At 75.0% G+C, this 57,671-nt stretch carries 44 protein-coding genes (2 of these 44 running past the window's edge); 28 read left to right on the forward strand and 16 right to left on the reverse strand.

From position 1 onward, the window contains the following. The 11 genes from sbnA to ACH4F6_RS13230 all read left to right on the forward strand — a co-directional run. Positions 1–493: the 3' portion of a 2,3-diaminopropionate biosynthesis protein SbnA gene (gene sbnA, locus ACH4F6_RS13180; protein WP_397960191.1), read on the forward strand. The gene continues 512 nt to the left of window position 1, outside the view; only the last 493 of its 1,005 coding nucleotides appear in the window; its start codon lies beyond the left edge, outside the window; its stop codon occupies positions 491–493. Then, positions 490–8,397, forward strand: coding sequence for an amino acid adenylation domain-containing protein (locus ACH4F6_RS13185; RefSeq protein ID WP_397960192.1), 7,908 nt, complete (start codon positions 490–492; stop codon positions 8,395–8,397). The genes sbnA and ACH4F6_RS13185 overlap by 4 nt, the downstream gene beginning before the upstream one ends. Beyond that, positions 8,394–15,398 (forward strand): amino acid adenylation domain-containing protein, encoded by a 7,005-nt coding sequence (locus tag ACH4F6_RS13190; protein WP_397960193.1) that lies wholly within the window; start codon positions 8,394–8,396, stop codon positions 15,396–15,398. Before ACH4F6_RS13185 ends, ACH4F6_RS13190 begins: the two co-directional genes overlap by 4 nt. A 124-nt stretch (positions 15,399–15,522) precedes the next feature. After that, on the forward strand, positions 15,523–15,726 hold the full coding sequence (locus ACH4F6_RS13195; protein WP_397960194.1) for an MbtH family protein: 204 nt from the start codon (positions 15,523–15,525) through the stop codon (positions 15,724–15,726). Between the two features lie 40 nt (positions 15,727–15,766). Beyond that, a complete protein-coding gene (locus ACH4F6_RS13200) occupies positions 15,767–16,021 on the forward strand; it encodes an acyl carrier protein (protein WP_189934720.1) in 255 nt (84 codons plus the stop codon). Continuing rightward, positions 16,018–17,238 carry a beta-ketoacyl-[acyl-carrier-protein] synthase family protein gene (locus tag ACH4F6_RS13205; RefSeq protein ID WP_397960195.1) on the forward strand — a complete coding sequence of 407 codons (1,221 nt, stop codon included), beginning with the start codon at positions 16,018–16,020 and terminating at the stop codon, positions 17,236–17,238. Before ACH4F6_RS13200 ends, ACH4F6_RS13205 begins: the two co-directional genes overlap by 4 nt. A 2-nt stretch (positions 17,239–17,240) precedes the next feature. Further along, positions 17,241–18,359, forward strand: a complete 1,119-nt coding sequence (locus ACH4F6_RS13210) for a beta-ketoacyl synthase N-terminal-like domain-containing protein (RefSeq protein ID WP_397960196.1) — start codon at positions 17,241–17,243, stop codon at positions 18,357–18,359. 137 nt (positions 18,360–18,496) lie between these two features. Continuing rightward, positions 18,497–19,213: a 3-oxoacyl-ACP reductase FabG gene (fabG, locus tag ACH4F6_RS13215; RefSeq protein WP_397960348.1), complete on the forward strand. Its 717-nt coding sequence runs from the start codon at positions 18,497–18,499 to the stop codon at positions 19,211–19,213. Between the two features lie 53 nt (positions 19,214–19,266). Further along, a complete protein-coding gene (locus tag ACH4F6_RS13220; protein ID WP_397960197.1) occupies positions 19,267–20,385 on the forward strand; it encodes a class I SAM-dependent methyltransferase in 1,119 nt (372 codons plus the stop codon). Positions 20,386–20,791: 406 nt separating this feature from the next. Further along, entirely contained in the window at positions 20,792–21,988 is a 1,197-nt protein-coding gene (gene metK, locus ACH4F6_RS13225; RefSeq protein ID WP_397960198.1) for a methionine adenosyltransferase, read from the forward strand. 16 nt (positions 21,989–22,004) lie between these two features. Then, positions 22,005–22,235: an acyl-CoA carboxylase subunit epsilon gene (locus tag ACH4F6_RS13230; protein WP_397960199.1), complete on the forward strand. Its 231-nt coding sequence runs from the start codon at positions 22,005–22,007 to the stop codon at positions 22,233–22,235. Between the two features lie 38 nt (positions 22,236–22,273). On the opposite strand, the gene ACH4F6_RS13235 is transcribed toward ACH4F6_RS13230, so the two are convergent. Next, on the reverse strand, positions 22,274–24,277 hold the full coding sequence (locus tag ACH4F6_RS13235; protein ID WP_397960200.1) for a serine hydrolase domain-containing protein: 2,004 nt from the start codon (positions 24,275–24,277) through the stop codon (positions 22,274–22,276). A 173-nt stretch (positions 24,278–24,450) separates the two neighbouring features. On the opposite strand from ACH4F6_RS13235, the gene ACH4F6_RS13240 reads away from it, so the two are divergent. Beyond that, on the forward strand, positions 24,451–25,692 hold the full coding sequence (locus tag ACH4F6_RS13240; RefSeq protein WP_397960201.1) for a sensor histidine kinase: 1,242 nt from the start codon (positions 24,451–24,453) through the stop codon (positions 25,690–25,692). Beyond that, positions 25,677–26,324, forward strand: coding sequence for a LuxR C-terminal-related transcriptional regulator (locus tag ACH4F6_RS13245; RefSeq protein ID WP_397960202.1), 648 nt, complete (start codon positions 25,677–25,679; stop codon positions 26,322–26,324). The genes ACH4F6_RS13240 and ACH4F6_RS13245 overlap by 16 nt, the downstream gene beginning before the upstream one ends. A 125-nt stretch (positions 26,325–26,449) precedes the next feature. Here the strand turns inward: ACH4F6_RS13245 and ACH4F6_RS13250 are convergent, their stop codons facing one another. Further along, positions 26,450–28,846: an FtsX-like permease family protein gene (locus ACH4F6_RS13250; protein WP_397960203.1), complete on the reverse strand. Its 2,397-nt coding sequence runs from the start codon at positions 28,844–28,846 to the stop codon at positions 26,450–26,452. Continuing rightward, complete coding sequence (locus tag ACH4F6_RS13255; protein WP_397960204.1) at positions 28,840–29,688, reverse strand: ABC transporter ATP-binding protein; 849 nt, start codon at positions 29,686–29,688, stop codon at positions 28,840–28,842. Before ACH4F6_RS13255 ends, ACH4F6_RS13250 begins: the two co-directional genes overlap by 7 nt. Before the next feature lie 167 nt (positions 29,689–29,855). Here ACH4F6_RS13255 and ACH4F6_RS13260 point away from each other — a divergent pair, with 167 nt between their 5' ends. Both ACH4F6_RS13260 and ACH4F6_RS13265 read left to right on the forward strand, forming a co-directional pair. Further along, complete coding sequence (locus ACH4F6_RS13260) at positions 29,856–31,166, forward strand: sensor domain-containing protein (protein WP_397960205.1); 1,311 nt, start codon at positions 29,856–29,858, stop codon at positions 31,164–31,166. Further along, on the forward strand, positions 31,121–31,798 hold the full coding sequence (locus ACH4F6_RS13265) for a response regulator (RefSeq protein WP_397960206.1): 678 nt from the start codon (positions 31,121–31,123) through the stop codon (positions 31,796–31,798). The genes ACH4F6_RS13260 and ACH4F6_RS13265 overlap by 46 nt, the downstream gene beginning before the upstream one ends. Here the strand turns inward: ACH4F6_RS13265 and ACH4F6_RS13270 are convergent. Beyond that, entirely contained in the window at positions 31,788–32,270 is a 483-nt protein-coding gene (locus ACH4F6_RS13270; RefSeq protein WP_397960207.1) for a GNAT family N-acetyltransferase, read from the reverse strand. The two genes, ACH4F6_RS13265 and ACH4F6_RS13270, sit on opposite strands and share 11 nt — an antisense overlap. 147 nt (positions 32,271–32,417) lie before the next feature. On the opposite strand from ACH4F6_RS13270, the gene ACH4F6_RS13275 reads away from it, so the two are divergent. Continuing rightward, positions 32,418–33,221: an exodeoxyribonuclease III gene (locus tag ACH4F6_RS13275; RefSeq protein ID WP_397960208.1), complete on the forward strand. Its 804-nt coding sequence runs from the start codon at positions 32,418–32,420 to the stop codon at positions 33,219–33,221. Here ACH4F6_RS13275 and ACH4F6_RS13280 read toward each other — a convergent pair. Beyond that, positions 33,209–33,874, reverse strand: coding sequence for a MerR family transcriptional regulator (locus ACH4F6_RS13280; RefSeq protein ID WP_397960209.1), 666 nt, complete (start codon positions 33,872–33,874; stop codon positions 33,209–33,211). The genes ACH4F6_RS13275 and ACH4F6_RS13280 overlap by 13 nt on opposite strands. A 134-nt stretch (positions 33,875–34,008) precedes the next feature. On the opposite strand from ACH4F6_RS13280, the gene ACH4F6_RS13285 reads away from it, so the two are divergent. The 4 genes from ACH4F6_RS13285 (at position 34,009) to ACH4F6_RS13300 (ending at position 37,577) form a co-directional block, all read left to right on the forward strand. Continuing rightward, positions 34,009–35,520: a flavin-containing monooxygenase gene (locus ACH4F6_RS13285; RefSeq protein ID WP_397960210.1), complete on the forward strand. Its 1,512-nt coding sequence runs from the start codon at positions 34,009–34,011 to the stop codon at positions 35,518–35,520. Then, positions 35,517–36,398 (forward strand): alpha/beta fold hydrolase, encoded by an 882-nt coding sequence (locus tag ACH4F6_RS13290; protein WP_397960211.1) that lies wholly within the window; start codon positions 35,517–35,519, stop codon positions 36,396–36,398. Before ACH4F6_RS13285 ends, ACH4F6_RS13290 begins: the two co-directional genes overlap by 4 nt. Next, entirely contained in the window at positions 36,395–37,279 is an 885-nt protein-coding gene (locus ACH4F6_RS13295; RefSeq protein WP_397960212.1) for an SDR family oxidoreductase, read from the forward strand. The genes ACH4F6_RS13290 and ACH4F6_RS13295 overlap by 4 nt, the downstream gene beginning before the upstream one ends. 88 nt (positions 37,280–37,367) lie before the next feature. Beyond that, positions 37,368–37,577, forward strand: a complete 210-nt coding sequence (locus ACH4F6_RS13300) for a hypothetical protein (protein ID WP_397960213.1) — start codon at positions 37,368–37,370, stop codon at positions 37,575–37,577. A 490-nt stretch (positions 37,578–38,067) separates the two neighbouring features. Here the strand turns inward: ACH4F6_RS13300 and ACH4F6_RS13305 are convergent, their stop codons facing one another. Then, positions 38,068–41,337: a S41 family peptidase gene (locus ACH4F6_RS13305; RefSeq protein ID WP_397960214.1), complete on the reverse strand. Its 3,270-nt coding sequence runs from the start codon at positions 41,335–41,337 to the stop codon at positions 38,068–38,070. 152 nt (positions 41,338–41,489) lie between these two features. Here ACH4F6_RS13305 and ACH4F6_RS13310 point away from each other — a divergent pair, with 152 nt between their 5' ends. Both ACH4F6_RS13310 and ACH4F6_RS13315 read left to right on the forward strand, forming a co-directional pair. Continuing rightward, positions 41,490–42,089, forward strand: coding sequence for a TetR/AcrR family transcriptional regulator (locus ACH4F6_RS13310; protein ID WP_397960215.1), 600 nt, complete (start codon positions 41,490–41,492; stop codon positions 42,087–42,089). Between the two features lie 138 nt (positions 42,090–42,227). Continuing rightward, positions 42,228–44,453 carry an MMPL family transporter gene (locus ACH4F6_RS13315; RefSeq protein WP_397960216.1) on the forward strand — a complete coding sequence of 742 codons (2,226 nt, stop codon included), beginning with the start codon at positions 42,228–42,230 and terminating at the stop codon, positions 44,451–44,453. Positions 44,454–44,531: 78 nt separating this feature from the next. On the opposite strand, the gene ACH4F6_RS13320 is transcribed toward ACH4F6_RS13315, so the two are convergent. Next, positions 44,532–44,783: a hypothetical protein gene (locus ACH4F6_RS13320; protein WP_397960217.1), complete on the reverse strand. Its 252-nt coding sequence runs from the start codon at positions 44,781–44,783 to the stop codon at positions 44,532–44,534. Between the two features lie 432 nt (positions 44,784–45,215). Between ACH4F6_RS13320 and ACH4F6_RS13325 the strand changes: the two genes are divergently transcribed. The 3 genes from ACH4F6_RS13325 to ACH4F6_RS13335 all read left to right on the forward strand — a co-directional run bounded on the left by ACH4F6_RS13325 (position 45,216) and on the right by ACH4F6_RS13335 (position 47,489). Beyond that, positions 45,216–45,800, forward strand: a complete 585-nt coding sequence (locus ACH4F6_RS13325) for a lamin tail domain-containing protein (RefSeq protein ID WP_397960218.1) — start codon at positions 45,216–45,218, stop codon at positions 45,798–45,800. A gap of 331 nt (positions 45,801–46,131) precedes the next feature. Next, positions 46,132–46,647 (forward strand): YbaK/EbsC family protein, encoded by a 516-nt coding sequence (locus ACH4F6_RS13330; RefSeq protein WP_397960219.1) that lies wholly within the window; start codon positions 46,132–46,134, stop codon positions 46,645–46,647. After that, a complete protein-coding gene (locus ACH4F6_RS13335) occupies positions 46,644–47,489 on the forward strand; it encodes an EamA family transporter (protein ID WP_397960220.1) in 846 nt (281 codons plus the stop codon). The genes ACH4F6_RS13330 and ACH4F6_RS13335 overlap by 4 nt, the downstream gene beginning before the upstream one ends. Positions 47,490–47,524: 35 nt before the next feature. Here ACH4F6_RS13335 and ACH4F6_RS13340 read toward each other — a convergent pair whose 3' ends face one another. Beyond that, complete coding sequence (locus ACH4F6_RS13340) at positions 47,525–47,929, reverse strand: VOC family protein (RefSeq protein WP_397960221.1); 405 nt, start codon at positions 47,927–47,929, stop codon at positions 47,525–47,527. A gap of 336 nt (positions 47,930–48,265) precedes the next feature. On the opposite strand from ACH4F6_RS13340, the gene ACH4F6_RS13345 reads away from it, so the two are divergent. Beyond that, complete coding sequence (locus ACH4F6_RS13345) at positions 48,266–49,135, forward strand: arylamine N-acetyltransferase (protein ID WP_397960222.1); 870 nt, start codon at positions 48,266–48,268, stop codon at positions 49,133–49,135. A 67-nt stretch (positions 49,136–49,202) separates the two neighbouring features. Continuing rightward, entirely contained in the window at positions 49,203–49,475 is a 273-nt protein-coding gene (locus tag ACH4F6_RS13350) for a DUF1876 domain-containing protein (protein WP_397960224.1), read from the forward strand. 119 nt (positions 49,476–49,594) lie between these two features. On the opposite strand, the gene ACH4F6_RS13355 is transcribed toward ACH4F6_RS13350, so the two are convergent. From ACH4F6_RS13355 to ACH4F6_RS13380, 6 genes are all read right to left on the reverse strand, one after another. Continuing rightward, positions 49,595–50,764, reverse strand: a complete 1,170-nt coding sequence (locus ACH4F6_RS13355; protein WP_397960225.1) for a serine hydrolase domain-containing protein — start codon at positions 50,762–50,764, stop codon at positions 49,595–49,597. 83 nt (positions 50,765–50,847) lie between these two features. Continuing rightward, positions 50,848–51,294 carry an organic hydroperoxide resistance protein gene (locus ACH4F6_RS13360; RefSeq protein ID WP_397960226.1) on the reverse strand — a complete coding sequence of 149 codons (447 nt, stop codon included), beginning with the start codon at positions 51,292–51,294 and terminating at the stop codon, positions 50,848–50,850. A gap of 274 nt (positions 51,295–51,568) precedes the next feature. Then, positions 51,569–52,030, reverse strand: a complete 462-nt coding sequence (locus ACH4F6_RS13365; RefSeq protein ID WP_397960227.1) for a MarR family winged helix-turn-helix transcriptional regulator — start codon at positions 52,028–52,030, stop codon at positions 51,569–51,571. Beyond that, positions 52,027–52,785, reverse strand: a complete 759-nt coding sequence (locus ACH4F6_RS13370; protein ID WP_397960228.1) for an energy-coupling factor ABC transporter ATP-binding protein — start codon at positions 52,783–52,785, stop codon at positions 52,027–52,029. Before ACH4F6_RS13370 ends, ACH4F6_RS13365 begins: the two co-directional genes overlap by 4 nt. Beyond that, entirely contained in the window at positions 52,773–53,534 is a 762-nt protein-coding gene (cbiQ, locus tag ACH4F6_RS13375) for a cobalt ECF transporter T component CbiQ (RefSeq protein ID WP_397960229.1), read from the reverse strand. Before cbiQ ends, ACH4F6_RS13370 begins: the two co-directional genes overlap by 13 nt. Before the next feature lies 1 nt (position 53,535). Next, entirely contained in the window at positions 53,536–54,591 is a 1,056-nt protein-coding gene (locus ACH4F6_RS13380; protein ID WP_397960230.1) for an energy-coupling factor ABC transporter permease, read from the reverse strand. Positions 54,592–54,787: 196 nt separating this feature from the next. On the opposite strand from ACH4F6_RS13380, the gene ACH4F6_RS13385 reads away from it, so the two are divergent. Next, entirely contained in the window at positions 54,788–55,144 is a 357-nt protein-coding gene (locus ACH4F6_RS13385; protein ID WP_397960231.1) for an SsgA family sporulation/cell division regulator, read from the forward strand. A 31-nt stretch (positions 55,145–55,175) separates the two neighbouring features. Here ACH4F6_RS13385 and ACH4F6_RS13390 read toward each other — a convergent pair whose 3' ends face one another. Both ACH4F6_RS13390 and ACH4F6_RS13395 read right to left on the reverse strand, forming a co-directional pair. After that, positions 55,176–56,846, reverse strand: a complete 1,671-nt coding sequence (locus ACH4F6_RS13390) for a penicillin-binding transpeptidase domain-containing protein (protein WP_397960232.1) — start codon at positions 56,844–56,846, stop codon at positions 55,176–55,178. Between the two features lie 179 nt (positions 56,847–57,025). Further along, positions 57,026–57,671, reverse strand: partial view of a penicillin-binding transpeptidase domain-containing protein gene (locus ACH4F6_RS13395; protein WP_397960233.1) — the final stretch only. 992 nt of this gene lie beyond the right edge of the window; only the last 646 of its 1,638 coding nucleotides appear in the window; its start codon lies off the right edge, out of view; the stop codon is at positions 57,026–57,028.

Here is a 57,671-nt window from a genome sequence, read left to right on the forward strand (position 1 = left end):
GCTGCTGTTCGTCGGCGCCGGGACCACCGGCACCCTGATGGGCTGCGCCCGCTACTTCAAGGACCGCCCCGGCTCCCGCGTGACCGTGGTGGGCGTCGACAGCGTCGGCTCGGTCACCTTCGGCGGGCCCGCGGGGCCCCGCATGATCCCCGGCCTCGGCGCCGGCGTACGGCCGGCCCTCTTCGACGAGTCGTACGTCGACGACATGGTGCACGTGCCGGAGATCGAGACCATCCGCACCTGTCACACGCTGGCGCGCAGCGGGTTCCTCTTCGGCGGCTCGACCGGGACGGTCGTCAACGGCGCGGTGCGCTGGCTGGCCGAGCACCGGCCCGGGGAGGACGTCACCGCCGTGGCCATCTCCCCCGACCTCGGTGATCGCTACCTGGACACGATCTACCAGAGCAACTGGGTCCAGGACATCTACGGCCTCGACGAGTTCGGCCTCGGAACCGGACCGACCCCCGCCACTTCTGGAGTGAATCAACGATGAGCGAGTCGTTCAGCCACGAACTGCCGCTCTCGCTCGCGCAGCGGGAGATGTGGTACGCCCAGCAGCTCGACCCCGGCAACCCGGTCTTCACCATGGCCGACCACCTGGACCTGCACGGCCCCCTGGACCCCGCCCGCTTCGAGGCGGCCTGGCGGCTCCTGCTCGCGGAGACCGACGCCATGCGCGCGGTGTTCACGGAGCGCGACGGCGAGGCCGTGCAGACGATCCGGGAGTTCACCGGCGCGACCGAGGTGGCCGGCGGTCTCCACCCCGCCGAACCGACCCACCCGACCGGGCCCCTCGCCACGCCCACCGTCCCCGTCCGCGACCTGCGCGGCGAGGCGGACCCCGAGGCCGTCTCCGCGCGGCTGATGGCGGACGACCTGGCGCGGCCCTCCTCGCTGGACGCGGGCGCCGTGCGCTGGGACCTGCACCGGCTCGCCGACGAGCACCACCGGTTCTACGTCTCGGCCAACCACATCCTGCTGGACGGCTTCAGCCGGACCCCGTTCTACCGGCGGTTCGCCGAGCTGTACGCCGGCGAGGGCACGGGCGGGGCCCTGCCCGCGCTGCGCGTCCTCGTCGACGACGAGCAGGCCTACCTCGGCTCCGCGAAGCACGAACGGGACGCCCGGTTCTGGGCCGGCCGGTTCCCGGAGACCCCCGAGCCGACCCGGCTCTCCCCGCGCCGCCCCACCCGGGCGCGGCACACGCTGCGGTGGAATTCCCCCGTTCCCGCGGCGACCGTGACCCGGCTGGAGCGGGTCGCCTGGGAGAGCCGGGTCACCCTGCCCGCCGCGCTGGTCGCGGCCACGGCCTCCTACCTGGCCCAGGTGACGGGCGGCAGCCGCGTCCTGCTGACCCTGCCCGTGCCGGCCCGCTCCACGTCGGCGGCCCGCACCGTCCCCGGCATGCGCGCCAACTTCCTGCCGCTGCCGCTGGACGTCACCCCCGCGCTGACCCGCGACGACCTCCTGGAGCACACCGCGGCCGAGCTGCGCACCACCCTGCGCCACCAGGGCTACCGCGGGGACCGGCTGCGCCGTGAGCTCGGTCTGTCCGCGGACGCCGAGCTGTCGTACGGGCCGACCGTCAACGTGCTGGAGTCCGGCGCCGACCTGGTCTTCGGCGAGTGCACGGCCCGGCTGCACAACCACTCCACCGGCCCGGTCCCCGGCATCCAGATGATCTACCTCGACGCGCCGGACGGGCGCTGGACGCTGCGGCTGGACGCCAACCCCGGGCTGTTCACGGACGAGGAGCTCGCCGCGCACGGCGAGCGGCTGCTCGGCTACCTGGAGAGCTTCGCGCTCGCCCCGGCCGGCCTGCCGCTGGGCCGCGTCGACGTCACCCTGCCCGCCGAGCGGCAGGTCGTGCTGGAGGACTGGAACGCCACCGTGCGCACCGGCGGCTTCACCGACGTGGTGGAGCGGGTGCGGGAACTGGCCGCCGCCGGCCCGGACGCGGTCGCCGTCGACGACGGGACCGTGCGGCTGACGTACGCGCAGCTGTGCGCGCGGGCCGACGAGGTGGCCGCACGGCTGTCCGGGGCGGGGGTGTCCACCGGCTCGCTGGTGGCGCTGGTCGCCGACCCGGGCGCGCGGTTCGTCGCCGCCGTGCTCGGGGTGCTCGCCACCGGGGCCGCCTGGATCCCGCTGGACGTGCACGCGCCGGTGGCCCGCGGGGCCGCCCTGCTCGCCGACAGCGGCGCCGACGCCCTGCTGTTCAGCTCCGCCCGCGAGGGGTACGCCCACCAGCTGCTGGCGGCCGGCGAGCACTGGCCGAAGATCGTCGAACTCCACGAGGGGGAGCCGTCCGACGGCCCGACGGACGCCCACGCGCCTGGTGCGGCGCCTGTTGTCGCGGCTGCGGGCACGGGCGACGACCTGGCTTATGTGATCTTCACGTCCGGTTCCACGGGCCGCCCCAAGGGGGCCATGGTGCACCGGGCCGGCATGGTCAACCACCTGCTCGCCAAGGTGGAGGACCTCGAGCTGACGGCCGCCGACACCGTCGTGCACAACGCGCCCGTCACCTTCGACATCTCCGTCTGGCAGATGCTCGCCGCGCTCGTCTCCGGCGGCCGTACCCGGGTCGTGCCGCGCTCGCTCGCCGCCGACCCGCAGGGCCTGTTCGCGCTGGTCGACGAGGAGGACATCACCGTCCTGGAGGTCGTGCCCTCGCTGCTGCGGGCCGCCGTCGACGACTGGGACAGCGGCGCCCGCCGGCCCCGCCTGACCTCCCTGCGCCACCTCGTCGTCACCGGCGAGGCCCTCCCCGCCGACCTGTGCCGCCGCTGGTTCGCGCACTTCCCCGACGTCCCGCTGGTCAACGCCTACGGCCCGACCGAGGCCTCCGACGACGTCACCCACGCCTTCATCCGTTCCGAGGCCGACCTCGGGGACGTCCACACCCCGATCGGCTCCGCGATCCGCAACACCCGCCTCTACGTCCTCGGCGACGGCCTGCGCCCCGTGCCCGTCGGCGCGCCCGGCGAGCTGTACGTCGGCGGCGTCGGCGTGGGCCGCGGCTACCTCGACGACCCGCGCCGCACCTCGGCCGTGTTCGTCGCGGACCCGTTCGCGACCACGCCCGGCGCCCGCATGTACCGCACCGGCGACCGCGTGCGCAACCGCGCCGACGGCCGGCTGGAGTTCCTGGAGCGGGTTGACCACCAGGTCAAGATCCGCGGCCATCGCATCGAACTCGGCGAGGTCGAGGCCGCGCTGCGCCAGGTCACCGGGGTGACCGACGCGGCCGTGGACGTCGCCGTGGACAGCGCCGGCACCACCCGGCTGGCCGCGTTCGTCACCGGCGACGTCGAGGTCGCCGAGGTGAAGGCGGAACTCGCCGGCACCCTGCCCGACTACATGGTCCCGGCCGCGTTCGTGGTCCTGGACCGGCTGCCGCTGACCCCCAACGGCAAGGTGGACCGCAAGGCGCTGCCCGCGCCCGACCTCGCCGCCGGACAGACCGGCCGCCGTCCCCGCACCCCGCAGGAGCAGGTGCTGTGCGCGGTTTTCGCGGAGGTCCTCGGCGTCGAACAGGTCGGCATCGACGACGACTTCTTCGCGTTCGGCGGCCACTCCCTGCTGGCCACCCGGGCGATCAGCCGCATCCGGACGCTGCTCGGCGCGGAACTGCCGGTGCGGGTCCTGTTCGAGGCGCCCACCGTCGCCGAACTCGCCGGGAAGCTCACCGAGGCCACCGCCGCGCGCCCCGCCGTCACCGCCCACGAGCGCCCCGACGAGCTGCCGCTCTCCTTCGCCCAGCAGCGGCTGTGGTTCCTGGACCGGCTGGACGCCGGCGCGGCCGTCGGCTACCACCTGCCGCGCGCGATCCGGCTGACCGGCCGGCTGGACCGGGACGCGCTCGCCGCGGCCCTCGGGGACGTCGTCGACCGGCACGAGTCGCTGCGCACGGTCTTCCCCGAGCAGGACGGCCGGGCCGTCCAGGTGATCCTGGACGCCGGCGCCCACCGCCCCCCGCTGCCGGTCACCGAGATCGCCCCCGACGACCTGGCCGAGACCCTCGCCGAGCGGGCCGTACGCCCCTTCGACCTCGCCGTGGACCTGCCGCTGCGGGCCGAGCTGTTCGCGCTGCCGGCCGCCGGCGACGAGGAGACGCAGGAGCACGTCCTGCTGGTCGTGCTGCACCACATCGCCGGCGACGGCTGGTCGGTGCTGCCGCTCGCCGAGGACCTGCGCACCGCGTACACGGCCCGGATGCGGGGCGACGCCCCCGCCTGGGCGCCGCTGGAGGTGCAGTACGCCGACTACACGCTGTGGCAGCGGGAGCTGCTCGGCGACAGCGCCGACCCCGGCTCGCTCGCCGCCCGCCAGCTCGCCTTCTGGCGCGCGGAACTCGCCGGGATCCCGGACGAGCTGGAGCTGCCCACGGACTTCCCGCGCCCCGCGCTGCCCGGGCACCGCGGCGGCCAGGTGCCGTTCCGTCTGGACCGCGACCTGCACGAGGCGGTCACCGCGCTCGCCCGCGCCACCGGCGCCAGCACCTTCATGGTGCTCCAGGCCGCGCTCGCCGCGCTGCTGCGCAAGCTGGGCGCCGGCACCGACATCCCGCTGGGCACGCCGGTCGCGGGCCGCACGGACGCGGCGCTGGAGCGGCAGGTCGGGTTCTTCGTGAACACGCTGGTGCTGCGCACCGACGTCTCCGGCGACCCCACCTTCCGCGACCTGATCGCCCGCGCCCGCACCACCGACCTGGCCGCCTACGCCCACCAGGACGTGCCCTTCGAATGGCTGGTGGACGCCCTCAACCCGGAGCGCTCGCTGGCCCGCCAGCCCCTGTTCCAGGTGCTGCTGGCGCTCCAGAACAACGCGCCGGCCGACCTCGCCCTGCCCGGCACCCGCGCCGAGACCGGTGCGGTCCCCACCGGCACCTCCCGCTTCGACCTCGCCTTCGAACTCACCGAGGAGCAGGACGACCGGGGCCGCCCGGCCGGCGTCGGCGGTCTGCTGGAGTACAGCGCCGACCTGTTCACCCACGCGACGGCCGAGTCGGTCGCCGCCCGCCTGGTGAGCTTCCTGCGCGCCCTGACCGAGCGGCCGGACACCGCCCTCAGCGGCTTCGACGCGCTGCTGCCCGAGGAGCGCCGGCGGCTGTTCTCCGAGTGGAACGGATCGGCCGTGCAGGCCCCCGAACCCACCACCGTCGCCCGGCTGTTCGCCGCCCGCGCCGCCACCGACCCGCACCGGCCCGCGCTGGCCCTGCCCGACGGCACGACGGTCTCCTACGGCGACCTGGCCGACCGGGCGCACCGGCTCGCGCACCTGCTCGCCGAGCGGGGCGTCGGACCCGGGAAGGTCGTGGCGCTCGTGGCGGACCGGTCCGCGCACACCGTCACGGCGGTGCTCGCGGTGCTGGCCGCCGGGGCCGCGTACCTCCCGGTCGACCCCGCCTACCCCGACGACCGCATCGCGTACGTCCTCGACGACGCCCGCCCGGCCGCGGTGCTCGCCACGGCGGCCGTGGCCGGCCGGGTCCCGGCGACGGCTCCCGAGCCGCTCGTGCTGGACGCGGACGCCACCCTCGCCGACCTCGCCGGACGGCCCACCCGCGCCCCCGAGCGCGGCCCGCGGCCCGGCGACCCGGCGTACGTCATCTACACCTCGGGCTCGACCGGCCGCCCCAAGGGCGTGGTCGTCGCCCACGCGTCCGCCGCCGCGCTGACCGCGCAGGCCGGGCGGTTCGGGGTGCGGGCCGGCACGCGCGTGCTGCAGTTCGCCTCGCTCAGCTTCGACGCGGCCGCCTGGGAGGTGCTGACCACCCTGGTGACCGGCGCGGTCCTGGTGCTGGCCACGGAGGAGCAGCGCGGCCCCGGCGACCCGCTGGCCGCCTACCTCGCCGACGCCGGGATCGACGTCGTGTGCCTGCCGCCGGCCGTGCTGGCCGCCTGGCCGGAGGACCGCCCGGTGCCGCCCGGGACCACCGTGATCACGGCGGGGGAGGCCTGCCCGCCCGCGCTGGTGGAGAAGTGGGCCGCGAACACCACGCTGCTCAACGCCTACGGCCCCACCGAGACCACCGTCTGCGCCACCGTCAGCGCCCCGCTGGTGCCCGGCGGCAGGCCGCCCATCGGCACCCCGCTGGCCGGCACGGTCGTGCACGTCCTCGACGACGACCTGCGGCCCGTCCCGGCCGGGGTGACCGGCGAGCTGTACGTCGGCGGCGCGAGCCTCGCCCTCGGCTACCTCGGCCGCCCCGACCTGACCGCCCAGCGGTTCGTCACCGACCCGCACGGCGCCCCCGGCGCCCGGATGTACCGCACCGGCGACCTGGTGCGCTGGCGGGCCGACGGCACCCTCGACTACGTCGGCCGCGCCGACGACCAGGTCAAACTGCGGGGCTTCCGCATCGAGCTGGCCGAGGTGGAGGCGGCGCTGCTCGCCCACCCCGGGGTGGACCGGGCCGCGGCCGTCGTCCGCGAGGACCGGCCCGGCGACAGACGGCTCGTCGGCTACGTCGTCCCGGCGGCCGGCGCGACCACGCCCCCGGCGACCCTGCGCGCCCACGTGGCCGGGCGGCTGCCCGACTACATGGTCCCCTCCGCCGTGGTGACCCTGGACGGCCTGCCGCTCACCACCAACGGCAAGCTCGACCGCCGCGCCCTGCCCGCGCCGGACTACACGGACGCGACGCGCGGCCGGGCCCCGGCGACCGAGCAGGAGCGGGTGCTGTGCGCGGTGTTCGGCGAGGTCCTGGGCCTCGCCGAGGTCGGCGCGGACAGCGGCTTCTTCGACCTGGGCGGCGACTCCATCAGCTCCATCCAGCTCGTCGGACGGGCCAGGGCGGCGGGTCTGCTGCTCACCGCGCAGGACGTGTTCGTGCACCGCACGCCCGCCGCGCTCGCCGTCGTCGCCCGGCCGGTCGAGGAGCAGGCCGTGCGCGGCACGGACGACGGCGTCGGCGCCTTCGCGCCCACTCCGATCATGCACTGGCTGCGCGGCCTCGACGGCCCGTACGACGCCTTCCACCAGGCGGTCGTCGTGCGCACCCCGGCCGGCACCACCCGCCCCGCCCTCGCCACCGCCCTCCAGACGGTCATCGACCACCACGACGCCCTGCGCATGCGGCTGTCCGTCGACGACACCGACGGCTCCTGGACGCCGAAGGTGCGCGAGCCGGGCTCGGTCAACGCGCCCTGGCTGCTGAGCCGGGAGAACGTGGCCCGCCTCGACGCGCCGGGCCTGGCGGACGCCGTACGGCGGGTCGCGCGGGCCAACGCCGAGCGCCTCGCCCCCCGCGACGGCACCGTGCTCCGCGCCACCTGGCTCGACGCGGGCGCCGACCGCCCCGGACGGCTCGTGCTGACCCTGCACCACCTGGTCTGCGACGGCGTCTCCTGGCGGATCCTCCTGGACGACCTGCGCCGCGCCCACGAGGCGGCGGCGGCCGGCGAACCGGCGCGGCTGGAGCCGGTCGGCACCTCCGTACGGCACTGGGCGGGCCTGCTCGCCGAGGAGGCCTCCTCCGGCCGGCGCGCGGACGAGGCGCAGGCGTGGCGGCGGACGCTGTCCGCCCCCGACCCGCTGCTCGCGGCACGCCCCCTCGACCCGGCCCGGGACACCCACGCCACCGCCCGCACCCTGCGCCTCACCCTCGACGCGGAGGTGACCCGGGCCGTCCTCACCGACCTGCCCGCCGCCTTCCACGCGGAGATCAACGACGTGCTCGTCACCGCCTACGCGCTGGCCGTCGCCGACTGGCGGCGCCGCGGCCGGGGCGAGGGGAGCGCGGTGCTGGTCGAGATGGAGGGCCACGGACGCGAGGAGATCGCCGACGGGATCGACCTGGGCCGCACGGTCGGCTGGTTCACCACCACCTACCCGCTGCGGATCGACCTGGGCACGCCCGACTGGGCCGACGTGTGGGCCGGCGGGCCGGCGGCGGGGCGGGTGCTCAAGCAGGTCAAGGAGCAGCTGCGGTCGGTGCCCGACCACGGCCTCGGCTACGGCGTCCTGCGCCACCTGGCCGCCCACCCCGGCCTGGAGCGCACCCCGCAGCTCGGCTTCAACTACCTGGGCCGGCTGCCCGCCCCCACGGACGCGGACTGGGCGACCACCGCGGAGTCCCCGCTGATCGCGGCGGGCGCCGACCCGGGGCTGCCGCTGCCGCACGTGCTCGGCCTGAACGCCCTCACCGAGGACGGGCCGGACGGGCCGCGCCTGACCGCCGCCTGGACCTGGCCGGGCGAGCTGCTCGACGAGGCCGACGCGGCCGACGTCGCCGAGGGCTGGTTCCGCGCGCTGCGGGCGCTCGTCGCCCACGCCCAGGGCCCCGACGCGGGCGGCCACACGCCCAGCGACGTGGACCTGATCGCGCTGAGCCAGGACGAACTGGACGCATTCGAGAACGAGATGGACGACTGGGGGGCCTCCCTGTGACACGAGGACGATCCAACCTGAGCGACGTCCTGCCGCTCACCCCGCTCCAGGAGGGCCTGCTCTTCCACGCGGTCTCCGGACGCAGGGAGCTGGACGTCTACACCGTGCAGCTGGTCCTGGACCTGTCCGGACCACTGGACGCGGCCCGGCTGAGGACCGCCGCCGAGCGGTTCCTCGACCGCCACCCCCACCTGCGGGCCGGCTTCCGCTACCGCGACAACGGCGAGCCCGTCCAGCTCGTGCCGCGCACGGCCGTCCTGCCCTGGCGGGAGGACGACGTGCGGGGCCGGACCCCGGCGGCCGTCGAGGAGCTGACCGAGGAGGACCGGCTGCGCCCGTTCGAGATGGCACGCCCGCCGCTGCTGCGGTTCCGGCTGCTGCGCACGGGCGAGCAGGCGCACCGCTTCGTCCTGACGGCCCACCAGATCCTGTTCGACGGCTGGTCGATGCCGCTCATCATCGGCGAACTGTTCACGCTGTACGGCGACCCGGCGGCGGCCCTGCCGCCGGTCACCCCCTACAAGGCGTACCTCGCCCACCTCGCCCGGCAGGACGACGCCGGGGCCGAGGCCGCGTGGCGCCGGGCGCTGGACGGGCTCACCGAGGCCACCCTCGTCGCCCCGGGCGGCACGGCCGGCTCCCGGCTGCCCGAGCACCACGTCCTGGACCTGCCCGCCGGCTTCACCGCCGAGCTCACCGCCTGGGCGAAGGAGCGCGGACTCACCCTGAACACCGTGGTGCAGGGCGCCTGGGCCGCCGTCCTGGGCACGCTCACCGGCCGCAGCGACGTCGTCTTCGGCGGCACCGTCTCCGGACGGCCCCCGGAGCTGCCCGGCGTCGAGTCGATGGTGGGCCTGTTCATCAACACCGTCCCGGTGCGGGTGCCGCTCGACCCCTCCCTGACCTTCCCCGAGATCCTCACGCGGCTCCAGGACCGGCAGGCCGCCCTCCTGCCCCACCAGCACCTGGGCGCCGCCCGCATCCAGCGGACGGTGGGCCTGGGCGAGCTGTACGACACCGTGCTCGTCTTCGAGAACTACCCGCTGGACGCGGACGCCCTGCGCGACCCCGTCCCCGGCCTCGCGGTGACCGGCCTGGCGGCGAAGGACGCCACGCACTACCCGCTGAGCCTGATGGCGATCCCCGGCGACCACCTGCGGCTGACCGTCTCCTACAACCCGGGCACGTACGCGCCCGAGGAGGCCGCGCGCGTCGCCGCCCGGCTGGAGCGGGTGCTGCGGACGGCGGTCGCCGAGCCGGAGACGCCGTTCGGCCGGATCGGGACGCTGCTGCCGGGGGAGGAGGTGCTGGACCTGCCGGCCGGCGCCCGCCCGGACGCGTTCACCGACGTCGTCGCCCGCGTCCGGGAGCTGGCCGCCGCCCGCCCCGGCGCCGAGGCCGTCGCCGACGAGGACGAGCGGCTCACCTACGGCGAGCTGGCCGAGCGCGCCGGCGGCATCGCCGCCCACCTCTCCGGCGCCGGACTCGGCCCCGGCTCGCTGGTCGGCGTCCTCGCCGCCCCCGGCTGCGACTTCGTCGCCGGTGTCCTCGGCACCCTCGCGGCGGGCGCCGCCTGGGTCCCCCTCGACGTCCACGCCCCGACGGCCCGCAGCGCCGCGCTCGTCCGCGACGCGGGCGTACGGCACCTGCTGGTGGACGAGGAGCACGAGGACGCGGCCCGCGAGGTGCTGGCGGCCGCCGCCACGCCCACCGCGCCGGACGCGCCGACGCCCGGCGTCCCCGTCACCCGGGTCTCCGCCCTGCCCCCCGCCGCCCTCCCGCCGGCCCCCGGCGGCCCCCTCGACCTCGCCTACGTCATCTTCACCTCGGGGTCCACCGGCCGCCCCAAGGGCGCCATGGTCCACCGGGACGGCATGGTCAACCACCTGCTGGCCAAGGTGGAGGACCTGGGGCTGGACGAGGACACGGTGCTGGTGCACAACGCGCCCGTCACCTTCGACATCTCCGTGTGGCAGATGCTGGCCGGGCTGGCCGGCGGAGGGCGGGTGCGGGTCGTGCCCCGCTCCACCGCCGCCGACCCGCAGGCGCTGTTCGCGCTGGCCGACGCCGAGGCCGTCACCGTGCTGGAGGTCGTCCCCTCGCTGCTGCGGGCCGCGCTGGACGCCTGGGACGCGGGCGCGCGCCCGCCCGCCCTGGCCCCGCTGCGGCACCTGGTCGTCACCGGCGAGGCGCTCCCCGCCGACCTGTGCCACCGCTGGCTCGCCCGCTTCCCCGGCATCCCGCTGGTCAACGCCTACGGCCCCACCGAGTGCTCCGACGACGTCACCCACGCCCTGATCGCCGACACGGCCGGCCTGGGCGACGTCCGGGCGCCGATCGGCCGGGCCGTGCGCGCGACCGGGCTGTACGTCCTCGACGACGCGCTGCGTCCGGTGCCCGCCGGGGTGCCGGGCGAGCTGTACGTCGGCGGGCGCGGGGTCGGGCGCGGGTACCTCGGCGACGCCCGGCGGACGGGCGCCGTGTTCGTCGCCGACCCGTTCGCGGGCGTGCCCGGGGCGCGGATGTACCGCACCGGCGACTGGGTGGTGCGGCACGCGGACGGGCGGCTGGAGTTCCTGGAGCGGCGCGACCACCAGGTCAAGGTGCGCGGCCACCGGATCGAGCTCGGCGAGGTCGAGGCCGTCCTGCGCACCCTGCCCGGCGTCACGGACGCCGTGGTCACCGTGTTCGGCGAGACCGGCACCGCCCGCCTCGCCGCGCACGTCGCCGGCGACACGGAGCCCGCGCGCGTGAAGCAGGAACTGGCCCGGCTGCTGCCGGAGTACATGGTGCCGTCCGCCGTCGTCGTCCTGGACGCGCTGCCGCTCACCCCGAACGGCAAGGTGGACCGCAAAGCCCTGCCCGCCCCGCACCTGGCCGGCGTCGCCGGCCGGGAGCCGCGCACCCCGCAGGAGGCCGCCCTGTGCCGGGCCTTCGCCGACGTCCTCGGCGTCGAACGGGTCGGCGCCGACGACGACTTCTTCGACCTGGGCGGGCACTCGCTGCTCGCGACCCGGCTGATCAGCCGGGTCCGGGCGCTCCTCGGCGCGGAGATCCCCATGGCGCTCCTCTTCGAGGAGCCCACCCCGGCCCGCCTCGCCGCCCGCCTGCGCACGGCCGAGGGACCGGCCCGGCCGGCGCTCGCGCCCGCCGTACGGCCCGAACGGCCGCCGCTGTCGTACGCCCAGCGGCGGATGTGGGTGCTGAACCGGATGGCGGGGACGGCCGGCGCCTACCACCTGCCCTGGACGCTGCGGCTGACCGGGACGCTGGACCGGGACGCGCTGCGCGCCGCCCTGAACGACGTCGTCGCGCGGCACGAGGCGCTGCGCACCGTGTTCCCGGAGGCGGACGGGGAGCCGTACCAGCGGGTGCTGGAGTCGGCCGACGTCGACCTGCCGCTGTTCGAGGACGGCATGGACGGCGCGGACGGCGCGGACGTCGCCGGCCTCGCCGCCCGCGGCTTCGACCTCACCGCCGAACTCCCGCTGCGGGCCGCGCTGTTCCGCCGGAGCGACGAGGAGCACCTGCTCGCCGTCGTGATCCACCACATCGCCGCCGACGGCTGGTCCAACGCCGTCCTCGCCCGCGACCTCGGCACCGCCTACCGCGCCCGGGCCGGAGGGACGGCCCCGCGCTTCGCCCCGCTGCCCGTGCAGTACGCCGACTACGCGCTGTGGCAGCGGGAGCTGCTCGGCGACGAGGACGACCCGGGCAGCGTGGCGAGCGAGCAACTCGCCTTCTGGCGCAAGGCCCTGGACGGACTGCCCGACGAACTCCAGCTGCCCGCCGACCGGCCCCGGCCCGCGGTCGCCTCCCACCGGGGCGCCGCCGTGGACTTCGCCGTCCCGGCCGGGACGCACCGCCGGGCCGCCGCCCTCGCCGCGCGCCGCGGCGCGAGCCTCTTCATGGTCCTGCAGGCCGCCCTGGCGGTCCTGTACGCCAAGCTGGGCGCCGGCCACGACGTGCCCCTGGGCACCCCGGTCGCCGGCCGCACCGACGAGTCCCTGGACGACCTGGTCGGCTTCTTCGTCAACACGCTCGTGCTGCGCACCGACGTCTCCGGCGACCCCACCTTCGCCGAGCTCGTCGACCGCGTCCGCACGGCCGACCTGGCCGCCTACGCCCACCAGGACGTGCCGTTCGAGAAGCTCGTCGAGGCCCTCGCCCCGGCCCGCTCCCTCGCCCGGCACCCCCTGTTCCAGACCCTGCTGGCCCTGCACAACAACACCCGCCCCGGCCTCGAACTGCCCGGTCTGGACGTCGAGTTCGGCTCCACGGCCACCGGGGGCGCCCGCTTCGACCTCGCCTTCGACCTGGCCGAGGACCACGACGGCGCGGGCGCGCCCGCCGGGCTGGCCGGCCGGCTGGAGTTCAGCGCCGACCTGTTCGCCGAGGACACCGCACGGCGCCTGGCCGACCGGTTCGCGCACCTCCTCGACGCCCTGACCGCCGCCCCCGACCAGCCGATCGGCGCGGTCTCCGCCCTGCTGCCCGGCGAGCGCGAGACCCTCCTCCAGGAGTGGAACCGGACCCCGGCGCACCCCTACGACGGGCCCCCGCACCACTGGTTCGAGCAGCGGGCCGCCGCCCACCCGGACCGCACCGCCCTCGTCTTCGAGGACCGGCGGCTCACCTACCGCGAGCTGGACGAGCGGGCCTCGCGCCTCGCGCGCGCCCTGCGCGCCCGGGGCGCCGGCCCGGGCAGTCTCGTCGCCGTCGCGCTGCGCCGGTCGGCGGAACTCGTCGAGGCCGTCCTCGCCGTGCACAAGGCGGGCGCCGCCTACCTGCCGATCGACCCGGCCTACCCGTCGGACCGCATCGGGTACGTGGTGGAGGACGCCGGGCCGGTGCTGGTCCTCACGACGGCGGACGTGGCCGGCGACCTGCCCGCCCTGGACACCGTACCGCGCCTGCTGCTCGACGAACCCGTCCCGGACGCACCCGGGTTCACCGGGAGCCCGGCGCCCGCCGAGGCCGCGTACACCATCTACACCTCCGGTTCCACCGGCCGCCCCAAGGGCGTGGTGATCTCGTTCGCGGCGTTCGCGAACTTCGTCGCCGACCTGCGCGGGCGCCTCGGCCTGGGGGAGGACGACCGGTTCGTCGCCGTCACCACCTTCGGCTTCGACATCGCCAACCTGGAGCTGTTCGGCCCGCTGGTGTCCGGCGCCCGCCTGGTCCTGGCCGGCCATGACACCGTCCGCGACCCGGACGCCCTGGCCGCGCTGCTGCGCACCTCGGGCGCCACCGTCATGCAGGCCACGCCCACCCTGTGGCACGCCCTGGTCACCGAACACCCGGACGCCCTCGCGGGGCTGCACGCGCTGACCGGCGGCGAGGCGATCAGCCCGGCGCTCGCCGCCCGGCTGGCCGCCGCCACCCGCGAGCTGACCAACCTGTACGGCCCGACGGAGACCACCATCTGGTCCACCGCCGCCGCGCTGGACGGCACCGGCACCCCGCCCATCGGCCGCCCCCTCGGCGGCAACCGCACCTACGTCCTCGGCCCCGACCTGCGGCCGGTCCCGGCCGGCGCCACCGGCGAGCTGTACATCGGCGGCGTCGGTCTGGCCCGCGGCTACCACGGCCGTCCCGCCCTCACCGCCGAACGCTTCGTCGCCGACCCGTACACGGACGCCCCGGGCGCCCGGATGTACCGCACCGGCGACCTCGTGCGGCAGCGCGCCGACGGCACGATCGACTACCTGGGCCGGGTCGACCACCAGGTCAAGGTCCGCGGCTTCCGCATCGAGCTCGGCGAGATCGAGGCCGCGCTGGCGGACCACCCGGACGTGGCGCAGGCGGCCGTGACCGTGCGCGAGGACCGGCTGGTCGGGTACGTCGTGGCGGCGGACGCGGCCGGCGACCTCACCGAGGTGCGCGCCCACCTGGCCCGCCGGCTGCCCGACTACATGGTCCCGGCCGCCCTGGTGCCGCTGGACGCCCTGCCGCTCACCCCGAACGGCAAGGTGGACCGGGGACGGCTGCCCGCGCCCGCCGTCCCCGCCCCCGCGGCGGGGCGGGCCCCGGCCACCCCGCTGGAAGAGCTGCTGTGCCGTCTGTTCGCCCGGACCCTCGGGGTCGAACGGGTCGGCGCCGACGACGACTTCTTCGCGCTCGGCGGTGACTCGATCCGCTCCATCCGGCTGGTGGGCCGCGGCAGGGCGGCCGGGGTGCGGTTCACGCCGGCCGACGTCTTCGTGCACCGCACGGCCGCCGCCCTGGCCGGCGTCGCCGTCCGCACGGCCGGGGAGGGCGCGGACACCTCCGGGGACGCCGCCTTCGCGCCCGTCCTGCCGATCCGCCCGCACGGCGGCCGTCCGCCGCTGTTCTGCGTGCACGGCGGCGTCGGCCTCGGCTGGCCCTTCCTCTCCCTCGCCGCGCACCTTCCGGACACGCCCGTGTACGCCTTCCAGGCCGGCGGGATCCAGCACGACGCCCCGCAGCCGGATTCCGTACCGGAAATGGCCGCCCACTACGTCGAGAGAATGGTGGAAATCCAGCCGGACGGCCCGTACCATATTCTTGGCTGGTCGTTCGGCGGCCTGGTCGCCCACGAAATGGCGTGCCAGCTCGTGGAGTCCGGGAAAGAGGTCGCCCTGCTGGCGAACCTCGACGGTTTCCCGGCGCGGACGGGCGGCGCGACGGCGGACGAGGTCCCCGACGACACCCTGCTGAGCGACGAACTGCGCGCCCGGCTCGGCGCCGCGGGCGACGCGCTGACGGAGCTGACCGACGGCCAGTACACCCGGCTGCTGCGCGTCATCCGGGCCCTCGACGGCCTCGCCGTCACCCACCGACCCCGCCTCCACCAGGGCGACATGCACTTCTTCGCGGCAACGCGAGGAGGCGACACGCACGCGCCGACCGAGGCCGTCTGGGCCGCCCACATCGCCGGCCGGATCGTCCGGCACGAGGTGGACGCCGATCACGACGGCATGCTCGACGCCGCTCCGGCGGCGGCCGTCGCCCGCGTGCTCACCGACGTCATGGAATGAGACCCGACAGCGGAAGCGCATTCCGAATTCCGAATCCCGAATTCCGCATCCAAGTCGTTCCATGAAATGCCCGCGCGGGATGAGTGTGCCCGCGTCCGTGGAAAAAGAAGGGACACGTCCGGTAATGGGAAACCCGTTTGACGACGAGGCCGGGACATTTCACGTGCTGGTCAACGAGGAGGGACAGCACTGCCTGTGGCCGGCGTTCGCACAGATACCCGACGGCTGGCAGGCCGTCCTGTCGGACACCTCGCGCGCCGAGGCCCTCGACCACATCGAGCGGACCTGGACCGACCTGCGGCCCCGCAGCCTCGTCCGGGCGAGCTGACCGCACCGACGCACCACCCCACACCCAGGAAAGGAACGCCATGAGTGCCATCACCATCGACGAGGCCGTCGAGGCCCAGGTGAGAGAGATCATCGCCGACGCCCTCGAACTGGAGGAGGAGCTGACCCGCACCGGCCTGTTCGTCGACGACTACGGCGCCGACTCCCTCGCCGCCATCGAGCTGCTGTCCACGCTGGAGAAGACCTTCGGCGTGACGATCGAGCAGGACGAACTGCCGAAGATGGTCAACCTCGAGGCCGTCCTCGAGGTCCTGGCCCGGGCCGAAGCGCGATGACCGCCCGGCGTGTGGTGCTGACCGGGATCGGGGTCCTGTCCAGCATCGGCAACGGCGTCACCGAGTTCACCCGGGGCCTGCGCGAGGGCCGGTGCGGAGCGGGCCCCATCACCCGCTTCGACAGCACCGGCTTCCGTCGGCAACTCGCCCACGAGGTGCACGGCTTCACCCCGTCCGAGTGGGTCCGCCACACGCCGGCCGAACAGCTCGGCCGCGCCACGCAGTTCTCCGTCGCCGCCGCCCGCATGGCGGTGGGCGACGCCGGGCTCGACCCGGCGGACCTGCGGGACCGGCCGGGCCTGGTCACCGTCGGCACCACCGACGGCGAGGCCGACGCCCTCGACCGGCTCGTCGAGGCCCAGGCGAACGGCACCCCGCCGGCCGGCCTCGACCCGGTCGGGGTCGGCCGGCTCGCCGCCCACCGCCTCGCCCTCGCCGTCGTCAAGGAGCTGCGGCTGCCGAGGGCGGTGCCCTCCGTCCTCGGCACCGCCTGCGCGGCCGGCAACTACGCCGTCGGCGACGGCTACGACGCCGTACGCTCCGGCGAGGCCGAATGGGCGCTCGTCGGCGGCGCGGACGCGCTGACCCGGCGCACCTTCGCCGGGTTCCACCGGCTCGGCCTGGTCGCCTCCGACCGCTGCCGGCCCTTCGACGCCGAACGGGAGGGGCTGCTCACCGCCGAGGGCGCGGGCGTCCTCCTCCTGGAGGACCTGGAGTCGGCGCGGGCCAGGGGCGCCCGCGTCTACGCCGAGCTCCTCGGCTACGGCCTCAACTGCGACGCCCACCACCCGACCGCGCCCAACATGGACAGCGTCGCGCAGGTCATGCGGCTCGCCCTGGCCGACGCCGGCGTCAAGCCCGAGGAGGTCGACCTCGTCTCGGCGCACGGCACCGGCACCCCCACCAACGACGTCACCGAGATCCGCGCCGTCCGCCAGGTGTTCGGGGAACGGCCGCCGCGCACCGTCGCCCTGAAGTCGATGCTCGGCCACACCATGGGCGCCGCCAGCGCCCTCGGAGCCGCCGCCTCGGCGCTCGCCCTCGCGCACGGCTTCATCCCGCCGACCGTCAACCACCGCACCACCGACCCCGAGTGCGCCGTCGACTGCGTGCCCAACCACGCCGTCGACGCCGATCTCGAGGTCGTCGTCAACAACGGCCTGGCCTTCGGCGGCAACAACGCCGCCGTCGTCCTCGGCAGACACCAGGAGACCTGATCATGACGACCGTCGCGGTCCCCACGGACCGCCACTTCATCACCGCCTGGTCGGCCGTCTCGCCGTACGGCCTGGAGAGCGCCGACTACGCACGGGGCATCGCAGCGGACACCGGCGACGGCAGCCGCGCCGTCCCCGTCCCCGACGGGCACGCCGGCGAACAGGCCTGCCTCGTCCCCGGCTTCGAGGTGCGCGAGGTGCTCGGCCGGGCCGGCACCCGCACCATGGACCGCGCCACCGGCCTCGCCGTCACCGCCGTACGGGAACTCTTCGACGAGGCGTCCCGGCAGCAGCGGCCGGTGCCGGTCGGCACGGGCACCGCCCTCGTCCTCGCCACCACCCTCGGCAGCGCGCAGAGCCAGCACGACTTCGCGCACGCCTCCTTCACCGGCGAGAAGCCCTACGACGTACCGGCCCAGTTCATGCCGAACGTCCTGATGAACTGCCCCGCGGCCGCCAGCGCCATCCGCTTCGGACTCAAGGGCCCCAACACCACCCTCGCCGGCGGCCGTCCCTCCGGGCTGCTCGCCCTCGGCTACGCCCGCCGCCTCCTCGCGGCCGGCCGCGCCGAACGGGTCCTGGTCGGCGCCGTCGAGGAGTACTCGCCGACCCGCTCCTGGATCGAGCACCACACCCGCGGCGCCGACGAGACGCCCGGACCGCTCGGCGAGGGCTGCGCCCTGCTGCTGGTCGAGCCGGGCAACGGCATACCGGCCGGCCGCACCGCACTGGCCGAACTCCTCGCCGTCGACGCCCGCGTCGACGTCGACGACCAGCTCGCCAGCACGGCCGAGGCATCGGTCCGCGACGCCCTCGCGGCCGCCGGCGTCGACGCCTCACAGGTGTGGGCGGCCGTGGGCGGCGGCCTCACGGGAAGGGTGGGCCACGTGGAGACCGCCCTGCTCAGGAGGGTGTTCGGCGCCGAGGCGACCGGCCGGGTACGGGTCCACGAGCGCATCGGCGACACCGCCGCCGCCTCCGCCCCCTTCCAGCTCGCCGCCCTCCTGGCCGCCGCCCGCCGCGACCCCGCCGCCCACGGCCGGCCGGCCGTGATCACCTCGGTCGACCGGGACGGCTCCGTCGCCGGCGCGGTGGTGCGGCTGCTCGGGGAGGCGCCGTGAGCGCCGCGCACGAGGCCCCGGGGGCGTCCCCGGGCGCAGACGGGGCGAGCGGCGCCCGCCGGGCCGCCGGGAGCGTTGCCGGGACCGCCGCGGGGAGCGGCGCCGGGAGCGGTGCCGGCTCCGCCGGGGTCGCGCTCATCAGCGGCGGCTCGCGCGGCATCGGACGGGCCACCGCGCTGCGGCTCGCCGCGGACGGGTACGACGTCAGCTTCGCCTACCGGTCCGACGAGGACGCGGCGAACCGGCTCGGGAAGGAACTGGCCGAACGGGGCGTGCGCAGCCTCGCGCAACGCCTGGACGTGGCCGACGCGCGGGCCGTACGGGACTGGGTCGCCCGCACCGAGAGCGAACTCGGTCCCGTCGCCGTCGCCGTCGCCTCCGCCGGCATCACCCGCGACCGGCCGCTGCTGCTGATGTCCGACGAGGACTGGCAGGACGTCATCGACACCAACCTCGACGGCACCGCCCACGTCTGCCGCGCCGCCCTCTTCCCGATGGTCAAGCGCAGGGCCGGCTCGATCATCACCCTGTCCAGCGTGTCCGGGGCCGGCAACCCCGGGCAGGGCAACTATTCCGCCTCCAAGGCCGGGATCATCGGCCTGACCTGCGCCCTCGCCAAGGAAGCCGCCCGGTTCGGGATCCGGGTCAACGCCGTCGCCCCCGGCATGATCGAGACCGACATGACCGCGGGGGCCTTCACCGAGGAACAGCGCGCCCGCACCCTCGCCGCCGTCCCCCTCGGCCGCTTCGGCACCGCCGAGGAGGTGGCCGAGTCGATCGCCTTCCTCGTCTCCGACAAGGCCGCGTACATCACAGGCGCGGTGCTCCGGATCGACGGCGGGATCGTCGTGTGACCGCCCGCACCACCGACCTCACCCACCCACCCCACCACGGGAGTAGACCTGCCATGACCGCGCCCGTCGACCTCACGCCCAAGGCCACCGCCAACCACACCCCGCTCGTCGACACCCGCCTGCTGCCCCGGGACGACACGGGCACCCGCGCCACCCACCGCGTCTACGAGCACCTCATCGGCATGTGGGCGCCCGGCGTCATCGAGGCCGCCCAGGACCTGGGCGTCTTCGCCACCCTGACCGCCGGCCCGGCCACCGCCGCCGGCCTCGCCGAGACCCTCGGCACCGACCTGCGCGCCACCCGGGTCCTGCTGGACGGCCTGCACGCCTACGACATCGTCCAGCGCGAGCGCGGCGGCGACGGCCAGGCCGTCTACACCCTGCCCGCCGCCCTGCACGACGTCTTCGCGCCCGACGGGATCTACAGCCTCGCCGGGAAGATCACCCACGACCGCAACGTCGCCTGGAACGCCTGGCGGCACCTCGCCGAGAACGTCCGCAGCGGGGCCCGCGGCGCGCACGGCGGCCAGCAGGTCAACCAGATATCCGAGGAGGACTACACCTCCCTCGCCCGCGGCATCAACTTCTGGGCGCCGCCGGTCGCCTCCGTCCTCGCCGACGCGCTGCGCGAGCGGGGCTGGGGCGACGACACCGACGCCCTGCTGCTGGACGTCGGCTGCGGCACCGGCATCTACAGCCACCTCCTGCTGCAGGCGTTCCCGCGGCTGACCGCGCGCGGCCTGGACGCGCCGCGGATCACCGCGATCGCCTCCCAGCAGGCCGAGCGGCTCGGCGTCCACGACCGGTTCGAGCCGCTGACCGCCGACTTCTGGAACGACGACTGGGGCAACGGCACCGACCTGGCGCTGTTCGTCAACATCTTCCACCTCCAGACGCCGGAGTCCGCGCACGAGCTGCTGCTGAAGACGGCGAAGGGGCTCACCGAGGACGGGCTCATCGCCGTCGTCGACCACATCGTCGACGAGGAGGCCGGCGGCGACAACGTCCAGAACCGCTTCTTCCGGCTCTTCGCCGCGTCGATGCTGGCCACCGGGGGCGGGGACGCCTACACCGTCCAGGACTACGACCAGTGGCTCGCCGACGCCGGGCTGCGGCGGGTCGCGCTGCTGGACACGCCCATGCACCGGGTGCTGCTGGCCGGCCACGCGTAGCCCCTGCCGGGGGTGGGGCGGGGGGTGGGGTGTCGGGGCGGGGGGCGCCCCCCCCCCCCCCCCCCCCCCCGCGCCCCGCCCCCCCCCCCCCCCCCCCCCCCCCCCCCCCGCCCCCCCCCGGCGGCCCCCCCCCCGCCCCCGGGGGGGGCGGCCCGCCCCCGCGCCCCCCCGGCGGGGGGGGGGGGGGGGGGGGGGGTGTCGGCCCCCCCACCCACCCGCCCGACCCGGTGGGCCGAAGAGCCCCGCCACGGGGCTCCGCCCCGGACCCCGGCGGGGACCGCGTCCCCTCCCCCACTCCCTCACCCCCCACGTCACGCCACCCCCCTGCTCCACCTCCGCACCCACTCCACCCCACCCCACCACCCCCCACGTCACGCCACCCCACCCATCCGGAAGGGAGCACACGATGACGCGCCATCTCTTCACCTCCGAGTCTGTGACGGAGGGTCATCCGGACAAGATCGCCGACCGGATCAGCGATGCCGTCCTGGACGCGCACCTCGCGCAGGATCCGTATGCGCGGGTCGCCGTGGAGACGCTGATCACGACGGGGCAGGTGCACCTCGCGGGGGAGGTCTCCTCCACCGCCTGCTTCGACGTCGCCGACGTGGTGCGCCGGCAGATCCTGGACATCGGGTACGACCACTCCGTCAAGGGGTTCGACGGCGCCACCTGCGGGATCTCCGTCTCGCTGGGGCAGCAGTCACCGGACATCGCGCGCGGTGTGGACGCCGACGGGGCCCAGGGCGATCCGCTGGACGCCCAGGGCGCCGGCGACCAGGGGCTGATGTTCGGGTACGCCTGCCGGGACACCCCCGAGCTGATGCCGCTGCCGGCCCACCTCGCGCACCGGCTGGCCCAGCGGCTGACCGCCGTGCGCAAGGACGGCACCGTGCCCTACCTGCGCCCGGACGGCAAGACGCAGGTCACCGTCGAGTACCGGGGCAGCCGTCCGGTCCGGCTGGACACGGTCGTCGTGTCCTCCCAGCACGCCGGCGACGTCGACCTGGAGACGTTCCTCGCCCCGGACATCCGCACGCACGTCGTCGAGCCCGAGCTGGCCGCGCTGCGCGAACGCGGGATCGAGCTGGAGACCGACGACTTCCGCGTCCTGGTCAACCCGACCGGGCGGTTCGAGATCGGCGGTCCGACCGGTGACGCCGGCCTGACCGGGCGGAAGATCATCGTGGACACCTACGGCGGCATGGCCCGGCACGGCGGCGGCGCGTTCTCCGGCAAGGACCCCTCGAAGGTGGACCGTTCCGCCGCGTACGCGATGCGCTGGGTCGCGAAGAACGTCGTCGCCTCCGGTCTCGCCGACCGCTGCGAGCTCCAGGTCGCCTACGCCATCGGCAAGGCCGAGCCGGTCGGCCTGTTCGTGGAGACCTTCGGCACCGCCAGGGTCGCCGTGGACCGCATCAAGGACGCCGTCGGCGAGGTGTTCGACCTGCGCCCGGCGGCCATCATCCGCGACCTCGACCTGCTGCGCCCGGTCTACGCGCAGACCTCGGCCTACGGCCACTTCGGGCGCGAGCTGCCCGACTTCACCTGGGAGCGCACCGACCGGGCCGACAAGCTCCGCGCGGCCGCGGGCCTGGGCTGAGCGGGAGGGAGCGGTGATGTCCACGGATCCGCCCGCACTGCCGTTGCCCGCGGGACTTCCCGCGCCCCGCTTCGAGGTCGTCTCCGGCGAGCCCGACATGACCGAGCTCGCCGCCCTCACCCTCGTCCTGTACGCGTTCACGCAGGCCCGTCCCGAGTCGGCGGAGGCCACCCGTTCGGTGGCGGAATGGTGGCGCCGCCGTCCGGGCGAGTACCGGACGGCGGGCTCCTGGAGGGACACCGGATGACCCGGCGCGTCCCCGTGCGGCGGCGGGCCGTGGGCGGGTCAGGGCATCAGGCCGTAGGCCGCGCCCAGGGCCACCACGACCGCCGCCGCCAGCGTGTGACCGGTGAACGCCATCCGGCCGGCCACCGGCCACCAGCGGCGCCGCCAGGCGACCACGGTGCACACGGCGAGCAGGGCGGTGGCGGCCGCCGCGGCGGCGACCAGCTGCGGGATCAGCGTCAGCAGGGGCGAGTCGCCGACCAGCACCGTCCGGTTGAGGGCGTTGCCGTCGCCGGTGAGCCGGACGAAGCACACGGTCGCCGCGGCCAGCAGCGCCCCGGTGACCCAGGCCAGCGCCCAGGCGACCCGGCCGCCGGGCGCCTTCGCCCTGCGGCGCCGCGCGTACGCCACCAGCGGCAGGAGCAGGACGGCCGCGCCGAGCACCGCGAGGCCGCCGAGCAGTGCCTGCTGGTGCAGGGCGGGGGACTGGTACCAGGGCAGCTTCTGGAACACCTGGGTCGGGTCGGAGGCCAGGGCCAGCCGGCCGTCCCGGAAGGCGATCCGGTCCTGGCCGCCGCGCTCCTGGAACACGCCCGGCGCGACCGGCACCCAGTGCTGCTCGCCGACCCGCGGGTCCCGGGCCAGCCCGGTCGTGGTCAGCGCGCCGTCCGCGCCGGCGGTGACGTGCACGGAGGAGGTGAGCGCCGCCACCCGCGTCAGGTCGGAGGTGCTGGTGCGGGTGGTCCGGTAGTAGCCGGAGTACGACGAGGCGGCCGGGGCGGCGCCGCGGGCCTGCGCGGTGAGCCGGGCGGAACCGGCGGTCGCGGCCGTGCCCGGGCGGTCGGCGCGGTGGGACGCGCCGTCGGCGCCGGTGCCCGGGGCGGCCGCGGCGGTCCTGCCGGCCAGCCGGTCCGCCACCCGGTTCACCAGCTCCTGGCCGGCGTAGGAGGCGCTGCCGTCCTCGCCGTCGCCGTTGTAGACGACGTACACGCCGACTCCGAAGGCCGGCAGCAGCGCCAGGTTGCCGTGGAAGCCGGGCAGGTCGCCGTCCTTGACCCACATCCGCCGGCCGTCCCGCTCGCGCTCCTCCAGCAGGTAGCCGACGCCGGGCAGGCGCGGGTCGTTGCCGAACTGGCGGTGCAGCATGGCCCGGGCGGAGGCGCCGGTCAGGACGCGGCCGCCGTCGTTGAGCAGGGCGTGCATCAGACGGCCCATGTCGGCGGCGGTGGTGACGGCGCCGGCGCCGGTGGGCGTCCAGGCGCCGTACTGGCCGTCCTCGGCGCGCTGCCGGCCCCCGTCGGGACGGTAGCCGCGGGCCAGGGTGTCCGCGGTGCGCGCGTCGGGGCGGGCGAAGGTGGTGCGGGTCATGCCGAGCGGCTCGAGGACGTTGCGGTCGACGTAGGCGGCGAAGGGTGTCCCGGTCACCTGCTCGACCAGGTAACCGGCCAGCGCCACACCGTAGTTGTCGTAGCTCGCGACCTGGCCCGGCGGCCGGACCCGGGACGGCTGGTGCTCGGCGAGGCTCTCGCCGAGGGCGCCCGCCGCCTCGGGCGCGGTGCCGCCCCGGCCGAGGATGCTGGTGTCGAACCCGGCCGTGTGCGTCAGGAGGTGACGTACCGTCACCGGGTGGCCCGGGTACTCGTCCTTGATCTTGAAGGTGGTCAGGTACCGGTTGACGTCGGCGTTCAGGTCCAGCCGGCCCTTCTCCACCTGCTGGAGCACGGCGACGGCGGTGAACAGCTTGGCGTCGGAGGCCATGAAGTAGCCGGTGCGCCGCGGGTCGCTGCGCACCCCGCGCTCGACGTCCGCCAGCCCGTAGCCCTTGGTCAGCGTCCGCCCGTCGCGGTGGACGACGACCACGGAGGCGCCCGGGACGCGGTACTCGGCCAGCTGCTTCGGCACCAGCTCGTCCAGGAGTGCGGACAGGGCGCCCTGTCCGGCGGACGCCGTACGCCCCGCCGCACGGCCCGTCGTGCGCCCGTCCGCGGCGGCCGGGGTCACCACGCACAGGACGGCGGCCACCACGGCCGCCACCAGGATGAGGATTCGCTCTCGGCTCGTCATGCCTCCGATTCCACCCGCCGCGGGCGCCGCGTCCCAGGGCCCTTTGTGGTGTCCGAGGGGTACCTGGCTACACCCCCCGAGAGGGGACAATGGTCCCGTGATCGACGGTACCCGGAGCACCACCATGTAACACGAACGGCGGCAACGGGCCGCCAGATCCCAGGAGTTGTGGCATGAGCATCGCCAAGAGCGCGCGTTCCGTCGGCGCCGGACTTCCGCTGGCCGGCCTCGCGATGGTGGAGGTCCTCTTCTTCTCGCTGCTGGTGACCGCGATCTCCCTCCTGGGGGCGGGCATCGGCCTCTTCCTGATCCCGGCGGCCGCCGTCGCCGCCCGGGGCACCGTGAACCTCACCCGCCGGCTGGCCGGCGCCCGCCTGGACGGCGGCATCCCCGAGCCGTACCTGCCCGAACCGCCGCGCGAGGGCGGCCTCAAGGGCTGGTGGACCCGCAACCAGTGGATCCTCACCGACCCGGCGACCTGGCGGGACCTGGCGTGGATGCTGGTCAGCCCGACCGTCGGCCTCGTCCTCGTCCTGCTGCCGCTCGCCCTGGTCGCCTTCGGCGTCTTCGGCCTGCTGATGCCGCTGCTGTGGGAGGACATCACCAGCAACGGCGGCAACAACTGGTACTGGTTCGTCAAGGTGACGGACAGCGGGAGCGCGCTGTTCGCCCTCGGGCTGGGCGTCCCCACCCTCCTGCTCGGTCTCCTCACCGCCCCCGCCGTCCTGCGCGCCCACGCCCAGCTCGCCCACACCCTGCTCGCCCCCACCGAGACCTCCCGCAAGGTCCTCCACCTCACCCGCACCCGCTCCGAGGTCGTCAGCAGCTCCGCCGCCGAACTGCGCCGCATCGAGCGCGACCTGCACGACGGCGCCCAGGCCCGCCTCGTCGCCCTCGGCATGAACCTCGGGGTCGCCGAGCAGCTCCTCGCCAAGGACCCGGAGGCGGTCCGCGCGATCCTCGCCGACACCCGCAAGGCCTCCGCCACCGCCCTGAACGAGCTGCGCGACCTGATCCGCGGCATCCACCCGCCGGTCCTCGCCGACCGCGGTCTCGCCGACGCCGTCCGCGCCCTCGCCATGGACAGCCCCCTCGACGTCACCGTCACCGCCGAACTGCCCGGTCGCGCCGACGCCCCCGTCGAGTCCGCCGTCTACTTCGCCGTCTCCGAGCTCCTGACCAACGCGGCCAAGCACGCCGCCCCCACCCACGTCGCCGTCGACCTCTGGTACGCCGACGGCCGGATCCGCGCCCAGGTCAGCGACGACGGCCACGGCGGGGCCGACGCCTCCCGCGGCACCGGACTGCGCGGCATCGAGCGCCGCCTCGCCGCCTTCGACGGTGTGCTGGCGGTCCACAGTCCGGTGGGCGGACCCACCACCCTCACCCTGGAGATCCCTTGCGCGTTGTCCTAGCCGAAGACCTCTTCCTCCTGCGCGACGGCCTGGTGCGGCTGCTGGAGGCGTACGACTTCGAGATCGTGGCCGCCGTCGACAACGGCCCCAGCCTGTTACGGGCCCTGGTCGACGAGCGGCCCGACGTCGCGGTCGTCGACGTGCGCCTCCCGCCCACCTTCACCGACGAGGGCCTGCAGGCCGCCCTGCAGGCCCGCAGGCAGGTCCCGGGCCTGCCGGTGCTCGTCCTCTCCCAGTACGTCGAGCAGCTCTACGCGCGTGAGCTGCTCGCCGACGGCAGCGGGGGCATCGGCTACCTCCTCAAGGACCGCGTCTTCGACCCCGACCAGTTCGTGGAGTCCGTCCGCCGGGTCGCCGCCGGCGGCACCGCGATGGACCCCGACGTCGTCGCCAAGCTGTTCGCCAAGGACAGCAACGGCCCCACCGGCTCCCTCGCCCGGCTCACCCCGCGCGAGCGGGAGGTGCTGGCGCTGATGGCGGAGGGCCGCTCCAACGCCTCGATCGCCCAGTCCCTGGTGATCACCGAGCGGTCCGTCATCAAACACACCTCGAACATCTTCGCCAAACTCGACCTGCCGGTCTCCGACGACGCCAACCGGCGGGTCCTGGCGGTCCTGGCGTTCCTCAAATGACCCGCGACCGCCCGTGCCCGTGACCGCAGGCGAGGAGCCGCCCCGCCCGACACCGGCGCGACCCCCTCCCCCCGCGCCGGGCACCGGCGGCCCGCCGACCGGAGGCCGGGCCCTCGCCCACCGCCTCAGACCGGGGCGGACGTCCCGCCGGGCGGTCTGCGCAGGGCCAGTCCCGTCGGCAGCGTCGTCGCCGTCACCGCGATCAGCGCGCACGCTCCCGTCACCCACCCGAGCGCCGGCCACGGCACGACCACCGTCACCGGTGCGGACAGCAGTCCCAGCGCGCCCGCCATGCCGGCCAGGTCGACGACCGTCACCGCCAGCCCCAGTGCCGCCCCCACCGCGACCACGGTCAGCGCCTCCGCGACGGCCCACCGCAGGACCTGCCCGCCGGTCGCCCCGGCCAGCCGCAGCGCCGCCACGTCCCGGCGCCGCTCGGCGGCGCCCATGACGAGGGTGTTGGCGAGGGAGATGCCGGTGCAGAGGAGCGCCAGGCCCAGGACGAGGAGCATGCCGAGCCGGGTCGTGCCGTCGGTCCCGGGGCGGCTCGCGGCCGCCCACTCCGCTCCGGACCGCACCCGCACCCCGCCGACCGCCCGCAGCCCCGCCGCGACCCCCGCCGGGTCGGCCCCCGCGCGCACCCGCACGTCGACCCGGTCGACGTCCGCCCCGCCCGCGTTCGCGGCGGTGACGTACGCCCCGTTGTCGCCCGTACCGGTGGCCAGGACGGCGGCGATCCGCAGCGTCCTCGCCGTCCCGTCGCCGAGCCACACCCGCACCCGGTGCCCCACCCGGTGCTCGGCCCACTCCTCGTTCACCACGATCGACCCGTCGTCCAGGTCCGCCGTCCGCCCCGCCACCACCGGCAGCCGTACGACCCCGTCGAGCGCCCGCGGATCCACCGCCCGCGCCGGCGAACGCACCAGCGCCACCCCGTCCTCCAGGGCGTACACGGCGGTCGCGGCGGACGGGAACACCACCGCGCCGGGCACCCGCCGCAGCTCCTCCAGCGCCCCCTCGCCGACGTCCGTCACCACGAAGTCCGCCGCCGTCCGCCGCCGTGCCTCCGCCGCCCCGGCCTCGTCCAGCGTGGCCGTCGCGCCCGGCAGGGAGCCCGCGAGCGCCACCGTCACCAGCACGGGTGCCGCGACGGCCGCGGTGCGCCGCACCCCGGCGACGGCGTGCGCCCGCACCAGCAGACCGGTCGTACCGGGCCACCGGGGCACCAACGGCCGTACGAGGACGGGCGCGAGGAGCGCCGTCGCCGTGACGAGCAGCATCGGCCGGCTGACGTACGTCTTGCGGTGCAGCAGGTCGCCCGGATCGGCGGCCAGCGCGTACGCCAGGGTCGCCGCGGCCGTGAGCAGCAGCGCGGCCCCGCACACCAGCCGCCCCCACGGCAGCGCCCGCCCGTCCGCCGCCGCCTCGCGCAGCGCCCGCGCCGGCGCGGTCCGCCCGGCCCGCCAGGACGCGACGGCCGCGCCCGCGAGGGCCACCGACAGGCCCGTCCAGAAGGCGAGGTGGTACGGCCAGGTGTGCCCGCCGATCGCGTACCAGCCCGGCGCGAGACCGCCCTCGACCACCGCCTCGCCGAGCCGCGGCGCCCCGGCCGCCGCCAGCGCGCAGCCCGCCGCCGAGGCGAGGACGCCGACCAGCAGCGCCTCCAGCAGGACCGTCCGCCGCACCTGTCCCGGCGTGGCGCCCGCGAGGCGCAGCAGCCCGAACTCCCGGCGCCGCCGCTCCACCGAGAACGCGAACGTGGACGACACGACGAACACCGACACGAACGCCGTCACCCCGCCCGCCGTCCCGAACAGCGCGTTGAGCGCGGTCAGCGCCTCCCCGTCCCGTCCGGGGTCCGCGTCCGCCAGCCGCCGTTCGTCCCCGGTGAGCACCCGCGCCCCCGAGCCGGCCACGACGGCCCGCACGGCGGCCGGATCCGCCTCCACCACCAACTGGACCGACTCGGCGGACAGTTCGGCGGCCCGCGCGTCGGTGTGGAACACCGCGTCCTCGAAACCGAGCCCGCGCACCGTCCCCACGACCAGGTCGCCGTTGCCCAGCCGCTCGCCCACGGCCGCCCGGTCCCCGGTGACGACCGCCTCGCCGTCCGCCCGGGGCGCCCGCCCCGCGCTCAGCTCGTACGGGGCGAACCGCGCCGTCGACCACGGATGCCCGACCAGCCCGCCGGGCCCGCCCGCCCCCCGCACCGGGTAGGACCGGTCCTCGGTGACCGGTCCGAGCGCCCGCAACGCGGTCACGACGTCCGCCGGAACGGCACGCGGCTGCGCCAGCTCCGCCGTGCGCGCCCCGGCCGGGGTCTCCACCCGCAGGGCGTCCTGCCCCCGCACCACCACCGGCGCCGCCGCGAACCGCTCCGGCGCCCGCACGGGCGCCTGGAACGAGGCCGCCAGCGCCTGCCCCATCACGGCCAGCAGCCCCACCCCCAGCGCGAGGGCGACGAAACTCCCGGCGAACGCGGCCCACCGGGCCCGCAGCGTCCGGATCGCGACCCTCAGCACGGCGCGACCTCCCCCCGCCCGGCCCCCGGCCGCGCGCCGGCCGGCCGCCGGGCCGACGGGGGCCCCTCCTCCGGCGCGACCGTCCGGCCGTCCTCCGGCGCGGCCGACGGGCGGCCGTCCTCCAGCGCGGCCATCCGCGCCGCGACCGTCCCCGCGTCCGCTCCGGCGAGTTCGCCGTGCACCCGGCCGTCGACCAGGAACACCACCCGGTCCGCGTACGACGCGGCCACCGGATCGTGGGTCACCATCACCACCGTCCGGCCGTCCCGGTCGACCGTGCCGCGCAGCAGCGTGAGGACCTCGCGGCCCGTCGTGGAGTCCAGCGCGCCGGTCGGCTCGTCGCCGAACAGCACCTCGGGCCGGGTGACCAGCGCCCGGGCCAGCGCGACCCGCTGCTGCTGCCCGCCGGACAGCTCGCCCGGCCGGTGCCGGGCCCGCTCCGCGAGCCCGACCTGCCGCAGCGCCTCCCGCACCCGTGCCTTCGCCGGACGCCGGCCCGCCAGCCGCAGCGGCAGCGCCACGTTCTGCTCGGCGGTCAGCGCGGGCAGCAGGTTGAACGCCTGGAACACGAACCCGATCCGCTCCCGCCGCAGCAGCGTCAGCCGCCGCTCGCTCAGCCCGGTCAGCTCCGTCCCGCCGATCCGCACCGACCCCGCGTCGGGCCGGTCCAGCCCCGCCGCGCACTGGAGCAGCGTCGACTTGCCCGACCCCGACGGCCCCATGACGGCGGTGAACGAGCCGCGGGGCAGGGCCAGGGAGACGTCGTCGAGCGCGGTCACCCGCGCGCCCTTCGTTCCGTACTCCCGCCGGACGGCGGTCAGTCGGACGGCGTGTTCGGTCATCTCGGCCTGCGCTTCCCCTGGTTCGGTGTCGGTGGCACCACGAAACCGCGCGGGGCGGGCCCCGGTCGCTGGGGCAGGGACGAGACCCGGGGTAGGGCCAGGCATACCCCCGCACCTCCCGCCGAACGGATGGCCCGCCCCCGGGCACGCCTCCTACGGTGATCCGCATGCATCCACGAACCGTGTGGCAGGCCCTCTCCCGCCCGGGCTACCTGCTGTCGCCGTGGCCCTGGCGCGCGGCCGCCTACCTGCTGACGGGGGCGGCGACGGGAGCCGTGGTCCTGGCCGGCCTGGCCGCGGCGGCCGTCGTGGGCGGCGTCCTCGCCGTCGCCCTGGTCGGGCTGCCGCTGCTCGCCGCCCTCGCCTTCGCCGGACTGCCCGTGGCGGCCCTGGAGCGCCGCCGCCTGCGGATCGTGGACGCGGACGAGGCGCCCGACCCGCACGCCGAGCCGGCCGCTCCCGGCCTGCGCGCCTGGCTCACCACCCGCCTGCGCGAACGCGCCACCTGGCGCGACCTCGGCCACACCCTCCTCATGGCGGTCCTGCTCTGGCCCGCCGAGGCCCTCCTGGCGGCCGTGGCCCTGGCCTCCCCGCTCTCGATGGCCGCGACCCCGGTCCTGCTGGCGACGGTCGGCGGGGGCCGCGAGACGAAGGTGCTGAAGGTGTGGACGGTCACCGACCGGCCCACCGCCTGCGCCACGGCCGCCGCGGGCGTCCTGCTGCTGGCCGCCGGCGCCTACGCCCTCGGCGCCGCGGCCGCCGCCCGGGCCGCCCTCACCCGCCGGCTGCTCGCCCCGCGCGACGGCGGCCCGGCCGCCCGCGTCGCCGAACTCACCCGCTCCCGCGCCCGCCTCGTCGACGCCTTCGAGGCCGAACGCCGCCGCATCGAGCGCGACCTGCACGACGGCGCCCAGCAACGCCTCGTCGCCCTCACCGTGACCCTCGGCCTGGCCCGCCTCGACGCCCCGCCCGGCGGACCCCTCGCCGAACAGCTCGCCAAGGCCCAGGAGCAGGCGGGCGCCGCCCTCGCCGAACTGCGCGAGCTGATCCACGGCATCCACCCGAAGGTCCTCGCCGACCACGGCCTCGAAGCCGCCGTCGCCGACGCCGCCGACCGCTCGCCCGTCCCCGTCGACCTGGACCTGGAACTCCCCGGCCGCCTGCCCCCGCCCGTCGAGACCGCCGCCTACTTCGTGGTCTGCGAGGCGCTCGCCAACGTGGCCCGGCACAGCGGCGCACGCCGCGCCCGGGTGCGCGGGGAACACCGGGACGGCCGGCTCGTGCTGGAGCTGGCGGACGACGGCCGCGGCGGCGCCGACGCCGGCCGCGGCACCGGTCTCACCGGACTCGCCGACCGGGTGTCGGTCCTGGCGGGAAAACTGTCGCTGACCAGCCCGCCGGGCGGGCCGACCCTGCTACGAGTGGAGATTCCTTGCGAGCCGACGGAAACGGCCTGCGCGTCGACGCCCTGCGCGTAGTCCTCGCCGAGGACAGCGTCCTGCTGCGCGACGGGCTGACCACCCTGCTCACCCGCTTCGGCCACGAGGTGGCCGCGGCCGTGGGCGACGCCCCCGCGCTGCTCGCGGCCGTCGCCGAGCACACCCCCGACATCGTGGTCACCGACGTCCGCATGCCGCCCGCCTTCCAGGACGAGGGCCTGCACGCGGCGGTCCGCCTGCGCGCCGAGCGGCCCGGCCTGCCCGTCCTCGTCCTCAGCCAGTACGTCCAGCGGTCCTACGCCGCCGAACTCCTCGACTCCGGCGACGGCACCGGCGTCGGCTACCTCCTCAAGGACCGCGTCGGCCAGGTCGAGGAGTTCGTCGACGCCCTGCACGAGGTCGCGGCCGGCGGCACGGTCGTCGACCCGGAGGTCGTACGGCAGTTGCTGCGCCGCCGCCGCGACCCGCTGGCCCGCCTCACCCCCCGGGAACGGGAGGTGCTGGCGCTGGTCGCGGAGGGCAGGTCCAACGGCGCGATCGCCCGGGCCCTGGTGGTGTCGGAGGCGGCCGTCGGCAAGCACATCGGCGGCATCCTCACCAAACTGGACCTGCCCCCCGCCGACGACACCCACCGCCGCGTGCTCGCGGTCCTCGCCTACCTCAGGAGCTGAGCGGCTTGGCGTAGCACAGGCTCGACTCGTAGGTGCGGTAGTAGCCGAACTTCGTGCACGGCTCGTACCCGCTGGACGTGTACAGCGCGATGGCCTCCGGCTGCTCGGTGCCGGTCTCCAGCACCATCCGGAGGCGTCCCGCCGCCCGCGCGTCCTCCTCCAGCGCGGCGAGCATCCGCCGGGCCAGCCCCCGCCCGCGCATCTCCCTGACCACGAACATCCGCTTGAGCTCGGCGTCCCCGTCCTCGTTCCCCTCGCCGTTCTCGTCCTGGCTGCGCCAGCCGCCGGTGGCCACGGGCCGGTCCAGCTCGTCGTAGGCGATGAGATAAACGCCACGCGGCGGATCGAAGTCGGCCGGCTCCAGCACCGTGGCGTCACCGCCGTCGCCGTAGCGCTCGTGGTACTCGGCCTGGACCTCGTCGTTCAGCTTGACGGCGTCGGGGTGGTCGAAGGAAACGCGACGTATGATCATGTGGCTCAAGGTATATCCATACAACAGTCGTGACGAAGGTGAAAACCGGACCGGGTCCAGTGTGCCGGTATCGTGCCGGGGTGCTGACCGTGACCTCGGACAACGTGTCCTTCCGACCGGGTCACCTGTGAGGTCGAGGAGAGTGTTTTGCTGACGGTGACCTCCGTGAACGTGAATGGGCTGCGCGCCGCCGCGAAGAAGGGCTTCGTGGAGTGGCTCGCCGGGACCTCCGCCGACGTGCTGTGCCTCCAGGAGGTGCGCGCCGAGCCGCGGCAACTGCCCGAGGAGGTCCGCGCCCCGGAGGGCTGGCACGTCACGCACGCCCCCGCCGCCGCCAAGGGCCGCGCCGGCGTCTCCCTCTACACCCGCCGCGAACCGGACGCCGTCCGCGTCGGCTTCGGCTCCTCCGAGTTCGACACCGCCGGCCGCTACGTCGAGGCCGACCTGCCCGGCGTCACGGTCGCCTCCCTCTACCTGCCCTCCGGCGAGGTCGGCACCGAGCGCCAGGACGAGAAGGTCCGCTTCATGGGCGAGTTCCTCGCCCACCTCGGGGCCCTGCGCGAGCGCGCCGCCGCCGACGGCCGCGAGGTCCTCGTCTGCGGCGACTGGAACATCGCCCACCAGCAGGCCGACCTGAAGAACTGGCGCGCCAACCAGAAGTCCTCCGGCTTCCTCCCGGAGGAGCGCGACTGGCTGACCCGGGTCCTCACCCCGGAGGCCGGCGGCTACGTGGACGTCGTCCGCGTCCTGCACCCGGAGACGACGGGCCCGTACACGTGGTGGTCGTACCGGGGGCGGGCCTTCGACAACGACGCGGGATGGAGGATCGACCTCCACGTCTCCACCCCCGGCCTCGCCGCCAAGGCCGTCAAGGGCTTCGTGGAACGGGCCGCCACCCACGCCGAGCGCTGGTCCGACCACGCGCCCGTGACCGTGGTCTACGACCTCTGACCGGACCGTCCGCCGCCCTCGCGCAGCCGCCGGTCCAGCGCCAGTGAGAGCTCCGCCTCCACCACGCTCCTCGCCAGCGGCCGCAGGCGGGGCAGGGCCTGTTCGCCGGCGTGGCGCAGGACCAGGGTGGTGAAGAGTTCGGCGAGGACGTCGGCGTGTTCGCGGACGCGGGCGCCGGCCGCCAGGACGTCCGCGAGGGGGATGCCCTCGCGGACCAGGGCCGCGGAGACGTCCAGCAGGCGGCGGCTGATGTGGACGATCTCGTCGCCGTCGGTGCCCAGGTAGCCGAGGTCCAGGGCGGCGGCGAGGTTCTCGGGGGTGACCTGGCCCTCGAAGCGGGCGGCGAGCTCCTCGGGGGTGAGGTGGACCGGTTCCTCCTCGGTCGGTCCGCCCACGCCGATCAGGTCGGCCACGTCGCGGCCCTGGTCCAGCGCGTCCGCCAGCTCGGCGATGCCGGTGAGGGTGTGGCCGCGCTCCAGGAGCGCCGCGATCGTGCGCAGGCGGGCCAGGTGGTGGTCGTCGTACCAGGCGATGCGGCCCTCCCGGCGCGGTGGCGCGAGCAGTTTGCGCTCGCGGTAGAAGCGCAGGGTGCGCACTGTGATGCCGGCCTCCCTGGCCAGCTCCTCCGTCCGGTACTCGCGCTTGTCCACCACGGCGGAAGCCTATGTCGTACTCGGGGTAACTTCCCTCTTCCGGACCCTACCGCTCGGTACGGAGCTGTTCTACAGTCCAACCTTGCCAGTGTTCACTGGCAAGGTCGTGGCGTCGTACGACGGGAGGTGTCGGCATGACCGAACACGTGCGGGTGGCGGTGATCGGGTCCGGGTTCGGCGGGCTGGGAGCCGCCGTGCGGCTGCGCCGGGAGGGGATCACGGACTTCGTCGTCCTGGAGCGGGCCGGCGGCGTCGGCGGCACCTGGCGGGACAACACCTATCCGGGGTGTGCCTGCGACGTGCCCTCCCACCTCTACTCCTTCTCCTTCGCGCCGAACCCCGACTGGCCGCGCACCTTCTCCGGGCAGGAGCACATCCGCGCCTACCTCGAGCACGTCGCGGACGCCTTCGGCCTGCGCCCCCACCTCCGCTTCGACTCCGAGGTCAAGCGGATGACGTGGAACGGGGAGGAGCTGCGGTGGGACATCGAGACCGCGAGCGGCGAGCTGTCCGCCGACGTCGTCGTCTCCGCCACCGGGCCGCTGTCCGACCCGAAGATCCCGGACATCCCCGGCCTGGACACCTTCCCCGGCAAGGTGTTCCACTCGGCCCGCTGGGACCACGACCACGACCTGACCGGTGAGCGCGTCGCCATGGTCGGCACGGGCGCCTCCGCCGTCCAGATCGTGCCCGCGATCCAGCCGAAGGCCGGTCACCTGACCCTCTTCCAGCGCACCCCGCCGTGGGTGATGCCCCGCGTCGACCGGGCCATCAGCCGCGCCGAACGCCGGCTGCACCAGCTGCTGCCGTTCACCGCCAAGGCCCGTCGCGGGCTCCTGTGGGGCATCCGCGAACTGCAGGTGCAGGCCTTCACCAAGCACCCGAACGAACTCGGCTTCGTCGAGCAGCTCGCCCGCCGCAACATGACCCGCGCCGTCAAGGACCCGGCCCTGCGCGCCAAGCTCACCCCGGACTACCGCATCGGCTGCAAGCGGATCCTGCTGTCGAGCGAGTACTACCCGGCCCTGGCCCGGCCCAACGTGGACGTGGTGGCGAGCGGGCTGCGCGAGATCCGCGGGAACACGCTCGTCGCCGCCGACGGCAGCGAGGCCGAGGTCGACACGATCGTGTTCGGCACCGGGTTCCACGTCACCGACATGCCGATCGCCGACCGGGTCGTCGGCGCCGACGGACGGACCCTCGCGGAGTCCTGGGAGAACGGCATGGAGGCCCTGCGCGGCGCCAGCGCGGCCGGCTTCCCCAACTGGATGACGATCATCGGCCCCAACACCGGCCTCGGGAACTCCTCGATGATCCTCATGATCGAGTCCCAGCTGAACTACATGGCCGACTACCTGCGCCAGCTGGACGTCCTCGGGGGCCGTGCCGCCCTCGCCGCCCGTCCCAGCGCCGTGCACGCCTGGACCCGCCGCGTCCAGGAGCGCATGAAGCGCACGGTGTGGAACACCGGTGGCTGCACCAGCTGGTACCTCGACGCGAGCGGCCGCAACACCACCATCTGGCCGGGCACGACGAGCGAGTTCCGCCGGGAGACCCGGCGCGTGGACCTCGCCGAGTACGAGGTCCTGCGCCCACCCGCGCCGAAGCGCCCCGCAACGCCGGCCACGAGCGAGGCGACCGCGTGAGCGCCCCCGTCCGCACCCTCACCGCCGTCTCCGCCGACGGCACCCCCCTGCACGTCGAGGTGCACGGCCCCGACGGCGCCCCGGCCGTCGTCCTCGCCCACGGCTGGACCTGCTCGACCGCCTTCTGGGCGGAGCAGATCCGCGCCCTGTCCGCCGACCACCGGGTCATCGCCTACGACCAGCGCGGCCACGGACGCACCCCGGCGAGCCCCGCGTGCAGCACCGACGCCCTCGCCGACGACCTCGAGGCCGTCCTCCTCGCGACCCTCGCGCCCGGCGAGAAGGCGACGGTGGCCGGGCACTCCATGGGCGGGATGACGATCATGGCGGCGGCCGGCCGCCCCGCCTTCCGCGCGCACGCGGCGGCCGTCCTGCTGTGCAGCACGGGCAGTTCGCGGCTGGTCGCCGAGTCGACCGTGCTGCCCCTGCGCCCCGGCCGGCTGCGGACCTGGCTGACGGGCCGGGTCCTCGGGTCGCGGGCGCCGCTCGGCCCGGTCACCCCGGTCGCCCTGCGGATCCTCAAGTACGCCACCATGGGCGCCGGTTCGGCGCCGCACATGGTCGAGACGTGCGCCCGGATCGTGCACGCCTGCCCGCGCCGGGTGCGCCACGCCTGGTCGCACGTGCTGAGCCTGCTCGACCTCGACCACGCCGTACGGGAGTTGCGGGTGCCGACGGCGGTGATCGTGGGCACGGCCGACCGGCTGACCCCGCCGGTGCACGCCCGCCGGCTCGCCGAGGCGCTCCCGGACTGCGTCGGCCTGACCGAACTGGCCGGCCTCGGCCACATGACCCCGGTCGAGGCGCCGGACCTGGTGACCGGGAAGATCCGGGAACTCACCACCATGCACGCACCGAAGCTCAAGGAGGGCGCATGAGCAGGGTCGGTCTCGAAGGACAGGTCGTCGTCGTCACGGGCGCCGCCCGCGGTGTCGGCGAACTCCTCGCCCGCAAGCTGTCCGCGCGCGGCGCGCGGATCGCGCTGGTCGGCCTGGAGCCGGACGCCCTCAAGCAGGTCGCGGAACGGCTGCACGGCGACAGCGCCCACTGGTACGCCGACGTCACCGACCAGGAGGCGATGACCCGGGTCGCCCAGGAGGTGAAGGAGCGCTTCGGCAAGGTGGACGTCGTGGTCGCCAACGCGGGCGTGGCCACCGGCGGTCCCTTCGCCGACTCCGACCCGCAGGCCTGGCGCCGGGTCATCGAGGTCAACCTCATCGGCTCGGCCGTCACCGCCCGTGCCTTCCTGCCGCTGCTGACGGCGAGCCGCGGGTACCTGTTCCAGATCGCCTCGCTCGCCGCGATCACCCCGGCGCCGATGATGACGGCGTACTGCGCGTCCAAGTCGGGGGTGGAGGCGTACGCGCACAGCCTGCGCGCCGAGGTCGGCCACAAGGGCGTGCGGGTGGGCGTCGGTTACCTGTCCTGGACGGACACCGACATGGTGCGCGGAGCCGACCAGGAGGACGTGATGCGGGAGTTGCGGCAGCGGCTGCCGTGGCCGTCCAACAAGACGTACCCGCTGGGCCCGGCCGTCGACCGGCTCGTCGCCGGCATCGAGCGGCGGTCCGCCCATGTGTACGGGCAGTGGTGGCTGCGCGGGATGCAGAGCGTGCGCGGATACCTGCCGGGGATCATCGGGACGATCGGGCAGCGGGAGATGAGGCGGTTCGAGCCCCGGCTGCGGGGAATGCGCACGGGACTCGTCGGCGCAGGTGGGGCGGCCGACGAGGAAGCCCGCGCTACGCAGCGTAGTTGATCGAAATGCGTGCTTCGTCCCCCCGTGTGAATCTGGTCGAGGCCCGACCAAGGGCCGTACCCCTCACCCTCAACGGGAGTGAACCCACATGGGTATGAAGGACAAGTTCCAGGACCAGGCCGAGCAGTGGCAGAACCAGGCCAAGCAGAAGATGGAGCAGGCCAAGGAGCCGGCTCAGCAGCGTGGCCGCGGCCGCCGCGACCGGGACGAGAGCATGCCCGAGCACGAGCGCGAGCGCAGCCAGCGCGAGCGCGAGCGCGAGGAGCAGGACCGGCTCGACGCGGACTACGACGTGTGACGTCTGACGTCCTGAACTGAAGCACCGCGGAAGGGGTGCCCCGCCCAGGGGCACCCCTTTCTTCGCCTGCCGCGACTCCAACGGCCCGCCGGGCAGCGCCCCTTGGGGCGCCTCCGGGGCGGGACCGGGCCGGACGGCCCGCCGCGCGGAGGGGGCGGCGGGACCGCACCCGGCGGGCGGCGGCGCCGGCCGGGGAGCCGGACGGAGCGTCGTCCCCGCGCCCGGGGATCCCCGGGGCGGACCGCCCGCACGGCGATGAATCGACGTCAGGAGCCGCTGCACGAAGCGGACTTGACCGGAACCGGCACGCTCCGGGGCCGTTCCCCGGCCAGGGCGCCGGACGCCGAGGGGAGCGCCCTGTGCCCGGGTGTGGCGGTGGCCGCCCGCTGCGGATGGCCGACGGTCGGCACGCGGTTCCCGGCGGGCGCCTGTCGCCGCGGTTCCCGCCGGCCGGCGCCGGGCGGTTCCCGCCGGGCGTTCCGGCCCCGCCTCACGCCCCCGGCGGTCGTGGCGGCAGCTTCGGGCGGCTGCGGTCGGGGATGTTCGTGTGGCCGGGGGGAGAGGCCGGCGGATCGGTCTCGAGGAGGTCCAGGGCCAGCCGCACCGCGTCGTCGAGCTGGGCGTAGCGGCCCTCCGCCCAGTCCAGGGGGGTGCGCAGGGCCTCCACGTCGGGGAGGACGCCGTGGTTCTCCACGGACCAGCCGTACTCCTCGAACCAGGCCGCGTTCATCGGGACGGTGATGACCGTGCCGTCGCCGAGCCGGTGCCGTCCGGTCATGCCGACGACTCCGCCCCAGGTCCGCTGGCCGACGACCGGCCCGAGTCCCAGCAGCTTGAAGGCCGCGGTGATCATGTCGCCGTCGGACGAGGTGGCCTCGTCGGCGAGCGCGACCACCGGCCCCCGGGGCGCGTTCGAGGCGTAGGACACCGGCTGGGCGTCCCGGGTCAGGTCCCAGCCGAGGATCGTGCGGGTCAGCTTCTCCACGACCAGCTCGCTGATGTGCCCGCCGGCGTTGCCCCGCACGTCGACGAGGAGCGCGGGCCGGGACATCTCCTTGCGCAGGTCGCGGTTGAACTGGGCCCAGCCGGAACCGCCCATGTCGGGGATGTGCAGGTAGCCGCACTTGCCGCCGCTCAGCTCCCGCACGACCGCACGCCGCTTGGCCACCCAGTCCTGGTAGCGCAGCGGCCGTTCGTCGACGAGGGGGACGACGGCGACGCGCCGGGACGGGCCGGTCTCGCCCTCGCCCGGGGCGAAGGTGAGCTCGACGGTCGTGCCGCCCGCCTGGGCGAGCAGCGGGTAGGGGCCGGCCACCGGGTCCACCGGCCGCCCGCCGACGTGGGTGAGCACGGCGCCCGCCCGGATCCCGGTGCCCGCCAGCGGCGACCGCGCCTTGGAGTCGGAGGAGTCGCCGGCCAGGATCCGCCTGACCGTCCAGCCGCCCTCCCGGTGCTCGAAGTTGGCGCCCAGCAGGCCCTGCCGGCGCTGGTAGTGGGGCGGCCCCTCGTTGCGCCGGGCGGCGGTGACGTAGGCGTGCGAGGTGCCCAGCTCGCCCAGCACCTCCCGCAGCAGGTCGGCGAACTCGTCGGGGGAGGCGACCCGGTCGATCAGCGGCCGGTACTGCTCCAGCACCGCGTCCCAGTCGATGCCGCACATCCCCGGGTCCCAGAAGTACGCGCGGATCAGCCGACCGGCCTCCGCGTACGCCTGCCGCCACTCGGCGCCCGGGTCGACCTCGTGCGTGATGCGGCGTGCGTCGATCCAGACGGTCGTGTCGAGGTCGCCGGACTCGGTGGAGGGCACGGCCCGCAGGTCGCCCTCGTCGACCACGACGAGCCGGGTGCCGTCCCCGCTGACCGTGAACCAGTCCAGGTGCCCGACGAGTTCGGACTTCTTCGCCTTGCTGATGGCGAAGTGCTCCAGCGTGGGCCGTCCGCTGGTGTCGTCCGGGTTGACGAAGGTCTCGCCGAGCGCGCCCGAGATCGGCCAGCGCAGCCACACCAGGCCGCCGCCCGCCACCGGGGACAGCGCCGAGTACTTGGAGGCGGCCACCGGGAACGGCGTCACCCGGTTCTCCAGCCCCTCGGCCTCGACGGTGACCGTCCCGTCCGCGCCCTCGTCGTCCTCCGGCGGGTCCAGCCCCCCGGCGGCCGGGCGGCCCTCGGGGCTCAGCGCGAAGGGGGAGGGCGTCGCGGAGGACAGGGGCACCAGGTAGGGGCGGCAGCCGAGCGGGAAGGACAGGTCGCCGGTGTGCACGTCGTAGACGGGGTCGAAGCCGCGCCAGGAGAGGAAGGCGAGGTAGCGGCCGTCGCGGGTGAAGACGGGGCTCTCGTCCTCGAACCGGCCGTCGGTCACGTCGACGATCAGCCGGTCGTCCTTGCCGGGTCCCGGGATCCGGGCCATCTTGATCTGCCGCAGCGTCCGCCCGATCCCCGGGTGCGACCAGGTCAGCCACCCCCCGTCCGGGGAGAACGCCAGGTCCCGCACCGGCCCGTTGATCGACCGGATCAGCTCGGTGACCCGGCCGTCGGCGTCCTCCGTGGCGTCGAGCAGCAGCAGCCGCCCGTCGTGCGAGGCGATGGCGAGCCGCTCGCCCTCCGGGTCGGACACCATCTCCAGCACCCGCCCCACCTCCCCGGACGCCAGCCGGAGCGGCGCGCGGTCACCGCTCGCGCGGGGCAGCTGGGCGATCTCGACGGCGTCCTCGCCCTCCGCGTCGGTCACGTAGGCGATCCGCCCGCTCGAGCCGAGCATCTCCGGGAGCCGGACCCGCACGCCGGGCACGTCGGTGAGGGTCCGCGCGGGGCCGTCGCGGTGCGTCAGCCAGTACAGGCTGCCCCGGACCACGACCGCGCTGGCCCGCCCGGTCTCGTCCACGGAGATCCCGTCCACGTGCTGGGCGGCCGGGATCTGGTACGGCCGCCGCCCGGCGCGCGGCCCGCTCAGCCGCACGTCGAGGCGGCGCGGCTCGGAGTCCGCGGACAGGTCGTCGACGATCCACAGGTCCCCGGCGCACTGGTAGACCACCCGCGTGCCGTCGCTGGAGGCGTGCCGGGCGTAGAAGGCGTCGTGGTCGGTGTGCCGGCGCAGGTCGGAGCCGTCGGGGGCGCACGAGTAGAGGTTGCCGACGCCCTCGTGGTCGGAGAGGAAGGCGATGCGCCCGCCGGCGAACATCGGCGAGTGGAGGTGGCCGCCGAGGTCGGGCAGGAGGCGCCGGCCGTGCAGCCAGAGCCGGCCCGTGGCGCCGCCCCGGTAGCGCTTCCAGGAGGCCGGCTCGTGCGGCGGGGTGCCGGTGAGCAGGAGGGTGCGGTGCCCGCTGTCGAGGTCGGCGACCTGGATGTCGGTCACCGGGCCCCAGGGGAGTTTGCGGCCGGGGTCGCCGTCGGGGGAGACCTTGTAGGCCCAGGTGAAGTAGGAGAACGGCTCGCCGTGGGAGGCGACGGCGAGGATGTCGGCGTGTCCGTCCTGGTCGGGGGGCGTCCAGCCGCACACCTGGGTGTCCGGGCTGCCCCAGTACGTCAGCCGCCGCCCCGGCCCGCCGTCCACCGGCACCAGGTGGATCTCCGGGACGAGACTGCGCCAGCTCGTGTACGCGACGTGGCGGCCGTCGGGCGAGAAGCGGGGGTGCCCGGCCTTGGCGCGGTCGACGGTGAGCCGCCAGGCGCGGCCCCCTCCGTCGAGGGGGGCCAGCCAGAGGTCGTCCTCGGCCACGAAGCACAGCAGGTCGCCGCTGAGGTGCGGCAGGCGCAGATAGCTCACCTCCCCATGCTTTTACGCCGGATGGGGGCGGGCAACTTATGCCGCCCTCACGTACGTGAGCCAGCACACGTACGAAACCGTTTCGTTTCGTTGGCGTCCGGGGTATGGTCGTGGAGTACGAACGAGCCGGTGCCGGAACAGGAGGGCACGTCATGACTGAGGTCGCCACGCCGCGTCGCAGTCGGATCACGCCCGAGCGGGAGGCCGAGCTGTACGCGGCCGTGCTCGACCTGCTCCGCGAGGTCGGCTACGACGCCCTCACCATGGACGCCGTGGCCGCCCGCACCCGGTCCAGCAAGGCGACGCTCTACCGCCAGTGGGGCGGCAAGGCCGAGCTGGTCGTGAGGGCCCTCCGGCACAACAAGCCGGACCACCTGGACCGGATCGACACCGGTTCGCTGCGGGGCGACCTGCACGCCCTGGTGCGACTCGAGGACGACTGCACCATCGAGCGGAACTCCGCGCTGATGCGGGGCGTCGCCATGGCGATGCACAGCAACCCGGACCTCCGCCAGGCGTTCCGGGCGCAGCTCGTCGAGCCGGAGCTGTCCGGGTTCCACCAGGTCATCCAGCGGGCCGTCGACCGGGGCGAGGTCCGTGCGGACTGCCCCGCGCTGGAGTTCCTGCTGCACATGATGGTCGGCGGCTTCGCCACCCGGGCGCTGCTCGACGACCAGCCGCCCAGCCAGGAGTTCCTCACCTCGTACATCGACGCCGTGGTCCTCCCCGCCCTCGGCGCCCCCACCGCCTGACCGCCCCCGCGGTCCGCCCCACCTGACGTCACCGCTCACGTCGTCGGGCCGATCACCCCTGCCTTCCCGCCGGGTTGGTCACCCCTGCCCCGGGGCCCGTGCCCCTCCATCCCACGACCTGACCGGGAGTACGCCTCCATGGCCACGTTCCTCTATAAACTGGGCCGGCTCGCCTTCCGGCGACGGCACTTCGTCGCCCTGCTGTGGGTGGCGCTGCTGACGCTCGCGGGCGTCGGCGCGGCCTCCGCCCCCACCGCCGGCAGCACCTCCTTCTCCATCCCCGGCACGGAAGCGCAGAAAGCTTTCGACCTGCTGGAACAGCGCTTCCCCGGGATGAGCGCCGACGGCGCCACCGCCCGCGTCGTCTTCCAGGCGCCCGCCGGCGAGAAGATGACGGACGCCGGCAACAGGGCCACCGTCGAGAAGACCGTCCAGGAGCTCTCCGACGGCTCCGAGGTCGCCTCCGTCGCCGATCCCTTCCAGGCGAAGGCCGTCAGCAAGGACGGCACGATCGCGTACGCCTCCGTGAAGTACGAGGTCTCCGGCATGGAGCTGGAGGACTCCTCGCGCGAGGCGCTGGAGGAGGCCGCGCAGCAGGCGCGGGACGGCGGCCTGACCGTCGAGATCGGCGGTGACGCGCTCAACACGACCCCCGAGACCGGCGCCACCGAGATCATCGGCATCGCCGTCGCCGCGGTCGTCCTCGTCATCACCTTCGGTTCGCTGATCGCGGCCGGCATGCCGCTGCTGACGGCGATCATCGGCGTCGGCATCGGCGTCTCCGCGATCACCGCCCTGGCGAGCACGCTGGACCTCGGCTCCACGACCTCCACGCTCGCCTCGATGATCGGTCTCGCGGTCGGCATCGACTACGCCCTCTTCATCGTCTCCCGCTACCGCGGCGAGCTGGCCGAGGGCCGCTCCCGCGAGGACGCGGCCGGCCGCGCCGTCGGCACCGCGGGCTCCGCGGTCGTCTTCGCCGGCCTGACGGTCGTCATCGCCCTCGTCGGCCTCTCCGTCGTCAACATCCCGATGCTGACGAAGATGGGCGTCGCCGCGGCCGGCACGGTGGCCATCGCCGTCCTCATCGCCCTGACGATGATCCCCGCCCTGCTCGGCTACGCGGGCCGCAAGGTGCGCCCGGCCGGCGAGAAGAGCCGGCTGCTCGGCGGCGGCCGCGCCGCGTCCGCCGCGAAGGCCGCCAGGCCCAACATGGGCACCCGCTGGGCGAGCTTCGTCGTCCGCCGCCCGGTCGCCGTCCTGCTGCTGGGCGTGCTGGGCCTGGGCGCCGCGGCCGTCCCGGCGTCCTCCCTCGAACTGGGCCTGCCCGACGACGGCTCCCAGCCGACCTCCACGACCCAGCGCCGGGCCTACGACCTCCTCTCCGAGGGCTTCGGCCCCGGCTTCAACGGCCCGCTGATGGTCGTGGTCGACGCCCGCGACAGTGACGACGCGCAGGCCGCGTTCACCGAGGTCGGCGACGGGATCAGGGGTATCGACGGGGTCGTCACGGTCACCCCGGCCGCCCCGAACAAGGCGGGCGACACGGCCACCATCACGGTCATCCCCGACTCGAAGCCGTCCTCGGTCACGACGGAGGAACTGGTCCACGCCATCCGCGACAAGGGTGCGGAGATCAAGGCCGGCACGGACGCCGAGGTCCTGGTCACCGGCTCCACGGCGATGAACATCGACATCTCGCAGAAGATGAACGACGCGCTCGTCCCGTACCTGATCCTGGTGGTCGGCCTGGCGTTCCTGCTGCTGATCGTGGTCTTCCGCTCGATCCTGGTCCCGCTGAAGGCGGCCCTGGGCTTCCTGCTCAGCGTGCTGGCGGCGCTCGGCGCCGTGGTCGCGGTCTTCCAGTGGGGCTGGCTGGCCGGGCTGTTCGGCGTCGAGGAGACCGGTCCGGTCATGTCGATGATGCCGATCTTCATGGTCGGCGTGGTCTTCGGCCTCGCGATGGACTACGAGGTCTTCCTCGTGACCCGGATGCGCGAGGCGTACATCCACGGCGAGACCCCCGGCCAGGCCGTGGTGACCGGCTTCAGGCACGGCGCGCGGGTGGTCACGGCCGCCGCGGTGATCATGATGGCGGTGTTCGCCGGCTTCATCGGCTCGTCGGAGTCGATGGTGAAGATGATCGGCTTCGGCCTCGCCGTCGCGGTCTTCTTCGACGCCTTCGTCGTCCGCATGGCGATCGTCCCGGCCGTGCTGGCCCTGCTCGGCAAGAAGGCCTGGTGGCTGCCGAAGTGGCTGGACCGCGCCCTGCCGAACGTCGACATCGAGGGCGAGGGCCTGAGGACCGGCGCCGACGCGCGCCGCACGGACCCGGACGAGGACCGGGAACTCGCCCGGGCGTGACGCCCCGGACGGACTGAAGGACCGCCGGTGAGGGTTCCGTGGGGACGGGGCGCCCTCACCGGCTTCTTCCGTTCCCCGCTACGACGCGGTCAGCCACCGGTGCAGCGCCGTGTGGACGGTGGCGGGGAGGGCGCTCAGCCGGTCGATGGCCTCGAGGTCGCCCGGCATGGGGGCGATGCCGGCGGCGGTGAGCGCGGCGTGGATCTCCAGACGGCGTACGTCCCGCGGGTCGAGGGCGGGATCGAGACGCCGGGCGGGCTGGGGCGGCGCCAGCAGGAAGTCGTCGTGGGCCCAGGACGGCCGGCGGCCGGACAGGGTGGTGGGGGCCATGGACGGGCTCCTTCCTCTCGGGGGTGCGGTGCGGGTGATGCGTCGTGCGGGGGGACTCGGCTCCGGGTCGCACCGGTTGCGGCCGGCCCGAGGATGCACCCGGATGCAGCAACGCGCCCCGGAGCGGTCGTACGGCCTGCCGGAACCGTGCGCCCTCCCGCCGGCCCTCCCGCCCTTCCTGCGCGCCCTCCGTCCTCCGGTGACGGCTGTGACGCACTTTCGGGTGAGCGGCCGGACCGGGTGGGGGCGGTGGGCCGTGCGGGAGCGGGGCCGTCGTGCATTCGCCTCATAGATGGACATTGCAGGGGAGAGTCACCGGAATGTGAAGGATGTGTAACGCGGGGTGTGGATGGGGCACACGGGGCGTGTCGGGTCATCAAGGTGGGTTCTGCGGCCGATCGGGCCGTGATCCGCACCACACGAGGAGACCTAGTGTCCGTTTCGACTGTTTCCGCCCGTCGTCTGGCGGCCACCGCCGTCGCGGCCGCCGCCGTGCTCGGGGCGGCGGCGCTGCCGGCGTCCGCCGCGGGCCACCAGGGTCAGGACCGGCCGAGGGTGGAGATCAGCGACGTGCAGTACGACGCGCCGGGCTTCGACACCCGCTCCCACCGCTCCTTGAACAAGGAGTGGGTGGAACTCACCAACACCACCCGCCACGCGGTCAACCTGCACGGGTGGACGCTGTCGGACGAGGACGGCGACACCTACACCTTCCGCCGCTACCGCCTCGCCCCCCGCGCCACGGTCCGCATCCACACCGGTGAGGGCCGCGACACCCGCACCGACCTGTACCAGGACCGCTCCCGCCACGTGTGGGACAACAGCTCCGACACGATCACCCTCCGCAACGACCGTCACCGCTTCGTCGACGAGTACTCCTGGGGCCGCAACCGCCACGACGACGACCGCCACGACGGGGACCGCCACCGCGACGGCGACCGCCACCGCGACGGCGACCGCCACCGCGACGGCGACCGCCGGCACGACGGCTCCCGCCACGGCGGCGACCGCCACTGACGCACCACCCCCCAGCCGGCCGCTGACGGCGGCCGGCTGACCACCACGGCACCGACGGAATCCGCGAGAACGGCGGCGCGTCCGACCCCCACCCCGGGCCGGACGCGCCGCCCGTTCGCGTTCCGCGCTGCCCGGCGTCCTCCCGGACGCCCCCTCGGAGCCACCCCGCACGGGGGCGTCGGCCCGGCTCGCGCTCCTGGCGGGGACGGTGATGGTGCGAGGCCCGGCCGCGGGCGCGCCGAGCGGGGGGGCGTGCCGCGGCACGCGCCACGGGCCGCCCCTCCCGGAACTCGCTCGCGTGCGCCGTGCGCACGCCGCTACGGTGCCGGGCATGACGACGACCGCCGCCACCGACGCCGGGAACTCCGGAGCGCACCCCCGTTTCGCCGAGGCCCTGGACGCCCTCGGACTGGGCGATCTGCGCGCCCGTGTCCTCCGCTTCCCCGACGCGACGCGCACCGCCGCCGAGGCCGCCGCCGCGATCGGCTGCGAACTGAGCGAGATCTGCAAGTCGCTGGTCTTCGCGGCGGACGGGGTGCCGGTGCTGGTGCTGATGGACGGGGCGTCCCGGGTCGACGTGGAGCTGGTGCGCGAGCAACTCGGCGCGCGCAAGGTGACGCGGGCCGACGCCGACGTCGTGCGGGAGACGACCGGGTACGCGATCGGCGGGGTGCCCCCCTTCGGGCACCGCACCCGCACCCGGGTCCTCGCCGACCGGGGCCTGCTCGCGCACGAGGTGGTGTGGGCCGCCGCGGGCACCCCGCACACCGTCTTCCCCATGGCGCCCGGCGACCTGGTCGGCCACGCCGGCGCCACCCTGGTGGACGTGCGCGAGCGCACCACGTGACCCCACTGGTCACGGCGGCCGTCCTGGTCGCCGCCGTCACGCACGCCACGTGGAACGCGATCGCCCACCGCATCACCGACAAGCTGACCGGCTTCGCCCTGATCTCGGGCGGCGGGCTGCTCATCGGTCTCGCGATGACCCCGTTCACGGCGTTCCCGGCCGCGGCGGCCTGGCCGTACCTGCTGACCTCCGCCGCGATCCACATCGCGTACTACGCGCTGCTGATGCGGTCGTTCCGGCTGGGCGACTTCGGGCAGGCGTACCCGATCGCGCGCGGCTCCGCGCCGCTCGTCGTCACGGTCCTGGCCGCCGTCTTCGCGCACGAGGTGCCGGACGGCTGGGCGGTCGCCGGCATCGCGCTGTCCTGCGCGGGCCTGACCGGCATCGCCCTGTGGGGGCTGCGCGGGCGCCGGCCGGACCGGGCGGCGATCGGCGCCGCGTCGGCGACCGGCCTGACCATCGCCGCGTACACCGTCGTCGACGGCCTCGGCGTACGTGCCTCGGGCTCCTCCCTCGGCTACATCGCCTGGCTGATGACCGTCCAGGGCACCGTCATCCCGGCCTGCGTCCTCGCCCGCCGGCGCTCCGGGACGCTCGCCGTCCTGCGCCCGCACGCCGCCCTCGGCCTGCTCGGCGCCGCCCTGTCCGTCACGGCCTACGCCCTCGTCCTGTGGGCGCAGACCCGTGCCGAACTGGCGCCGATCGCCGCCCTGCGCGAGTCGTCGATCATCGTCGGCGCGGCGATCGGAGCGGTCTTCTTCAAGGAACGCTTCGGCGCGCCCCGCATCGCCGCGGCCGGACTCGTGGTCGTGGGCATCGGGCTGATGCTGCACGCGGCCTGAGGCGCTGCGGGACCGCGAGGCTCCGGCGGGCGCCCCTAGGGACGCGCGTACGGCCGCGTCATGATCTCCATGTTGTGCCCGTCCGGGTCGGCGAAGTAGGCGCCCCGGCCGCCGAACAGGTCGTTGGTGCGGCCGGGTTCGGTGTGCCGGGGGTCGGCGTAGTACGTGACGCCGACGGCCTCCAGGCGGCTGATCATCGCGTCGAACTGCTCGTCCGGCACGAGGAAGGCGTAGTGCTGGGGCTGGACGGGCTCGTCGCGCTTCTCGTAGAAGTCGAGGGTGACGCCGTTGCCGAGGTCCACCGGCAGGAACGGCCCGAAGGGCGCTCCCACCCGCAGTCCGAGGATCGCGGCGAGGAACTCGGCCGACAGGCGGCGGTCGCTGGCGTAGACGGCGGTGTGGTCGAGCCGTGCGAGGGGGGTGGTCTGCTCTGCGGACATGAGGGGTGACGTTCTCCGGGTCTCGGGCGCCCTCGAGGGGCGGGGAAGGAAGGGGAAGGGAACGCGGACACGGCAGTGCGGCGGACCCCTCGCCCGCCCCGCACTCACGTCGAGGCCGGGAGTCCCGTTCGTGTGTGGCCCATGGCCGACCCGGCAGTCACCCGGGCGACGTTAGTGACGGTCGCGGACCGGTGCAATCGGGATTTCGGCCGGTGCGAGCGGGATTTCGGCCGGTGCGCGACGGCGGTGGCCTACGACCGACGGCCCAGGTCCGCTCCGCCGCGTCTCCTCCCCGGGCCCGACGACCTCCCGCGCGCCGACGCCTACGGTGGCGTCATGCCTGAGACCGGACAGTTCACCCCCGACGACCTGGACGCCTACTTCCGCCGCATCGGCCGGCCGGGCGCGCGGCGCGCCGACGTGGAGACGCTGCGGGACGTGCACCTGGCCCACATCCGTGCGATCCCCTTCGAGAACATCGACCCCGTCCGCGGCACCGCCCCCTCCCTCGCCGCCGCCGACCTGATCGCCAAGCTGGTCCGCGGCCGGCGCGGCGGCTACTGCTACGAGCACAACACGCTGTTCGCGGGTGTCCTGAGGGCGCTGGGCTTCCGGGTGACCGGGCTCGGGGCACGGGTGGTCGTCGGCGCGGAACGGTTCGAGGACCGCCCGCGCACCCACATGGCCCTGCTCGTCGAGGCCCCCGGCGACCCGCAGCCCTATCTCGCGGACGTCGGCTTCGGCGCGCCCGGCGCCCTGCTCGAACCGGTCCCGCTGACCCCGGGCGCCGAGTTCCGCGGCGCCGGCCGCCGCCACCGCCTGGTGCACGCCCCGCACCGCGGCCCGCTGAAGCTGTGGGTGCTGGAGGCGTACGGGCCGGAGAAGGAACCGGAGGACGGGCCGGCTCCGGTGCCGGGCGCCTGGCAGGCCCAGTACGCCTTCACCCTCGAACCCTTCGAGCACGCCGACTACGAGGTGATCAACTGGCACGTCGCCACCAACCCCCGCTCCCCGTTCAGCCGCCGCCCCTACGTCCAGCGCGTCACCTCCGACCGCCACCTCCTGCTGGACGGCAGCCGCCTCACCGAGACCCGCGCCGACGGCACCGTCACCGAACGCGAGCTCACCGGGGAGGCGGAGACCCGCCGTGTCCTGGACGAGGAGTTCGGCATCGCCGTGCCCGAGGGCACGACGCTGCCGGCCTGACCCGCGTGGGTGCGCCCGACCGTCCGGAGGCGCACCCTGGAATCAGATGTTCCGGAGGTGATCCAGGATGAAGACCGCTGTGGGATGGCACGTCGAGCTGGAGTTCCAGGAGGACGACCAGCACACGCGCGCGGCCGCGCTGGTGCGGCTGCCCGACGGGAGCGAGGTCAGGTCCCACGGGCAGGCCAGCCGCCATCGCGTCGACGCCAATCAGCCCAGGGTCGGCGAGGAGATAGCGGGCGCCCGTGCTCTGAACGAGCTCGCCATGGAGCTCCTCACCAAGGCCCACACGGAGATCGACGAGGCGTCGGGGCGCACGTCGCACCCGATCCACGTCTGAGGGTGGTCCTGGTCGTGGGCCGAGCCGCCGCACCGGCGGAGCGGCCCACGACCGCCGTCCGACGGCCCCCCGACGGCCGCCGCTCCACCAGTGGGCCGTGACCTGCGTCCGGCCCGTCCTCAGCCTCCGGCCGACAGGGCCGTCCGCACCGCCCGCACCAGGGCCTGGGCCCGCGGGTCCGCCGTCACGCTCGAGCGGAAGCCGTTGGTGACGTAGCCGAAGGCGATGCCGGACTCGGGGTCGGCGAAGCCGAGGGCGCCGCCGCGGCCGGGATGGCCGAAGGAGCCGGGGGACAGCAGCGGGGACGCGGCGCCGTGCAGCATGTGGCCGAGGCCGAAGCGCGTGTGCACCACCAGCACCCGGTCCGCGCCCGCCGACCGCTCGACGCGTGCCGCCCGCACCGTCTCCGGCGCGAACAGGCGGGCGCCGCCCTCCACTTCGCCGATCAGCGACGCGTAGAAGCGCGCCAGCCCGTCCGCCGTGGCGATGCCGTTGGAGGCGGGCAGGACGGCGGCCCGGTACGCGGGGTCGTTCTCGTCGGGCATCGGCGTGATCGCGGCGAAGGCGCGGCGGGTGAGGGAGGCGGGGTCGGCGTAGGCGTCGGCGACGGCCCGCTTGGGCCGGGTCCGCAGCGCCCCGGTCCGCGCGGGCGCCTCGACCGGTCCGACACGTCCCACGCGCGCGGCCTGCTCCGCCGGGAGCCCGACCCACAGCTCGGCCGCCACCGGCCCGGCGATCTCGTCGGCGATCCACGCGCCGATCGTCCGCCCGGTCACGCGCCGCACCAGCTCGCCCGTCAGCCAGCTGTACGTCTGCGCGTGGTAGCCGTGGTCGCTGCCCGGCTCCCACACCGGCGGCTGTGCCGCGACCGCCGCCGCGCCCAGGTCGGGATCGGCGGCCTCGGCCGGGGTCAGCGGCCGGTCCAGCACGGGCACGCCCGCGCGGTGCGCGAGCAGGTCCCGCACGAGGGTCCGCTCCTTGCCGGCCGCCTTGAACTCGGGCCAGTACGCCCCGACGGGCGCGTCCAGGTCCAGCTCCCCGCGCTGCCACAGCAGCAGCGGTACGGCGGCGGCGACGCCCTTCGTCGCCGACCGCACGATCTGTGCGGTGCCCCGCTCCCAGGGCGCCGTGCCGTCCACGTCGCGGCTGCCGCCCCACAGGTCGACGACCTGGTGCCCGTCGCGGTAGACGGCCACCGCCGCGCCCCGGTCCCCGAGCGTCTCGAAGTTGCGGACGAACGCCTCCCGCACCGGCTCGAAGCCCTCGGCCACCGCACCGTTCACGTCCACGCCCGCACGTCCTCTCGACCCGCCTCCGACCGCCTTCGACTCCGTGGGAACGCCCGGCGAGGACCTGCGATTCCTTCGTCCCGCTAGCCGAGCAGGATCGTTACGTCGATGTTGCCGCGCGTCGCGTTCGAGTACGGGCACACCTCGTGCGCCGCGTCCACCAGTTTCGCGGCGACGCCGGCGTCCAGGACGGGCAGGGAGACGCTGAGGGCGACCGCGAGTCCGTACCCGTTCGTCGTGTTCGGCCCGATCCCTACCTTCGCGGCGACGGTGGAGCCGGTCAGGTCGTAGCCCGCCCGGTTGCCGACCAGGATCAGCGCGTTGTGGAAGCAGGAGCTGTATCCGGCCGCGAACAGCTGTTCCGGGTTGGTGCCGTTGCCGTCGCCGCCCAGCTCCGGCGGCATCGCCACCTTCAGCTCGATCTGCCCGTCCTGGCTGGTGACGTAGCCGTCGCGGCCACCGTGCGCGGTGGCCTCGGCGACGTACATGATCTTCGTCGGACGGGTGTCGACTGCGGTGCCGTCAGTCATGCAGGCCTCCCCCGAAAACAGGTGCGCACAAATACATCGTGCACAAGGTACTGGCTGGTCGGTCAGTCCCCGCGCGTGGGGGGTGGCAACCGGCGGTAACCCGGGATCCGCGCGACCCGCACCCGAGTTCCTCGCGCACGCACCCGAGTTCCTCGCGCACGCACCCGGTCCGGCGGCTGTGGCCCAGGCCGGCGGCGTGCGGCGGCCGGGGCCGGCGGCGTGCGGGCCCGGTCCGGCGCGGGCGCGCCCACGCTCCGCACGGGCGCGCCCGGGGTCAGCGCCCGCGGTCCGCGGCCGCCCCGGCCCGCTCCGCGAGCTGCCACAGCTCCTCGCGCAACCGGTCGACGTCCGTCCCGCCCAGGCCCGTCGCCGTGAGCAGCGCGCCCGGCACGCGCGCCGCGCGCTCGCGCAGTTCCTCGCCCCGCCCGGTGCACGCGACCAGCACCGAACGCTCGTCGTGCGCCGCGCGCTCCCGGCGTACCAGCCCCGCGCTCTCCAGCCGCTTCAGCAGCGGCGACACCGTCCCGTAGTCGAGCCGGAGCGCGGCGGCCAGCTCCTTGACCGTGGTCTCGCCGCGCTCCCACAGCACCAGCAGGACGAGGTACTGCGGGTAGGTCAGGCCGAGTTCGTCGAGGAGCGGACGGTAGGCGGACGTCACCGCGCGCTGGGCCGCGTACAGCGCGAAGCACAGCTGGTCGTCGAGGAGCTGCGAGCCCTCGGTCTCCTGGTTCGTCACGCGCCCATTGTCACGGACCGCGGGTCGAAGCCGAAGGGCAGCTCCAGGCGGTGGGCCCGCATCAGCTCCTCGTCGGAGAGCAGCGCGCCGGTCGGGCCGTCGGCCGCGATCACGCCCTCGCTCAGGATCAGGGAGCGCGGGCACAGCTCCAGCGCGTACGGCAGGTCGTGCGTGACCATGAGGACCGTCACGTCCAGGGAGCGCAGGATGTCGGCGAGTTCGCGGCGCGAGGCGGGGTCGAGGTTGGAGGACGGCTCGTCCAGGACGAGGATCTCCGGCTCCATCGCCAGCACGGTCGCGACGGCGACCCGGCGGCGCTGGCCGAAGGAGAGGTGGTGCGGGGGACGGTCCTTGAAGCCGGCCATGCCGACCCGCTCGAGCGCCCGGTCCACGCGCTCCTCCAGTTCGGCGCCCTTCAGCCCGGCCGCCGCCGGCCCGAACGCCACGTCCTCGCGCACGGTGGGCATGAACAACTGGTCGTCCGGGTCCTGGAAGACGATGCCGACCTTGCGCCGGATCTCCGCCATGTGCCGCTTGCCGACGGGCAGTCCGGCGACCGTCACCGTGCCCGCGCCGCCGGTCAGGATGCCGTTGAGGTGCAGCACGAGCGTGGTCTTGCCGGCGCCGTTCGGGCCGAGCAGCGCGACGCGTTCCCCGCGCGCGAGGGAGAAGTCCACGCCGAACAGGGCCTGGTGGCCGTCGGGGTAGGCGAAGGCGAGGCCGGAGACCTCCAGAGAAGCAGTCACAGCGTCCATCCCAACACGCAGACGACGAGCGCGGCGAACGGCAGGGCGAAGGCGTACGCCCACTGCGCCCGGTCCGCGGTCACCTCGTCGATCACCGGCATCGCGCCGGCGTACCCCCGGCTCACCATGGCCAGGTGCACCCGCTCCCCGCGCTCGTAGGAGCGGATGAACAGGGCGCCCGCCGACTTCGCCAGCACTCCCCAGTGCCGTACGCCCCGCGCCTCGAAGCCGCGCGACTCGCGCGCGATCCTCATCCGCCGCATCTCGTCCGTGATGACGTCGCCGTAGCGGATCATGAAGGACGCGATCTGCACCAGCAGCGGGGGCAGCTTCAGCCGCTGGAGGCCGAGCAGCAGTTCGCGCAGCTCCGTGGTGGACGCCAGCAGGACGGAGGCGGCGACGCCCAGGGTGCCCTTGGCGAGCACGTTCCAGGCGCCCCACAGGCCGCCCACGCTGAGCGACAACCCGAGGACGTCCACCCGCTCGCCCTCCGCCACGAACGGCATCAGCACCGCGAACGCGACGAACGGCACCTCGATCAGCAGCCGCTTCAGCAGGAAGCCGGCCGGTACGCGCGCGCGGTGCGCGACGGCGCCGAGCAGGACCGCGTACAGGCCGAACGCCCACATCGCCTCCCGCGGCGTCGACACGACGACCAGGACGAAGGCGAACGTGGCGGCGAGCTTGGTGTGCGGCGGCAGGGCGTGCACCGGCGAGTGGCCGTGCCGGTACAGCTTGTGCGCGTGTCCCGCACCCATGTCAGGCGCTCGTGCCCGAGGGCGACACGTCGTCCGTGCGGCGCCTGCGCACCGTCCAGAACACCGCGCTGCCCGCCGCGACGGTCACGCCCACGCCGATCACGCCGGCGAGGCCGCCGGACAGCCGGGCGTCGTCGACGTCCTTGACGCCGTAGTCGGCGAGCGGCGAGCCGGCGGCCGCGTGCTCCTCGGCCTTGGCGTCGATGCCCTTGTCGGCGGCGACCTTCTCCAGCCCGTCGGGGCTCGCCGAGGCGTAGAAGCTGACGAAGCCGGCGAGGACGAGGGAGGTGACCAGACCGGTCACCCACAGCGTGCGGCGGGAGGTGCGCGCCGCGACGGGCGCCGTGCGCGCCCCCTCGGCGGCCGGCGCGTCGACGAGTTCGCCGTTCACGCGCAACCGGAGCTTCTGCTGGAGACCGCGCGCCCCGTACACCAGGTCCGGCCGTACGGCGATGACGGCGCCGACGGTCAGCGAGGTGATCAGGGCCTCGCCGATGCCGATCAGCACGTGCACGCCGACCATCGCGGTGGCGACCTTGCCGATCGCGATGTCGGTGGTGCCGCCGATCCAGTAGAAGAGGGTGAAGGCGAGGGCGGCGGCCGGGACGGACAGCAGCGCGGCGGCGAACGAGGCGACGGTGACCGAGCGGCGGGTGCGCGGGAGCACCTTCACCAGGCCGCGGAAGACGGCGTACGCGACGACCGTCGTCACGCAGGCCATCACGGTGATGTTCACGCCGAGCGCGGTCAGCCCGCCGTCGGCGAAGAGGATGCCCTGCATCAGCAGGACCACGGACACGCACAGGACCCCGGTGAAGGGGCCCACGAGTATCGCGGCGAGCGCGCCGCCCAGCAGATGTCCGCTGGTCCCGGCCGCGACGGGGAAGTTCAGCATCTGCACGGCGAAGATGAAGGCGGCCACCAGGCCGGCCAGTGGCGCCGTGCGCTCGTCGAGCTCGCGCCGCGCGCCCCGCAGGCTCACGGCGACGGCTCCGGCGGCGACGACTCCGGCGACGGCGGAGGTCGGGGCGTTGATGAATCCGTCAGGTACGTGCACCGTACGATGATAGTGGCTTGATGCGAACGGTTCGCAAGAGCGAGTGACTCGTCCGTCGTGCTCCCGGCCGTCCCCGTGTATCGCACATCTGAGATGACGCGGCCCCGGCCGAGCGGCCTCCGGGAAATGTGCGACATTGGAGGAGCGGCGGACGCACGGATTCCGCACTGGCCACGGAGTGTGAAGGGGCCGTTCGATGTCTGTAGTCGAGCAGTACGCGCGAGCCCACATCGTCACCGACGCGGACCTCCCGGAGGAGGAACGGGCGGCGGTCCCCGTCGTCCTGCGCTACGACCCCGACGAGGATCCGCGCACGGTCCGCGTGGGGATACCCGGGACCCATGAGCACAGCGTCGCCCGGGCCCTGCTCGAACAGGGGCTGCGCGCGCCGGCCGGCACCGAAGGGGTGCGGGTGTGGCCGTGCGGACGCGTGCAGGCCGTGGTGGAGTTCCACGACGCGCAGGGCGTCTCGGTGGTGGAGTTCGAGTCCAGGACGCTGCAGCGCTTCCTGCGCCGCACCTACACGGTGACGACGCAGCCCGTCACCACCTGACGGCCGGTCCGGCGGATCACGCGGCGGCGGCTCAGCCGCCCGCCCTCAGCAGCGCCGCGACGATCGGTCCGGCGGTGTCGCCGCCGTGGCCGCCCGCCTGGACGACGCCCGCGGCCGCCAGGTCGCCGCGGTAGGCGGTGAACCAGCCGTTGGGCTTCTCCTGGCCGTCCACCTCGGCCGAGCCGGTCTTCGCGCCGTAGTCGGGGCCGAGCCCGGACATCGCCTCGGCGGCCGTGCCGGACGCGGCCGTGTAGGCCATCAGCTCCCGCAGCTGCGACAGCGTCGACGAGGACATCGTGCGCGCGGCGGTGGCGAGTTCGCGGTCGTCGACCGAGGGGTCCACCAGGTACGGCTGGTGGAAGGTGCCCGTCCTGACCGTCGCGGCGACCGACGCCATGTTCAGCGGGTTCATCCGCACCCCGCCCTGCCCGATCAGCTCGGCGGCCATCTGCGCCTTCGACTGCACCGGGACCGAGCCGTCGAAGGTGGGCACGCCGACCGCCCAGTTGTTCAGCGACAGGCCGAAGACCTGCTGGGCCTGCTTGGTCAGGCTGTCGTCGTCGAGGTCGCCGGCCTGGCTGATGAAGGCGGTGTTGCAGGAGCGCGCGAAGCTCGCCTTGAAGGTGCCGCCCTTGATCTCGAACTCGTCGTCGTTCTGGAACTTCCAGCCGCCGTACGTGAAGTACTTCGGGCACGGGTGCGCCTTGTCCGCCGACGCCAGGCCCTTCTCGATCAGCAGCGAGGAGGTGATGACCTTCATCGTGGAGCCGGGCGCCAGGGAGCCCTGGAAGGCCGTGTTGAAGTGGGGGTTGCTGTTGGCCACCGCGAGGATCTCGCCCGTCGAGGCCCGCGTGAGGACGACGGAGGCGCGCGGGCGGCTCGCCACCTGCTTCTCCGCCTCGGCCTGCAGGGTGGGGCTCAGCGTCGTCCTCACCGTGCCCGGGGTGCCCTCGCTGAGCTCCAGGAGCGTCTTGTCGGAGGACTTCTTCGCCTTCGACGCCTTGCCGCGCACCACCCGCAGTTCGACGCCGGCCGTGCCGCCGGCCGTCTTGCCGTACTTCTCGCGCAGCCCGTCGAGCACGGTCGCCAGCGACGGGTACTTCTTCGCGGTCAGCTCGCCGCCGTGCTTGTCGAGCGCCTTGACGGGCGGGGTGCCGGACTCGCCGGTCACCAGGGTGTCGCCGTCGGCCAGGTCGGGGTGGACCACCGAGGCGTGCCAGTCCACCAGCGGCTCGCCGTCCGAGGCCCGCCGCACCACGGCCAGCGCGCTGCTGTACGCCAGCGGCTTGGCGGTCTTCTTGTAGCTGACCGTCCCCTTCACGGAGAACGGGACCTTGTCGCCCGCGCGCGTGCCCGCGGTGAGGGTGACGCCGGTGACGTGGGCGTCCTTGGCGTAGCCGGTGAGCAGGGCGGTGGCGGCCGCCGGGTCGTCGGTGGCGGCGGCGGCCCGGGCGACCTCGCCCCGCTGCCAGGCCGTGAGGAACGTGCGGGCCGCGGTGGTGACCTCGGTGGCCGACAGCGGGCCGGTCTTGACGGCGGGCTTCTTCCCGGCGCCCGCGGCCGACCCGTCCTCGGCCGCCGCTCCGCCGCCGTACAGCGCGTAGGCGCCGAGGCCCGCGCCGCCGACGACGACGGCGACCATGCCGGCGACCACGGCGGGCCGCTTGTTCCGTCGCTCGGCGACGCGCCTTCTCTTGCCCACTGCCTGCGTTCCTCCGCGATCCCCGGGGGCCGCATCGCCCCGCCGTCCACGCCGGCCGCCGTTGCTCCCGCCCGGCCCCGACGACGGCGACCAGCCTAGAGTCCCCGACTGTGCGGTGACGTCACGTGTGACGTCGACCACCCCACAACCACTCCGTAGGCCCGCACACGTGCGGGTGCTCAGCCGCCGGCGCGCAGCACGGCCGCGACGATCGGGCCGGACGCGTCGACGCCGTGGCCGCCGTCCTCGGTCATGGCCGCGGCGGCGACGTCGTCGCGGTAGCCGGTGAACCAGCTGTTGGACTTCGCCCGCCCGTCGACCTCGGCGGAGCCGGTCTTCGCGCCGATCCGGCCGCGCAGGCCGCTCATCACCTCGGCCGCGGTGCCGCTGGTCGCGGTGCGGTTCATCATCGAGCGCAGCTGCCGCACGGTGTCCGGCGCGAGCCCGCGCGCCCGGGCGAGCTCGCGGTCGTCCAGGCTCCGCGGCACGATCACCGGCTGCCGGAAGGTGCCGGTCATCGCGGTGGCCGTCACCGACGCCATGTTCAGCGGGTTCATCTGGACCTCGCCCTGGCCGATCAGGTTGGCCGCGGTGTCCGGGCCGCCGGAGGCCGGGACGCGGCCGTCGAAGGAGGCGATGCCGGTCTTCCAGTCGTCGCGGCCGAGCCCGAAGCGGTCCTGCGCCTCCTTGGTCAGCGAGTCGACCCGGACCTCGTCCGCGAACTTCACGAAGGCCGTGTTGCAGGAGCGCGCGAAGCTCTCCGCGAGGGTCGCGCCCTCGTCCGGGGGCAGGTTCTCGATGTTGCGGAAGGTCTGGCCCTCCGAC

The organism is Streptomyces sp. NPDC017936 (assembly GCF_044328485.1).
GTDB lineage: Bacteria > Actinomycetota > Actinomycetes > Streptomycetales > Streptomycetaceae > Streptomyces.

What these genes read in the sequence shown, in the direction of transcription:
- ACH4F6_RS13260 (WP_397960205.1), top strand. Translation starts at nt 29,856, where the DNA reads ATGCATCCACGAACCGTGTGGCAGGCCCTCTCCCGCCCGGGCTACCTG.
- ACH4F6_RS13345 (WP_397960222.1), top strand. Translation starts at nt 48,266, where the DNA reads ATGCCTGAGACCGGACAGTTCACCCCCGACGACCTGGACGCCTACTTC.
- ACH4F6_RS13200 (WP_189934720.1), top strand. Translation starts at nt 15,767, where the DNA reads ATGAGTGCCATCACCATCGACGAGGCCGTCGAGGCCCAGGTGAGAGAG.
- ACH4F6_RS13185 (WP_397960192.1), top strand. Translation starts at nt 490, where the DNA reads ATGAGCGAGTCGTTCAGCCACGAACTGCCGCTCTCGCTCGCGCAGCGG.
- ACH4F6_RS13285 (WP_397960210.1), top strand. Translation starts at nt 34,009, where the DNA reads ATGACCGAACACGTGCGGGTGGCGGTGATCGGGTCCGGGTTCGGCGGG.
- ACH4F6_RS13385 (WP_397960231.1), top strand. Translation starts at nt 54,788, where the DNA reads ATGTCTGTAGTCGAGCAGTACGCGCGAGCCCACATCGTCACCGACGCG.
- ACH4F6_RS13315 (WP_397960216.1), top strand. Translation starts at nt 42,228, where the DNA reads ATGGCCACGTTCCTCTATAAACTGGGCCGGCTCGCCTTCCGGCGACGG.
- ACH4F6_RS13330 (WP_397960219.1), top strand. Translation starts at nt 46,132, where the DNA reads ATGACGACGACCGCCGCCACCGACGCCGGGAACTCCGGAGCGCACCCC.
- ACH4F6_RS13340 (WP_397960221.1), bottom strand. Translation starts at nt 47,929, where the DNA reads ATGTCCGCAGAGCAGACCACCCCCCTCGCACGGCTCGACCACACCGCC.
- ACH4F6_RS13310 (WP_397960215.1), top strand. Translation starts at nt 41,490, where the DNA reads ATGACTGAGGTCGCCACGCCGCGTCGCAGTCGGATCACGCCCGAGCGG.
- ACH4F6_RS13360 (WP_397960226.1), bottom strand. Translation starts at nt 51,294, where the DNA reads ATGACTGACGGCACCGCAGTCGACACCCGTCCGACGAAGATCATGTAC.
- ACH4F6_RS13300 (WP_397960213.1), top strand. Translation starts at nt 37,368, where the DNA reads ATGGGTATGAAGGACAAGTTCCAGGACCAGGCCGAGCAGTGGCAGAAC.
- ACH4F6_RS13195 (WP_397960194.1), top strand. Translation starts at nt 15,523, where the DNA reads ATGGGAAACCCGTTTGACGACGAGGCCGGGACATTTCACGTGCTGGTC.
- ACH4F6_RS13235 (WP_397960200.1), bottom strand. Translation starts at nt 24,277, where the DNA reads ATGACGAGCCGAGAGCGAATCCTCATCCTGGTGGCGGCCGTGGTGGCC.
- ACH4F6_RS13240 (WP_397960201.1), top strand. Translation starts at nt 24,451, where the DNA reads ATGAGCATCGCCAAGAGCGCGCGTTCCGTCGGCGCCGGACTTCCGCTG.
- ACH4F6_RS13295 (WP_397960212.1), top strand. Translation starts at nt 36,395, where the DNA reads ATGAGCAGGGTCGGTCTCGAAGGACAGGTCGTCGTCGTCACGGGCGCC.
- metK (WP_397960198.1), top strand. Translation starts at nt 20,792, where the DNA reads ATGACGCGCCATCTCTTCACCTCCGAGTCTGTGACGGAGGGTCATCCG.
- ACH4F6_RS13270 (WP_397960207.1), bottom strand. Translation starts at nt 32,270, where the DNA reads ATGATCATACGTCGCGTTTCCTTCGACCACCCCGACGCCGTCAAGCTG.
- ACH4F6_RS13230 (WP_397960199.1), top strand. Translation starts at nt 22,005, where the DNA reads ATGTCCACGGATCCGCCCGCACTGCCGTTGCCCGCGGGACTTCCCGCG.
- cbiQ (WP_397960229.1), bottom strand. Translation starts at nt 53,534, where the DNA reads ATGGGTGCGGGACACGCGCACAAGCTGTACCGGCACGGCCACTCGCCG.
- ACH4F6_RS13205 (WP_397960195.1), top strand. Translation starts at nt 16,018, where the DNA reads ATGACCGCCCGGCGTGTGGTGCTGACCGGGATCGGGGTCCTGTCCAGC.
- ACH4F6_RS13210 (WP_397960196.1), top strand. Translation starts at nt 17,241, where the DNA reads ATGACGACCGTCGCGGTCCCCACGGACCGCCACTTCATCACCGCCTGG.
- ACH4F6_RS13220 (WP_397960197.1), top strand. Translation starts at nt 19,267, where the DNA reads ATGACCGCGCCCGTCGACCTCACGCCCAAGGCCACCGCCAACCACACC.
- ACH4F6_RS13350 (WP_397960224.1), top strand. Translation starts at nt 49,203, where the DNA reads ATGAAGACCGCTGTGGGATGGCACGTCGAGCTGGAGTTCCAGGAGGAC.
- ACH4F6_RS13320 (WP_397960217.1), bottom strand. Translation starts at nt 44,783, where the DNA reads ATGGCCCCCACCACCCTGTCCGGCCGCCGGCCGTCCTGGGCCCACGAC.
- ACH4F6_RS13255 (WP_397960204.1), bottom strand. Translation starts at nt 29,688, where the DNA reads ATGACCGAACACGCCGTCCGACTGACCGCCGTCCGGCGGGAGTACGGA.
- ACH4F6_RS13370 (WP_397960228.1), bottom strand. Translation starts at nt 52,785, where the DNA reads ATGGACGCTGTGACTGCTTCTCTGGAGGTCTCCGGCCTCGCCTTCGCC.